The following is a 46,310-nucleotide window of genomic DNA, read 5'->3' as shown; positions in this document are numbered from 1 at the left end:
GTCAAGCTGCAGGTGAGCTATACCGACGGCAATGGCACCAAGGAGACCGTGACCTCTGCGGCGACCTCGGCGGTGACCAACGTGAACGATCCGGTCACCGGCGCCGTCACCATCAGCGGCACCGCCAAGGTGAACGAGACCCTGACCGCCAACACCAGCACCCTCGCGGATGCGGATGGCCTTGGCACCCTGACCTACACCTGGCTGCGGGATAACGCAGTGATCGTGGGGGCGACGGCGGCCAGCTACACCCTTGTGGCGGCAGACGTGGGCGCGACGATCAAGGTGAATGTCAGCTACACCGATGGCAACGGCACCCCCGAGGCGGTGATCAGCGCGGCCACTGCGGCGGTTGCGAATGACGGCACCACCTCGACTGCGGCGAACGACAGCCTGGCGTTCTCGGGCGGTTCGGACGAGGTCGACGCGGGCGCGGGCTCGGACAAGGTGAACGGCGGCGGTGGCAATGACACCATCGACGGCGGTACCGGCGCGGACACCTTGCTTGGCGGCACCGGCAGTGACGAACTGCTGGGGGGCGCGGGCGAGGACACCCTGAAGGGCGGTTCGGGTTCGGACGTTCTGGACGGCGGAACGGGCGATGACAGCCTGAACGGCGGCTCTGGGTCGGATGAGTTGTCGGGCGGCACCGGCGCGGACAAGCTGGTCGGCGGTGGCGGCAACGACACCCTCGACGGTGGCAAGGGCGCGGACAACCTGATCGGTGGCAACGGGGCCGACACGCTCAAGGGCGGCGCGGGCGACGATGCGCTGTCTGGCGGCAAGGGCAACGATCTGCTCAAGGGTGGGTCCGGTGCGGACGAGCTGTCGGGCGGGTCGGGCAACGACAAGCTGATGGGTGAGGGTGGCAATGACGATCTGTCGGGCGACAGCGGCAATGACACCCTGATCGGCGGCGGTGGCAACGACAACTTGTTCGGCGGCACTGGCGATGACAGCCTGTCGGGTGGCAGCGGCCGCGACTATCTGGACGGCGGCAAGGACGACGACATCCTGACCGGCGGCTCGAAGGCAGACACCTTTGCGATGGATATCGCGCGGGGCGGCAACGACACGATCACCGACATGAAGGGCGCGGACACGCTGCTGTTCTACGAAAAAGGCGACGTGCTGGAGACCGGCACCGCCGAAGACTTCGTGACCGAATTCGCGACACTTACCGAGGACGGGGTACTCTTCGACTTCGGAGGCAGCACCCTGCTGCTGGAGGGCGTCGAAACCCTTGAGGAGCTCTACGACAACGTCAGCTTCGACTACGGCCTCTAAGGGGCGCACACGACACCAACCACGAACAGGGCAGGGGAAACCTTGCCCTGTTTCGTTTGGAGCGAATTGCCGGAATGCCGTCCTTGGATGCAGGAGTGCGAGGCGCTAGGTTGGGTCCATTCCTTATTCCGCTGACACGTCCGATTTGATCCAGAGCACCGATTATGACTTTTGAAAACGACCCCCCTTACGCCATCCACAAAAGCCAAGGTTTCGACGAATGGCTGAGTAAAACAAAGGGGTCGGTCCTGTTCAGCACCTATCAGGCGGGCAAGATTTTCTTTGTCGGCGGGGCGGACGGGAATGCAAGTGGCGCGCTAGAGCTGTCCTTTCCCCGTGCCATGGGGATCGGCGTGTCGGCGAACCAGCAGCAGCTTTTTCTGGCGACACAGCACCAGATTTATCGCTTCGACGATTTCCTGCGTGGCGAAGGGCAGGACGAAGACGGGCACGACGCCCTTTATATGCCGCGCCTGTCCTGGGTGACTGGCGATCTGGATGCCCATGACATCGTGGCAACGCGCAGTGGGCGCCCGATCTTTGTGAATACCTTTTTTAACTGTCTGGCCACGGTCAGCGCGGGCTATAGCTTCCGCCCGATCTGGAAGCCCGGTTTTATCACCGGAATGGTGGCCGAGGATCGCTGTCATCTGAACGGTCTGGCCGCGGACAAGGGCAGCCCTGCCTATGTCACCGCGGTGTCGACCACCGATGTCAAAGGCGGCTGGCGCGAGGCCCGAGCGGATGGCGGCGTTGTTATTGATGTCCGCTCAAACGCGATCATCACTCGGGGGCTGAGCATGCCCCATTCGCCGCGTCTGTACCGCGGCAAGCTGTGGCTGCTGAATTCGGGACAAGGGGCGTTTGGTTACGTCGATGTGGACACGGGGGCCTTCCACCAAGTCGCCGTTTGCCCCGGTTACGCGCGGGGGCTGTCCTTTGCGGGGCGCTACGCGATCATCGGCCTGTCCCTGCCACGAGAGGGGGGCGTGTTCACCGGTCTGCCGCTTGATGACGTGCTGGCGCGGCACGGGCTGCAGCCCATGTGCGGGATTATGGTCGTGGATACGGTTAGCGGGAAAACCGTCGCGTCGCTCAAGATCGAAGGCGCGGTGCGAGAGCTGTACGACACCCAGTTCGTGCGCGGCATCCGTAACCCCAAAGCGATCGGCTACCGTACGGACCAATTGCGCAAATCGATCTCGATCGACGACAGACCCGCGACCTGATCAGGCGCTGGTACGGGGCAGGATTGTTCTTGTTCAGCACTTCGGTATTCCTCTCTGGGGGCATCGCAGGGGAACTCAGAGGCTACCGCTTACATAAACTTTAACCATTGTGTTATTTTTGCTTTACGAATTGGGCCATCTTTTATGTACTAAAGGAGAGTTTATTTTAATTCTTCGGTATGATTCATGCACCCATATATTTCCCTTCCCAGAACTGCATTTTGGCGTACGGGGGTTGCTGAGGCGGGCCTCTATGGACTTTCCGGCTTGTGGAAAAGCCCTTGGACCCTCCCCCGAGATGCGCAATTCGCGACCTATGGATCTTGTTTCGCACAGCACATTTCTCGGGCGTTAAAAGAGCGTAATATCGGCTGGGTGAATGGGGAGCCTGCCCCGGGGGACACTCCGAAAGATCTCGCTAAGAGCTTTAATTACGGGGTGTTTTCGGCGCGCACGGCGAATATATATACCGCTGCGCAATTGCGGTTGCTCTTGCAAATGGCCGTCGGGGATGTGCCGGTGCGTGAACCCGAGCTTTGGCAGGATCAGGCTGGCGGGTTCCGCGACAGCCTGCGCCCGATGATCGAGCCAACGCCTTTCAGGACCGAGGAAGCAGCCATCGTCTCTCGTGCCGCAATGGTGCGTGGTCTTCGCAAATCTGTCCAGAATTCTGACGTATTTGTTTTCACACTCGGGCTTACAGAAGGGTGGGAAAATACCAAAGGCCAGCCCTACGCCGCGTGTCCCGGCACAATCGGGGGCACATTTGATCCCGAGCAGCATGTCTTTGTGAATTATCGCGCTGCGGCCATCCGCGAGGCCTTGGATGACGCGCTGGTTTTGCTCAAGCGCCTGAACCCCGACATTCACCTTCTGTTGACGGTGAGCCCTGTGCCTCTGACCGCGACGGCGAGCGGCCAGCACGTTCTGGTCGCGACCACGCGGTCGAAATCGGTTCTGCGCGGGGTTGCCGGCGAAATCGCTGAGGACTTCGCTGAAGTGGATTACTTCCCCTCCTACGAGATCATTGCGGGCGCACCGACGCGATCCAGTTTCTTTGCCCCGAATATGCGCTCCGTCGAGCTTGCCGGTGTCAAACTGGTCATGCGCCATTTCTTCGGGGGCCTGAATTTGACCGGCCCCTCCCGCCACGACACCGAGATCGCCGCAGCCAAGAAAGCAGACGCGGCGCTTGAACAATCGATGGCCGAAGAAACCATTGTTTGTGAAGAAGCCATTTTGGAGAGCTACAATGAAGCCTGATCTGATTATCGTTGGCGATAGCCATTGTGGAGCTTTGCAAAGTGCAGCCTTGGCCGCGGGATTGAAGTCGGAAATGTTCTCTTTGTCCGGCAATCACTGGCACGAAAATCAAATTCGCCCGCATAAACGGTGGGGAATGATGTCCAAAAACCGTAGGCCTGTGAATGTCAGCATCTCGAAATTTAGCGAGACGATTGGCGGGTCCATTTTCTCTGATCAGACGCCTGTTTTGGCCAGCATCGGCTACCATTTGGGGCGCATGGTGCCGCCCTTTTCGCGGGCCGGACATACGAGTTCTATTGAGCAAGCCATTGACTCGGATGAGGCGTTTTATGTGTCGGACGCGTTTGTGGATGCGTTCCTCGAAGCCAAGCGCGGGCAATTGTTTCGGCTTCTGAAATGGGCGCATAAACGCTGCGATCTCACCGTCATTGCGCCGCCTATTGTTAAAGATCACGCCGAGACGATGTTGTTCCGAGATCGGATTACGGCTCTTTTGCGGGACGAAGGGATCAACGTGTTCGACCCCTTCGAAGACGCAGATTTGAGTGGCAGAGAGCTACCCGCGAAACTGCGTGCCGAAGATGGTGTCCATGGCAACGTCGACTACGGTGCGATGGTCCTGCGGCGACTATTTGCGGAAAATGGGTTGAATCTGGCGGCCTGAGGTCGGCCCCTCAGCGCCGAAATCCATTCCAGTTAATTGAAATCTCAAATTAGAAATTATTCGGGAATATTAATGTAAGTTCTCGGGGAAAAGAATTGTTTCCCCATTTATAATTCAAATTCAATCATGGGCTGAATAACTTTCCGATGTTTAATGAGGGAAGTTATTACATGGCAATTGCAGGCACTCTGGTAACGCGTTTCGGGTATGACGGTATTCGCTCTGGGGCGACGATAGACGAAGTGGTTGATATCGCCCGATATGCGGCGACCCACGAAACCCCATGGGAGGATGTGGGCTGCACTGCGCTTGTGTGGGCGATCACGAACCTGGCCGGGGTGCCGATCAATCAGGCCTGGAATGCGGGCCGCGCGGTGAACAACAACCCGACCACGCCCGGAGCCGCCTCGGAGCAGGGGTACGCGGTGACCGCCGACCTCGCGGGCGATGGGTGGGACCGCACGAACCTGATCAACAGGGATAATCCCTATGCCGCGATTGCGGTTGGCGACATTTTGCGGCTCGAGGCGGTTAACACAAGCGGTGCCTATGGCCAGCACTCCATGATCGTGACCCGCTATTACGGCTCTGATCCCACTCAAATCTGGGTGGTGGACAATCAGAACGGCGAAGTGACCGAACACCTGCTGTCGGATGTGGTTGCCGGAATGAACAACAACGGTGGCATCGTGACCTTCCTGCGGCACCGGCTTGATGAAAGCTATGTTGCGGAGAACATCCCTAATGGGACCGAAGGGTGGGCCGAGGGGCGGTTCTATAGCATCGCCGAGGATTTGCCGGGCGATACCTCGGCCACAGCGGTGCTGGAACTCGGGACCTCTTTGGACGGTGCGATCGATTTCTCGGGGGACTCTGACTGGTTCAAGATTTGGCTGGTCGCGGGCAACAGCTACAGCTTTGCGGTGCGCGGAGCGGGCAGCGGTCGCTAGAAGATCCGAAGATCCGCATTCGCACCCCCGATGGCGTTCACCTGTCGGATTGGGACAACGACAACAGCCCCCAAACAGATGACGGGCTCGATGCCCGCATCACGGGTTTCACCGCCAGCACCACCGGATATTATTATGTGACGGCCTATGCCAACGGGTCCGGCGTGGGTACCTACCAGATTTCAGCGGTGGCCTCGACCCCAAGCACGACGGCAAACTCAGGGTCCACGACCACGACCGACATCTCGACTGATTTCGATGATGCTGCCTTGCTGACGGTGAATGGTGGGGCGTTTGCCTCTGCCATTGATGCCCTGTCGGATACAGATTACTTTGCCCTGAACCTTGAGGCCGGGAAAACCTACGAGATTTTGGTGGAGGCCACGGCTCAGGGGAACGTCGATCCGTATATCTACTTCTTTAACCCTGTCCTCGGATTGATCGCGCAGAATGACGACGGAGGAGAGGGACAAGTTCGCTCATCACCTACACTGCGACCGTCACGGGCACCTATTACCTGCGCGTTAATGATTATGCCACAGGGACAGGCGGCTATCAGGTCACCGTTTCGTCCCCAGAGGAGGTCGTTGTCGCCGCACCGTCGAGCGGGGATGACAGCGTTTTCGGCAGCAACGGCGGTGATCTGATCGCGGCGCTCACGGGGAACGATACCGTTCGCGGGCTGGACGGCGACGATACATTGCGCGGCAATGGGGGCAATGACCGCCTGTTCGGGGATGATGGCAGTGACAAGCTGTTCGGGAATGGGGGGAGGGATGTACTGTCCGGTGGCAGCGATGCTGACTTTCTGTCCGGCGGCGGGGCCAGAGACCGCCTTTACGGAAATTCAGAGGATGATCGCCTGTATGGCAACGGCGGCAAGGACCGCCTCTATGGCGGAGAGGGCGATGACAGTCTCTATGGCGGCAAAGGGTCTGACAAACTGAAGGGTGGGGCCGGCGACGACACGTTCATCTTTACCGAGGCTGCCACCCTGCGCAACGCCGACAAGATTTTGGATTTCGACGGGGATTATGATCGCATTGGCCTGTGCCAGAACATCTACGGTGGCCTTCCCGTTGGGGCGCTGGACGTCTCTGCATTCGCCTCGAACACGGACGGGGTGGCGGAAGATGCGGCTGGCCGGATCATCTATGAAAGCGACCTTGGCCGTCTTTACTATGATGCCCATGGGACTGGCAGCCAGACCAGACAGTTGATTGCAATCCTCTCTGGCGCGCCGGAACTGGATGCATCCGACGTCTACATATTCTAAGGGCAATTTGCGATCTGAACCGAGGGGCGAGCCCCTCGGCCCTCTACCTATCGAACTCCACCCAGAAATGGCCGGGAAAGCCCGCAATGCCGGGCTTTATCTGCCCGGCCTCTCCGGCCGCGCGGCGCAAATTCTTTTGTGCCAGCAGGGGCTTGAGGATCGCGGGGATGACGGCCTTGTTAATCATGTCACCGAAACAGGTGTGCATCCCGTAGCCCCAGATGATGTAATCGCTCCACGGTCGATCCGTGCGGAAGCTATTCGGATCGGGAATGTCGAGCCTGTCGAAACAGGCCGAGACATTCGCAGCAAAAACGATCTGGCCTTTGCATATCCGAACCTGCCGCAGAGTCGATCGCGCGACCTCGGTATCATGAAGGGCGCGGCGGTAAATGACGGGGTTAAAGGGGTTAAACCGCAGCGCTTCCCAAATGTGTTGGGCCAGCAGGGCGTCATCATCCGCCAAGGCCGCCGCATGGGCCGAGGCAAGCGCCTCGGGACGGTTCAGCAATTCGTCCAGCGCGAGGCAACTTGCCTTGGAGATCGTCGGGATCGCACCGATCAGCAGACCCAGCAGATTGTTGCGAATGCCCAGATCGCTCATCCCGGGGGTGTTCGCCGATTGAAGCGAAAGACACCGGTTCAGGATATCGACCCCATCGGTGGGATTGGCTTTGCGCTCGGCTATGTGGGCATCGAGATAGGCGCGCAGCTCGGCCGCGTGACCCAGCGCTGTGGCCCCGCCTTGGGCATCGGCGGCCAGATCCTGAAACAGGTACCAGAACAGCGTGCTGGTCCATTCCTGCATCTTTTCGCGTTCTCCGCCGCAGCCGAAATAGGTCGCGGTCATGTCCCACGGCACTTCGAGGGTCAACGACGGGACGATGTCGATCCTGCCATCGCTGTCATTAACGATGCGTGTGGCCAGATCGCGCGCCCTTGGCAAAACGGTCTCTGACACGTCGGTAATGCGGGCGGCGAGGCGCATCGCAGAGGTGTCGCGCGTATAGTCCCACCCGGGCTGCATCCCGAGAAAGAAGTTCTCTCCCTCGGTCAGTTGGCGCATTCGCGAGCCGTAAACCACTTCGAAATCGTCGTTGCGGTTCAGAACGTCCAGCACATCGCTGCGGCGGGTGACAAGGGCGGTGCCTGTGTTGTCGTAACTCTTCATCACCACTCTTTTCAGCGCGATGTTCGGCAAGAATGCCCTCAGAAATGCGAACACGCGGCGCTGCGTGGCAGGCTCCAGCAAGAAGTCCCCGATCCGGCCAGACAGCGCGGCCCCAGCCCCCTTGGCGATCAGAAAGGCCAGCGAAAACAAACCCTCTGCCCACAGCATGAGCCGCTGGAGAACAGTCGTGACGATATTCCTGACAGCGTTGAGCATAGTCACCCCTTTTACTGGTATCGGTCAGGTTGGGTCGAAAACCCCCATCGCCATCATCCGCAGCGCCGTCATCGAAGGCGCAAAGAAGTAATCGCCGCCCCGACATTCAACGAACGTCTTGAGCTTGCTCATGACATAGGGCGGCTTGCCGGATTTGGGGTCGGACGGGATGGTGTGGCGGGTATGGTGAACGTGATTGCCAAGCATCGGGCAGGTGTTGTTGCCCTGATGGAAGTCGAGCCCGTATTGAATCCATTGCTGCTGGATAAACTCGAACTGGCGGAACAGGCTGGCGCCCATGATCAGCATGATGACGCCCTGTTCGGTGTCGTCATCCTTGTGCACATAGTTCGGCGCGCCATAGGGCAGACCCCGGCGCAGAATGCGGCGGCGTTTGTTCAGCGCGCTGGTGGCGCCGATGTTCTTTTCCGGCTCGCCGGTTAGCTGATCCAGCCCGCTCTTGTTCAGGGGATCAAGGTAGTCGCGGGTGTTCATGCGGCGCATATGCGCCCCGCCCGGGCATTTATAGCCAGCCATATCGTCGCCATAGCGGAAATCCCGCGCTTCGGGAGAGCCGATGTAGGCCAGCTGGTTCTTGTACCCGTCGATCGGGGAGACCCCTTCGCCGCGGAAGCCCATCTTTTCTCCGAAGGCAAGCCACGCCTCGTAGGTCGGCACCTTGGACAGGGGCACACCATCGGACCAGCGCCCGCACATTTTGGCGCGAATGGTCTCGACCGCTTCTTCGTGGCTGACATCCATCACTTTGGCAAAGCGCTCTGCCTCTTCGTTCACAACGGCGTCGAAGGTGGCGACGTTTTCGTGCAGCTTGCGAAAGGCAAAGAAGGTGCCGTTGTGCATGAACTGCGAGGGCGGCGATGTGGGGGGCAGCTCCTGACTTTCGTCGGGATGGCCAAGGATGAACTCGCCAGTGGCCAAGGGTTCCCAAATGGGGTTTCCGGCCTTGTCGTACTGCATGATCTTGCCTTGGCCGATCACGGCCTCGCTGACATCTTCCTCGGGCAGTTGGCCTTCGAAAACGGGGTTCCCGATCCCGTCGGTAAATCCAAAGTGCTCTTTCGGTGTGGGCAGATTGAGGCCGCCGATATTGTCGAACACCGCAGAGGCATCCTGAAAATCCTGATCGCCCTTGGCGCCAATCCCCCTGAGGTGTTTGACACCGGTTTCTTCGGCGATCTTCAACAGCTCTTCGGTGCGGTCGGCAAAGGCTTGGTGCGGTTTGTCGGGGGCATGGGCGCTCTGGCACTGCGCGTTCAGGGTGATCAGAACGTGGACATCATCGGTGCCAAAGCCCAGTGTGCCGGGCTCGCGGCTGCGTTGCCAGATCGGGTCCCAATGCCTGTCCCAATCATCCTGCTCGGCCGATTTTTCGGTTTTGCTCTGGTCCCGATCCCCGAGGATGAACGCGCGCTGCTTCATCCCCTCGATAAACTCGTCCGGCATCGCTTGAAGGGTGCGAACCGGCAATTGCAGGGCCAGCAATCCGGGGAAGGTCAGCCCCAAATTGGTCGTGCAAAAGGGCCGCGGATTGTCGTCCCCCCAGCGGGATGCGGTGGTCACCAGCAGGCGCACCCGATCCAGAAAGGCACGGCCCGCAGAGGGGCTTGGGAAGTGGAAGAAAATGTAGCGGGCAAAAGGAAAGGAATAACGGCCATAGGCGCGGGTGACATTCCCCTGAATGTCGTTGAGGTTAAGAATACGTGTCATGATCGGAGCGTCCGGTCCTATTGGGTCACGTTGGAGGGGGAAGCCGAGGAAATCACACCCGGCTTTTGCGTCATAGACGTGCGGTCCTGCGGCTTATGCGCCTGAATGAACTGGCCGAATGCCGCGTAGAGGTCCGTGTCTGAAACGCCTTGGTTCTCGATGAAAAAGTCCGAGAAGTTTTGCTGGATATAGAGCGCCTTGAGCACCGAAGGCAGATCGTCATATTTCGCGGGGGCTAGCGGTTTCTCACCGTTTTTGATGGCGTACCGGATGGCCAGCACGGCCAAAATCACCCCCAGCAAGATCGCCCCTAGCCCCGTCGCAAGCGTCGACCAGCCGATCAAGGGCAGATGCGACAGCCCAAAAAGCCAGAGCACCAGCACTAGCGCACCAAGCCCGAGCGGCGCCAAAACGCCGTAAAGCAGCCCTTTTAGTGGCAGGTGGTGAAAGCCTGCCTGATCCAGACTGAGGTAATAGTCGTGAAACGGCATGGTCGTTTCGACGTGGCAGCGGTCCAGATAATTGGCGAAATCGTCGGCCGTTTGCACCGTCTCGAACCCGTAGCAGTTCGAGTAGATGCAGATCAGTTCCTCTTGCATCGTCTCCCACAGCTTGCGGGCATAGCCGGCCCGCACCTCGCGCTGCTGGGGTTCGGTCAGGGTGGTGGGCAGCGGATCGCCCTCTTGGGTGATCGCGTCCACCTCGGCGCAAAACACCAGGTAGGGGGCATTGAGGCGGTCAACCGGATCCGAAATCATCTGGTTCACCCTGCGAAAGCGGGCAAGCAACGGGTTCATCGTGTTGCGCCCGTTGTAAACGACGTCGTCCAGCACGAACATGCGGGCCAAGTGGTTGCGCGTGTTGCGGGCAAAGGGGCTGTTGTATTCAAAGTTTTCCGTCGCCGGCGATTGATGCGCCGTCGGCAGCTTGGCAAGCGCGATGCGCACCCTCTGTTCGTACGAGTTTTGCGGGCTATCCTTGGGTGCACCGGCCTTGATCGGAGCCAGCGTGGTCAGGAAAATGTGGCCGGTATCGAGATCAGGCATTGGTGGGTTTCCTTCCTGCCGCGGCGCGCTGCGCATCAAAGGTCCGCTCGGCGTCTATGACGTATTTCTCGCGGTTTACGTCCGCGCGTTCGGTATCGAGGCTGGCGACAGGCCCAAACCCGGGATCGCCAAGGCCGATCTGCATGTCCAAAGAGGCTTTGCGGTAGGCTGCGGCGAATTCCTCGGCAGAGGCTTCGCCGTGCAGTCTGGTCAGCTCGAGAATATGGTCATAAATCAGGAGGCTGGTTTTGACGTCCCGTTGGGCTGATCCGGGGGTCGCGTTGTAATAGTAGTCGGTATTGATTTGGTTGAACGTGATATAGTCTTTGAAAGGCGTAATCGGTATTGATTTCGGGTATTTGCGAGATGAGTACCAAAACAAATCAAGGCCACTGGGGATGCCGTCGGAAAAGGCATCGATATACTGGTCCCAAGTCCCGTTAAAGTTCGAGCAGAACAAAATGTAATCGTTCTGCAACTGCTCTTCGCCTTGGCCAAGGTTTGGCCAGTCCTTTGGCTTGATGATCACCCAGCGCGCAAAGTGGATGAGAGAGAGCCCCAGCAACCCAAGCAGGTTCTCCGGCACCCCCCGAGCGGCCATGAAAAGCAGGCGATTGATCCATGTGATCTTGGGATTGCTCGGGGTAACAACGTTCATCGCATAGGCTTTTCCGGCAATATTCGACATAGCGAACCCTTGATTGGAAATAAGTCTGGGAAAAATCTCTGAAAACGATTCTAGTTGCAGCGTAGCACTACTTTGAGAAGATATAAGAGAAAATTCGGTGCGCAGTCGCGCATCCGAGAATTCAGCAGAGTGTAATTGAGGCTGTATTGGGGCTGTCTTTGTCGGGTGCCAAAGGGCACTTGCTGCCGTGAATTCTATAGCAAATGTGGACCATTTCTGGTCTCGGTCAGACGTGTAGGTTTTTGGGCCCAATCTTTAAATGGGCGTCAATTTCCTGAAAGAATACAGTCGGTTTCCAGATCGCCCTTTCGGGAATTTTAGAGTGCTTTGTGTCCACACCTCAATTCACCGACTGATACACCCGCGCGCTATCCTCTTCGAACCTCCGCAATTCGTCCAGCCGCTTCTCCTCGGTCCAGTTCAGGGCGGCGGCGGTGATGCGGGACAGTTCTTCGGCGCGGGCAAGCCCCAAGTCGGGGTTCAGGCCATCGGGCAGGCGGCGGCGGATCAGGTCGGACAGGTGGACGACGTGCTCGGGGGTGATCCTCTGGCCGATGCCGTCATAGGTGGGCGGTTCGATCATCCCTGTGGGCGCGGGGCCGCGGCGGCCAAGGCGCTGCTCGACCGTTTTCGCGGCCAGCCGCCCGGCGTGGCGGTGCAGCATGATGGTCGAGCCGGTCATCGTAACCAATCCGGGGGCATCCTGCGATTGGTGGGCGCGGACCAGATTGCGCGGGCTCTTGCCGTCAGTCGAGGTCACGGGGCGCACGCCGCACCAAGCGTGCAGGACGTGATCGCGGGTCAGGTGCAGGTCGGGGAACAACAGGTTCGCCTCGGACAGGATATAGTCGATCTCTGCGTCAGTGACGCGGATCTCGTCGGGGTTTTCGGTGACGTGGGTCTCGGTCGGGCCGATGAAATGGTGATCGCGCCAAGGGAACACGTAATAGGGCTCGCCCTTGCTCGAGAACGCCTCGAGGCCCTGGCCCCGCCATTCGGGGGGCAGTTGGACCATGACGTTCACGCCTTTGATCCCGACAATGCGGGGTTGGGGGCCTTGGGCGCCGGTCAGGCGATCAACCCACGGACCGGCCGCGTTAATCACCATGTCGCTGATGACTTGGACCGTTTCGCCATCGTCCGCGTCCTCCAGATCGGTGACCCAATGGCCGTTCTGCTGCCGGATGCCAGTCACGCGGGTGTAGGTGCGCAGGGTCGCGCCGCGCGCCTCGGCGTCCAGCGCAGTGTCCACGCAGATACGCTCGGGCCAAGCGTACATATATTCGTCAAACGTCCCGATGCTGAGGGGAGCATCGCCAAGGCCGCCAGCCATCGGCACCTGCCGCGCAGCATCCGCGGGCGACACGCGGCGATAGGCCAAAGGCACCTTCCACGCACCAAGCGCCTCGACCAGACGAAAGCCGATGTCCACCAGCCACGGCGGATACTGATCGCCCTTGCGGAAGGGATAGACAAAGCGGTGGCGGGTCAGGTGCTGGGGCATATCGCGGACCAACTCGGCCCGGCAGAGCATCACATCGCGGGTATAGAGCAGCCGTTGCAGCATATCGATCGGGTGCAGCATCATATGCCAGAGGGGATAGCGCACGGCCAGATATCCCAGCCCCGAATAAAGCATCCGGCTGGACCGCGACGACGTGCCCGCGCCGATATCCCCCCGATCCACCAGCAGGGTTTTGTAGCCCCGACCAGCCAGCTCTCGGGCGGTGGCGCAACCGACGGCACCGGCTCCGACGACGACAACATCGTAATGGGTGTGTCCTAGGGCAGTCAGCGGCGGGCGTGGCATTGGGGTCCCCTGTCGTCAGGCACGGGGACTCAGCGCCCGCAGGTCAAAGCGTAGGGGCGGCTGGCCTGTGCGACAACTGAAATATTCATTCGTGTCTCCAAAATAGACATACATGAACATTATCGAATGAGGGCCCTATTTCCCCTTGGGCCGGTTCTGCAACGCTACGCGGATTTCAGCGGCGGCGTCTGTTAGGTCCGCGCGCAGGGCTCGAACCGCCCCATCGGCATCCCCACGACGCACCGCATCAATGACCGCTTGGTGGTGGTTGGCCCCCGTGCGGGACAGAACGCCACTGCGCACGGTGCTCATCAAGGGGCCGTAGCGCATCCACAGCAGCTCGATCATGTCCAGCAAATCGGCGTTCCCCGCCGCCCCATAGAGCGTGAAGTGGAACCGCTGGTTGGCGTGCAAATAGGCCTTCAGATCCTCGGCGGCGGCATGGCGGGGCATCTCTGCGTTGATCTGGGTTAACGCATTGGCCAGCGCGGCCCCTTGTGCGGCGGCCAGCCGCGTGGCCTCGCCTTCCAGCAGCAAACGCAGGGGCAGCAGTTCGTCCAACCGCGCCAACGTTGCCTCGGGGATGCGCAGGGATCGGCGGGGCGGAGCCTCCATCGCTTTGGCGGCGATCAGGCGGTTCGTGGCCTCTCGGATCGGCATTTGGCTGGTGCCAAAAGCCTCGGCCAGTTGGGGCAGGGTCACCTTCTGACCGGGCGTGAATTCCCCGTTCATGCAGGACTGCTTCAGCGCCCCATAGACGTAATCCAGATCGGACACCGGACGGCGGGCTTCGAAGGCGGGAATGGGCGGAGTGGTCACGGGCGGCCTCTTTGTCTGCTGTCACGGGTTTCGCAAATCTGGCCCGAATTTCAAGCGCGCACCATCGGGGCGGTTCACGGGGGTCAGAAAGATCGTTGACTCATTTATGATATCTGATCAGGTTTTAGAAATCCAGAATCGAAAGGGGCATTTCGTGGACCAGACAAAACAGACAGTAGCCGTGATCGGCGCAGGGCTGATCGGATGCAGTTGGAGCGCGCTTTTTCTGGCATCCGGTCACGAGGTGCGCCTTTTCGACCCGCGAGCGGAGGCTGGGGACATCGCCCGCGCCTTTCTGGCCGAGGTGCGCCCGACCCTGACCGCGCTGGGGTACGACTGCAGCGGTTTCGACGCCCCTGCGTTAACCATCTGCGCCACGACGCAAGAAGCCGTAACGGGCGCCGGAATCATCATGGAATCCATCCCCGAGCGGCTGGACCTGAAGCAGACCCTCTATGCGGAAATCGAGCCCGCCTTGCTGCCGCAGGCCATCGTGGCGACCAGTTCCTCGGGCCTCAAACTGTCCGATCTACAGGCGCTGATGACCGATCCGGCGCGGTTGGTGATCGCGCATCCCTTTAACCCGCCGCACCTGATCCCCTTGGTCGAGCTTTATGGCAATGACCGCACCGCGCCAGATGTGGTGCCCACCGCGCGGGCGTTTTTCGAAGGCTGCGGCAAGGTCTGCATCGAGCTGAAGAAAGAGGTCCCCGCCCATGTCGCCAACCGTCTGCAAGCGGCCCTCTGGCGCGAGGCGATCCACTTGGTCGCCGAAGGTGTCGCCAGTGTCGAGGACGTGGACAAGGCCGTTTGGGCCGGACCCGGCCTGCGGTGGGCGGTGATGGGCCCCCATATGCTGCTGAACCTTGGCGGCGGCGAGGGAGGCCTGCGTGCATATATTAACCAGTTCGCCGACAGCTATGCCGCGTGGTGGGACGATCTGGGCCGCCCCGCGCTGACCCCCGAAACCGTTGCCGCCCTGACCGACGGGCTGACCCAAGAAATCAACGGGTGCGACTATGCCACCCTGCGCGCCACCCGCGACACCCAGCTTTTGTCCGTGCTGACCGCCTTGCGCGCCACCCGCGCTTAACCAACAAGGAATTTTCCTATGAAACGCAAAGTTGTCCTGACTTGCGCCGTGACTGGCGACGGCCCGATACACCCGAACTACCCCGACTATCCCGTGACGCCCCAGCAGATCGCCCGAAATTGTCTGGATGCCGCGGCGGCGGGGGCCTCGGTCGTGCACATCCACGGGCGCAATCCCGAAACCGGCGAAGGGGACCGATCCCCCGCCGTGTTCCGCGAGATTGTCGACCGCATCCGCGCCGAGAACACCGATGTGGTGATCAACCTGACCACCGGCATGGGCGCGACATTCGTGCCCGATCCGCAGGACGAAGGGCGCGCGCACCCATCAACCGATGTGGCCAGCGCCGCCGAACGGGTCCGCCATGTGCAGGACATGCGCCCCGAGATTTGCACGCTGGACACCACCACGATGAACCTCGAAGGCGGGATCGCGGGTGCGCCCGACTGCATCTTTATGAACACCCCCGGCACGCTGGCCAAGATGGCCGACCTGATCCGCGCCGCCGGCACCAAGCCCGAAATCGAAGCCTTTAACCCCGGTGACATCCTCTTGGCCCAGAACCTGATGGAGAAGGGCCATATCGACGCCCCTGCGCTGTTCCAGATTTGCCTCGGGGTGAAATGGTCGGCCCCGGCTGACGCGCAAACGCTGCTTTATATGAAGTCCCTCTTGCCCGAGGGCGCGGTATGGTCGGCCTTTGGCATCTCGCGCCACCAGATGCCGATGGTGGCCCTGTCCACGATTTTGGGCGGTCATTGCCGCGTGGGGCTCGAGGATAACATCTACCTCGAACGAGGGGTTTTCGCGACCAACGTGCAGCTGGTCGAGCGCGCCAGCCGCATCATCCGCGATCTGGGATGCGAGGTCGCCACCCCAGACGAGGCGCGCAACATCCTTCGCCTGAAAGGCGTGGACGCATGAGCGTCCCGGTCCTGACCGCCGTCTTTCACAACTGGCACTGCGACCACTTTGGCCACGTGAATGTGCGCCACTATGCGGGGGTGTTCGACGACGCGATCTTTGCGTTCTGGACGCGGATGGGGGCTGCAAAATCCGGCATCGTGCCGGTGACGGCCACGATCACCACGGCCTTCAAGTCCGAAGTGCAGGCGGGTGACGTCGTTCAGATCATGGCCAGCGTCACGCGGATCGGAGGGAAATCCGCCACCATCACGCTGACCATGCAGGACCCCACCGGCGGCATCCGCGCCACCTGCGAAGTGGTCGAGGTGTTCTTTGACATGGCCACCCGCCACAGCGCCCCCATGCCGGACGCGGTGCGCCAAGCCCTGACCGAAGCGGCGACATAAACAGGGGCGCCGGAAATGGCGCCCCTATCCCATTCAGCACAGTCTGCCGCGGGTCCACGGCTCGGCCCCCTTGGTGTCGACGAACACGCGGTAGACCGAGGTCGTCGCCGTGATGTACATCCGCTGCCCGTCGGGCCCGCCAAAACACAGGTTCGACACCAACTCGGGTACCAGAATTTTGCCCAAGAGCGTCCCGTCGGGCGCAAAGCAATGCACTCCGTCCGCCGCCGAGGACCAGAGGTTCCCCGCCTGATCACAGCGCATCCCGTCGGGCAGGCCGTTGTCGATGGTGGCAAAGACGCCTTGGTCCGTCAGGGTTCCGCCATCCACCCCGAACTGGCGAATGACAGACGGCACGGTGTCATCATGGCTCGACCCGCTTTCGGCGATATAAAGGATGCTCTCGTCGGGCGAAAAGCACAGGCCGTTGGGCTGCTGGAAATCCCCGACCGCCACAGTCATTTCCCCTGATGGCGCAATGCGATAGACGTTTCGGGCGGGCTGTTCGGGCACTGCGCGGTACCCCTCGAAATCCGAGATGATGCCGTAGGTCGGATCGGTGAACCAGACCGCCCCGTCCGAGGACACCACCACATCGTTGGGCGAGTTCAGGCGCTTGCCCTCATGGCTGCCGGCCAGAACGGTCAGGGTGCCGTCATGCTCGGTCCGGACCACGTCGCGGGCGCCGTGGCGGCAACCGATCAGCCGCCCTTGCCGGTCGCGGGTGTTGCCATTGTTAAACCCGGACTCGCCTCGATAGAGGGACACGCCCGTGGTTTCGTTCCACATCATGATCCGGCGCGAGGGGATGTCCGAAAACAGCAAAGCATCGCGGTCGCCGAACCAGACGGGGCCTTCGGTCCAGGTGAACCCTTCGGCGATGCGCTCCAGCTTGGACATGGGATGGGTCAGGGCGCGGAACCGGTCGTCATGGACCTCTATGTGCTGGGGAAGGGTGATCATTGGCGGCTCCTCCGAGTGCTGGCTGCGATGACAATTGCGATGATGATAGTGCCGGTCAGGACGCTCTTGATGCCCGCGCCCGCGCCGTAGCTGTTCAGCATCGACACCACGAGGAACATGAACAGCGCCGCCCCGAGGACACCGGGAACGTTCGAGTTGCCGCCAGCGATGGACGATCCGCCGATGACGACCACGGCAATGGACATCAAGAGGTACTCGGTGCCCATATTCAGCGCCGCCCCGCCGGAAAAGCTGGCCAGCAAGTAGCCCGCCAGCGCGGCAAAGACCGACACCGACAGATAGGTCGCTGCGCGCACCGCCTGCACCGGAATGCCCGCCAACCGCGCCGCGCGGGCGTTCTGCCCCGAGGCCAGCAGCCAACGGCCCCAGACCGAGCGTTCCAGCAGTAGCCAGACCACAACGGCCAGCCCCAATGCGATCCACGCCACGTTCGGCACGCCGATAAACCGTCCGGTCGCGAAATTGGCGAGCCCCTCGGGCGGTTTGATCCGCAGGCCTCGGTTCGACCAGATCGCCACGGATTGATAGACCAGCGACGCTGCAAGCGTCGCGATGATCGGGGGCAGGCGCAGCAGCCAGATCAGGACGAAGTTCGCGCAGCCCACCGCCAGCCCCGTGGCCAACGCCACAGCCACGCCGACAAAGGCGGTGCCGGGCTCGGTCCCCATGGTTTTCAGGGCCAGCGTGCCCGCCAGTGTCATGCAAGCCGGGATCGACAGGTCCACATTGCCAGGCCCCAAGGTGATCACCAACATCTGCCCAAGGCCCACGATGGCCGCAAACGCGCCAAAGGACAGGGCGGCATAGGCCAGCTCTCCGGCGCCGCGCCCCGAAGTCAACAGCAGTGTCGCGCTGAACGCCAGAGCGGCGGCGGCCCACGCCCATACCCAAGGTTTCATGGTCATGTCGCAGCCCCCTTGCGCGAAAACAGCAGCCGCGCGGTCAGAACAAGGATCAGGATCGCCCCCTGCGCGCCGATCTGCCAATCGGGCGAGAGCCGCAGAAAGGACAGGAACGAGGCCGCCAGCGTCAGGGTCAGCGCACCGATCACCGCCCCGACGGGCGAGACTTTACCCCCCGTGAACTCTCCGCCCCCAAGGATCACGCCCGCAATTGACAGCAGCGTATAGCGCAGCGCGATATTGGCATCGGCCGAGGTGGTCAGCCCCACCAGCGCCATTCCCGACAGCACGCCGAACAGGCCGGACAGACCATAGGCGGTTGCCTTGAGCGCAGTGACATTCCAGCCCGCCCGCGCGATGGACCGCGCGTTCCCGCCAAGGCCACGCAGGACGGTGCCGATCTTGGACCGGATCACCAGCATATGGGTCAGGGCGGCCACAATTACGGCGGCCAGCACGGCCAAGGGCACCATGGGGGGCTTCAGCGTCATCAGGCTGCGGATCCACTCGGGCGAGGCCCCGCCGGGGGTCGGCAGCAGAAACAGCGCCAGCCCGCCCCAGACAAAGGACATCCCCAGCGTGACCACAATCGCGGGCAGCTCCAGCATATGGATCACGGCCCCCATCAACGCATAGCTGGCAATCAGTCCCAGCAGGATCAGCGCCCCGAACAGGGGCGTATCGTTCAGCCAAGTGGCGGTCACACAGGCGACCAGACTGACAAAGGCCCCCAGCGACAGGTCAATGTCATTCACCATGATCACCATCATCTGCGCGATGGTGGCCAGCGCGATCGGCACCGCCAGATTGAACAGCAGGTTCAGCCCGAAATAGCTCATGGCGCGGGGCTGCATCCAGAAGGTCATGCCAAGCAGTACCACCAGCGAAATCACGGGCAGCAGAATACGGTAGCGCGCCTGCATTATGAGGCCTCCATCATCTCGAACGAGGCTTCGAGGATCTTTTCTTCGGTGATCTGCGCGCCAGTCAGTTCGGCGCTGATCTCGTTGTTGCGGAACACGAAAACGCGGTCGCACTGGCAGACTTCTTCGGTTTCGGTGGAATACCAGAGGAAGGTCCGCCCCTTGGCGGCTTCGGCGCGGATGATGGCGTAGACGTCCTGTTTGGTGCCCACATCAACCCCGCGCATAGGGTCGTCCATGACGATGATATCCGCGTCCGAGGCCAGCGCGCGGGCGAACAGCACCTTTTGCTGGTTGCCGCCCGACAGGGACAGGATCGGGTTGGTCAGATCATCGGTGCGGATGCCGATGCGTTTGCGCCAATCCTCGGCCAAGCGGCGCTCGGCGTCTTTGTCTACCATGCCGCCATTGGCATCGCGGCCCAGAACGGAAATCGACATGTTGCGCAGGATGGACCACAGGGGCAGCACCCCGTCGCGCGGCCGGTCACCCGCCACGAACACAGCCCGCGCCCCGCGTCCCGCCCGCCAGTCCGAGGTTTGCGACAGGTATAGCCGCGCTAGGGCGGCGGCTTGGCCGTGTCCCGCCAGCCCCGACAGACCGACAACTTCGCCGCGGCGGGCCTCGAGCCCCTCTGCGCGGATGACGACCTCTCCGATCTGGGTTTGGGCGGCGGCGGCCTGCGTCCCTTCGGCGGCGACGTGGCCCATGGCATCCACCAGCCCCTGACGGCTGAACGCAGCGGCGGGACGGTCGGCGACAACCTTGCCGTCCTTTAGCACCACGATCCGCGAGGCAACGGCGAAAATCTCGCCCAACATGTGGGAAATGAAAATGACGGCCCCGCCCGCCGCGCAAAAGGCCCGCACATGGGACAGCAATTGCCGCGCGATCCCTTCGTCGAGGGACGAGGTCGGCTCGTCCAGAATGACCAGACGCGGGGTGCCGCCACGGGGGGCAAAGCCGATGGCGATCTCGACCATCTGGCGCTCGGCGATGGTCAGGCGGTCGACCTCGGCGTCGGTGTCGATGCCATGGTCGGGGAAAACGGTATCAAGGCTGGCCTGAATCTCGGCCCGCGCGGGCCGGCGCCAGCCAAACCCCCTGAGGTCGGGATGCGAAATCGACAGGTTCTCGGCCACGGTCAGGTTCGGACATAGGGACAGTTCCTGAAACACGGACCGGACGCCCTGTTGCCCCAAGGGGAACGCCACCTCGCCCGACGAGGGCGCGAAGGTGCCGTTGATCAGGTTCACCAGCGTCGATTTCCCCGCCCCGTTATGCCCCACAAGGCCAAGGCATTCCCCCGGCGCCACGGACAAAGACACGCCGTTCAGCGCCTTTACGGGGCCGAAATGTTTCGCCGCATCGCGCAGGGCCACGACGGGGTTAGATTCCAGAACTGTCATGAGGTCTCCGATCGGCAGAACCCGCCCCGCAAACCTGCAGGGCGGAGGGCTGTTGCGCGCTTACTTGGCGCCCGCGATAACGGCCTGAGCATCCTCGAGCGTGTAGCTGACGTTCGAGACCGACCCCTCGGGGGTGGTTTTCAGGGCCTCGTCCAGATCGGCCTGCGTGATGGTCAGGAAGGGCACGGTCAGGTCCTTGGGCACGTCCTCGCCTGCCAGAATCTGCTGGCCAACCCAGAAGGCCAGCGAAGCAACACCGGGCGCAATCGACAGGGACATGGTTTCATAACCGTTCGCATCGCGCTGCTCGGCCCACCATTTCAGCTCGTCCTGACGGTTGCCCATAACGATCAGCGGCGTGGGGCGGCCCGCGGCGGCAAACGCCTCGGCCGCGCCATAGCCGTCACCGCCTTGGGTGACCACGCCGACCACATCGGGCAGCGAGGGCAGAATGCCCGCGACGGCCTTTTGGGCCACGTCCTGCGCCCAATCCCCGTGGACCGATCCGACGATCTTGAACTGGGGGTATTTGGTGTCGATCGCCTCGTGGATGCCTTTGCTGATGGCGTCATCGGTGGACACGCCCGCCAGACCGCGGATTTCCAGCAGGTTGCCACCCTCGGGCAGGCGAGAGGCCACATACTCGACCTCCTGACGGCCCATCTCGACGAAATCAACGGCGATCCGCCACGCGCAGGGCTCGGTGACGATGCTGTCAAAGCTGATCACCTTGACGCCCGCGTCACAGGCCTCTTTGACCGCGCCGTTCAGCGCCGTGGGCGAGGCCGCATTCAGCAGGATCGCGTCATAGCCTTGCAGGATCATGTTCTGGATCTGCGCGGCTTGCTCGGTGGTCTGGTTCTCGGACGTGGTAAAGGCATCCGCCGCCGCAACCACCCCGTCGGCCACCGCAGCCTGCGCGGTTTCCTCATAGGTTTTCAGCATGGCCTGACGCCACGAGTTCCCGGCATAGTTGTTGGACAGGGCGATTCGTTTGCTCGCAGTGGGGCTTTCGGCGTGAACAGCACCGGCCATCAGGGCAAGCGCCGCCGCCCCCATAAGAATGGATTTCATGGTAGTCTCCTCCCTTGCGCCATTGGCGCGTTGATGGTCCGGCAGGTGTCTCCCCCACCCGTTGTCCGGAACACGAGGTGGATCGTGAGGCCGCACCCGATGGTTGTAAAGGCTACCGTCCGCAGACCTGATGCGGGAACCCGCAATTGCATTGCGGGTTTGGGTGTTCCCTTTTAACGCGCATCGGCGCACAGTTGCGAAACCGCGCAATGCCAGAGGGAGACTGGCGCGCGTGGGGGGAGACACCATGACCTTGCAACACCCGCAAGAGGGTCAGGCCGACGCGGTTCTGGCCCGTATCGCCGCGCGTTTGGCGGCGCAAACGGACATCCGCAGTGCGCTCGCCACCATTGAGGGCGACATCGCGGCGCTGATCCCGTTTGTGCATTGCGACATCTGCCTGCTGGACCGACCGGGGTGGGTCGTCAGCCACGAGGTCGGCATTCGCACGCGCTGGTCGCGGGCCTCGGGGCGGATCGACCACGCGCCGATCCGCGATCTGCTCTATGGGCAGTGCGCCTATATGCTGACCGATGACGCCACGGTGGACGCACGCTTTACCTATGCGGGGGCCACCTGCGAGCCGATCCTGAACCACAATTTGCGCAGCCGCGTTCACGTGCCCCTGCGTGTCAAAGGGCGACTGATCGGCACGTTAAACCTGTCCGACACCCGCGCGGGGTTTTATGACATGAACTCGGTCAGCCGCGCCCAAGAGATCGCCCATGTGCTGGCCCCGTGGTTCCACATCCTGCACAAGTCCGAGCAGGCGCAGCGCAGCGGGCGGACCTTGGCCTCGGGCAGTGACGAAGGGCTCCGGCGTGGGGCCTTGGAACTGACCCAAGCGATGGAGCACGAACGTCAGCGCATCGGCATGGACCTGCACGACCAGACTTTGGCCGATCTGTCCCGCCTGCTGCGCGAGGTCACCGCCGAAACCCCGCTGCCCCGCGATGCCTTGGCCGACCACTTGCGCGAAACCATCACGGGCCTTCGGCGGATCATCGACATGGCGGTGCCGACGCTCTTGGACCTGTTCGGGTTCACCCACGCCGTGCGCGTCCATCTGGAGCGCGCCTGCCATGACGAAGGCACCACGCTGGAGGTTCATGACCTGACCCAAGGGCTGCCCGACACGCTGGACACCACCGTCCGCAGCGCCCTGTTCCACATCACCCAAGAGGCGATCAACAACGCCACCCGCCATGCCGAGGCCAGCCGGATCAGCGTGACGATCGACCAGCCGAACTCTACCACCCTGACCGTGACGGTGCGCGATGACGGTTGCGGCATCCCCGCCACCCCTGCGCGTCAATCGGGGCTGATGCATATGCGGACCCGTGCGCGGCTGATCTCGGCGCATCTGGATATCCTTCCCGATCACGGCACAACCGTCCGCGTGTCCCTGCGCGTGCCCTCGCGCCAGCCAACGCCAAAGGAGGCCCGATGAAAGTCCTGCTTGTCGAGGATGACCAGTTCCACGCCTCTTACATGGAGGATGTGCTGGTCGAAACGTTGCCCGAGGTCACCCAGATATTCCACGCGGTCAATGGCTTGGAGGCTGAACGAGAGGCCCGCGCCATGTCGATCGACGCGGTGGTGATGGACCTGCGCATGTCCCAGCGCAACGGGATCGAGGCCGCGCAGACCCTGTGGCAAGAGCGGGCCGACACCCGCATCCTGTTCTGGTCGAACTATGCCGACGAGGCCTACTTGCGCGGGATCAGCGCCATCGTCCCCGAGGATAGCGCCTATGGGTATTTGCTGAAAACCGCCCCTCGGGACCGGCTGAAGCTGGCTTTGCGGGCAGTTCTGGTCGAAGGCCAGATCATGGTGGACCGCGAAATCCACAGGCTGCAGCGGCGCACCGCCTCCCCGCGCAACACATTGGATGACAGCGAATTCGCAGTGCTTTTGGACCTGAGCATCGGCCTTCAGGATCGACTGATCGCAGAGCGGCGGGGGATGTCCTTGCGGACGGTGCAGAACCGCCTGCTGTCGCTCTATGAAAAGCTGGGGGTCGAGGATGTGGTGGACGAGGATACGCCCATCAACAAACGGGTCCGCGCGGTGAACCGTGCGCTGGTGACCCGCACCCTGAACATCGAGACGCTGGAAACCGCAGAGCGGGAGTTTGAACGCTGGCAGGCCACGCGCCGGTAACGCAAAACCCCCGCCAGAAGTGATCCGGCGGGGGCTGCGGTATTAACCCTGCTTGCGTTCGCGCGGCAGGATGCGGCGCAGGTAGCGCATGTTAGTGGCCGCCACGCTCAGGCCGTCGCCGCCGTAATGCTCGCACAGGAAGGGGCTGTTGAACCCGTATTCCATCGCTTTGCGGATCGCGGCGCGGTAGTTGATGATCCCGAATTCCAGCGCCGTGGGGGCGGTGACGATGGCGCCAGTCACGGCGTCCTCGGTGCGGGCGTAGTTTTTCACGTGCCAGTATTTGGCATAGGGCGCGATCTTGTCGATCATGGTGGCCCAGTGTTCGACCGGACGGTGCAGGCGCACCAGATTGCCGATATCCGCGCAGATGCCGACGTTGGGGCGGTTAACCTCTTGCACGAATTTCACTGAACTATCAGCGGTGCCAAGGAAGCTATCCTCGTACATCTCCAACGCGACTTCGATCCCCAGTTCGGCGGCGTGGTCCCCCAGTTCCTGCGCGCGGGCGACGGCCAGCGCCCATTCCTCTGGGTCTTCGGAGACGGGCGGGTTGGGCACGGTCCAGAACCACAGGGCCTGTTTCTGCGCGTCCGACAGGGGCCCGAAGAACCCGAAACACACCGAGGTCGCGCCGATCTTGGCGGCGGTGTCAATCACGCGGTGGGCGTAGGCCAGATTGGCCTCGCCGTTTTCGGGGCAGATCAGGTTGTTCCGAGATGTCGAGATCGCGGGGATCGTCAGCCCTTTGGCATGAACCACGTCCATGAATTCCTGCAGGCGCTCTTCGCTCAGGTCGGCAATGCGCAGCCATGAATCCGTGGGGTCGAGTTCCGTGAAACCGGCATCAACCACGTCTTCCAGTGTTTCGGCCCACTGTTCGGCGGTCTGGTCAAAGACACGGGTGCCATCGGGCAGAACGCCGGGATAGTTGATCATCGCCGCCGCAATCGGCCAGTTGTTGCGGGTGAAAAGTGTTTGCTTCATAGGTCAGCCCCCGATTTTGCCGTTCAATTCGTCTTCCACATGAATGCGGATGATATCGGCAAAATTCGTCTCGGCGGTAAAGCCCAGTTCGACGGCGCGCTTGGGGTCAAAGTCGCAGGGCCAACCGGCCACGATGCCTTGGATCACGGGATCGGGCTCGCGGCGGATCAGGGCGACGGCCTCGGGGCCTGCGACCTCTTCTAGGGCCGCGATTTGTTCATCAACGGTGGCCGACAGACCCGGCATCATCAGGCTGCGGCGGGGGCCGACCTGTTCCAGATCCAGCGTAGCCGCGTGGGTGAAAAAGCCAACCGCGGCGCGGGGGCTGGCGAACCAGTGACGCACGCTGTCATCGACGGGCAGCACGGCGGGCAGACCCACCAAAGGCTCGCGGATGATGTTCGAGAAAAAGCCCGACGCTGCCGCGTTCGGCTTGCCGGGGCGCACGCAGATCGTGGGCAGGCGGATGCTGAGGCCATCCAGAATGCCGCGGCGGGAATAGTCTGCGATCAGCAGCTCGATAATGGCCTTTTGCGTGCCATAGCTGGTGAGCGGGGTGGTAAAGAATTCGTCGCCGATTTTCTCGGGGAAGGGCGCGCCGAACACCGCGACCGAGGACGCGAAAATCAGGCGCGGGCGGTAGGGGGCATTCAGACCTTCGGCGCGGATGGCCTCTAGCAGAGCGCGGCCCCCGTCAAGGTTCACGCGGTAGCCTTTGTCGAAATCTGCTTCGGCCTCGCCCGACACGACGGCGGCGAAGTTGAAGATCAGGTCGGGCCGGTCAGCGATCAGCGCCTCGGCCGCGCCAGCGGTGGACAGGTCCACAGCCTGACAGGTTGCGATGCCCGCTAGCGCGGTCGGCGCGGTGGGTTCGATCACATCGACCAAAGTCAGCGCCTGCACAGGGGCGCCAAGGATATCCGGCGACTTAGCGACCTGATCCAGCAGTTTGCGCCCGATCATGCCTGCGGCACCGATTACCAATACTTTCATGAACTTATTCCTTGTTGAATGTCGTCAGGCGCTGGCGCGGGTGGCCCGATGGTTGGCCGCCATCCGCACCAGCAGATGGAACGCCTGAAGGGTCGCGCCCACGTTCGCCACGTTTTGCCCCGCAATGTCGAAGGCCGTGCCGTGCGCAGGGGTCGCCACGGGGATCGGCAGACCCCCCGCCACGGTCACGCCACGCTCGAAACCCATCAGCTTGATCGCGATCTGGCCTTGGTCGTGGTACATAGTCACCACGGCATCAACCTCGCCGCGTTTGGCCTTGAGGAACACCGTGTCAGAGGGCCAAGGCCCCGTCACATGTATCTGCTTTTCCTGCGCGGCTTTGACAACCGGTTCCAGAATGTCGATCTCTTCGCGGCCGAATTTGCCGTTGTCCCCTGCATGGGGGTTCAGGGCGGCGACGGCGATATGGGGACGCTCTTTGCCTGCGCGGTGCAGGGTGGCGGCGGCCAGCTTGATGGCCTTGTTCACGGCGTCGGGGGTGATGCGCTCGGCCACGTCTTTCAGCCCGATATGGCTGGTGACACGGGTGGTCATCAGATCGTCCAGAACGTTGATTTCGCTGTGATATCCGGTGAACCCCAGATAGCGCGCCATATAGCGGTGCTCATCCTCGGCATTCAGGCCGGCGGCGGTCAGGGCGGCCTTGTTAAAGGGGCCAAAGAGCACACCGTCCACCAGTCCAGCACTCGCCAGATCCAAGGCCTTGTCCAGACAGCGCAGGGAACAGGTGCCGCCCGCGACGGTGACTTGGGCGATGCGGACGTCTTCGGCGGGCAGGGTGTCGATGGGCAGCCACGACAGGCCCGATTGGGTGGGCAGGTCGGTTTCCGCGATTTCGTTCAGCGGTACAGGCAGGTCCGCCTGCCGTGCGCCTTGGTTCCAGACGTGCTGGTCCCCGACCAAAACGATGTCGGCAGCCTCGGTTACGCCGGGTTCGTTCAGAAGTTTGGCGATCAGTTCCGGCCCGATCCCCGAAGGGTCCCCGGGGATGATAGCGATACGTGGTTTTTGGTGTGTCATTGAAGATACCCAGTCAAAGCGAGCGACACCTGCGGGACGTAGGTCACCAGAAGCAGGATGAAGGCGAGAACGCCGATGAACGGCAGGTTGGCGCGAGAGGTTTCCCAGATGCCCGACTTGGCGATCGAGCAGGACGTGATCAGGACCGACGCCACGGGCGGCGTCTGCTGACCAATGGCAAGGTTCAGCGTGACCATGATGCCGAAATGGATCGGGTCGATGCCCACAGCGGTGACCAGCGGCATGACCACGGGCACCACCAGAATGATCGCCGCAGCCCCGTGCAGGAACATCCCCAGCACCAAGAGCAGCAGGTTCAAAAGGGCCAGCACGATCAGCGGGTTGGTCGTGACCTCGGTGATCTGTTGGGCCAGCTGTTGGGGCACTTGGGCTTGGGTCAGGAACAGCCCCAGCGCGGCCGAGGTTGCGACCAGCAGCATGACAACGCCGGTCTGGCTGATCCCCTCCAGCATGACTTTGCGCAGGCGGCTGACGTCCAGATCACGGTAGATAAAGATGCCGATCACCAGCGCGGCCAGCACGGCCAGTCCGGCGCCTTCGGTCGCGGTGACGATGCCGGAAAAGATGCCACCAAGGATGATCACAGGCATGGTCAGGGCCCAGAACGCCTCTTTGAAGCTGCGCCAGACATGGCACAGGTCGAACCCTTCGGCGCGGGGCAGGTCATAGCGGATCGCCAGATAATAGGTGACCGCCATCAACAGACCGCCGCCCATGACGCCCGGCACGATGCCCGCGACGAACAGCTTGAGCACAGACACCTCGGCAATCGCGCCATAAAGGATCATGGGGATCGACGGCGGGATGATGATCGCCAAGGACGCCGAGGACGACGTGATCGCCGCCGCCAAAGTGCGGGAATAGCCGCGGCGCTTCATCTCGGGGATCAGGACGGTGCCGGTGGCGGCCACATCGGCCACGGCAGAGCCCGAAATCTCGGCAAAGACCATCGAAACACCGATGTTGACCATTCCCAGACCGCCCCGCACGAACCCGATCAAGGACGACACAAAGTTGATCAGCCGGACCGAAATCCCCGAGGTGTTCATCAGGTTTCCCGCCAGAATGAACAGCGGAATGGCGATCAGCGGGAACGAGGTCGCGCCGGAATACAGCGCAATCGCCATATCATACAGGGTCGCGCCCCCCGGTGTCAGGACCAGCCCCCCAAGGGCCACAATCCCGATCGCCACAGCAATAGGCACGTTGATCAGGATCAGCCCGATCAGCACAACGCTTGTCAGAAGTAGGATCATTTCAGTCCGCCTTTTCGGGCCGCATCCGCGTTCTCACGCTCGGCTTCGGCGATGGCTTGTTCGATTTCGGCGTGGTCGGTGTCGATGCCACTGGCCGCATTGCGCAGGGCGCGGGGCATGGTCAGCAGGGTCCCGATGATCATCAGGACGGCGGTGATCGGAATGACCGATTGCACGATGTCCAGCGTCATCCAGCGGATCGACAGCAGAGAATCCCACTTGGCCACCGCCAGAATGGCGTTCCCGTACCACGCGACCACGGCGAAGAACCCGATCACCAGCACCTCGGACAACAGCGCAAAGCCGATCGCCGCAGGGCGGGGCAGGGCCATCACCAAACCGCCAAAGCTCATGTGGTGACGCATGAACAGCGCATAGGTCGCGCCGAAATAGGTCAGCCACGCCAAGAGCACACTGGCGATTTCATCGTACCAGGACGGCGACGCCCCCAGATACCGCATGGTGGTCGAATAGATCACCGATACGGCCAGTGTGATCAGTAAAATCAGGCAGATCGTCTCGATCAGCCACAACAGCAGTTTTTCAAACCGTGCTACCAAAACCCAGGCCCTCCTTTGCCCGGATCGCACCGGCCGACACGCGCCGGCCGGTCCCATCCGTGGGGGGCTTTACTTGGCCAGCGCCTGAGCGCGCGAGACCAGCGCATCGCCGCCCGGAACCTGCGCGGCAAAGGCGGCATAGATCGGGGCCGAGGCCTCGATAAAGGCGGCCTTGTCGGCGATGTTCACTTCCATACCGGCGGCTTTGACCTTGTCGACCAGCTCGTTATCGGCGGTTTCGCCCTCGGCCAGCGACCAATCCTGAACGGTGGCGGCAACCTTGGTCACGGCGGCCTGCACATCCTCGGGCAGCTTGGACCACGATCCCATTCCCGCGGTCAGATAGGTCGGCGAATAGACGTGGCCGGTCAGGCTGAGGTATTTCTGTACCTCTTGGAAGTTCGCCCCAGTGATGTTGGTCAGCGGGTTTTCCTGTCCGTCCATGGTGCCGGTTTGCAGGGCCACAAAGACCTCGGAGAACGACATCGGGGTCGGGTTCGCGCCCCATTCCTTGAACATCGCAACGCGCCACTCGGACGAGGGGGTGCGGATCTTCAGGCCGCTCAGGTCAGCGGGGACGTTGATGGGGCGTGTGTTGTTGGTGATCTGGCGGAAGCCGTTTTCCCAAGTGGACAGCACCTTCAGACCCGCAGCCTCGGCTTTGGGGGCCAGATCGGGCTGGACGATTTCGGCATCAATCGCCTTCAGGTGCGCGCGGTCCTGCACCAGAAACGGCATATCAAACAGCGCGAATTCGGGGGCCACGTTGGTCATGATCGACGAGATCAGCGAAAACTGGACGGTTCCCAGACGCAGCTTTTGCAGCAGTTCCTTTTCATCGCCAAGCTGACCGTCCGCGTAAAATTCCACGGTATGGGCATCGCCAAGCTCGGCTTGTAGGTCTTCGGCGAATTTGGCGGCGCTGCGCCCTTGCAGGCTGTTCGACGCGGCACCCACGGCCACGACATAGGTTTCGGCCATCGCGGGCACGGCCGCAAACGCCACCGTGCAGGCCAGAAGGCCCACGGTGATCCCGGTACGGGTGTGTTTCATTGTTTTCTCCTCCTGTGACGAGGTCCAGAACTCCCTCCTCGTCATGTATTTTGTATACAAGTATAAGATATCGACGGACAATGAATTTATTGGTAAACTGCTGAAAACCGCGAATTGCGGAATAAAAGCAATAAAAGACAACGGATTAGGCATGGACACGTCACTGGAAATCGAAAACCGCTCGCTTCACGACCAAGTGGTGAGCCGCGTTCGTGACCTGATCATCGAAGGGCTTCTGAAACCGGGATCTCGAATCGACGAGGCTGACCTGATCAAGAAACTCGGCGTCTCGCGCACCCCGTTCCGCGAGGCGCTGCGCACTTTGGCGGCCGAAGGGTTGGTGATCGTGCGCCCCTCGCGCGGGGCGACCGTCCGCAAGCTAACGCCCGAAGATGTATTCTCGATGCTCGAGGTTCTGGGGCATCTGGAGCAGTTGGCGGGCGAATTGGCCTGCGCCCGCGCCAGCGATGAGGAAATCGCCGCGCTGGTCGATCTGCACAACCAGATGATGGAGCGGTACCGCGAACGCGACCGCATGCCCTATTACAAGATGAACCAGGAATTCCACTCGCGCCTGACCGGCCTGTCCAAGAACGAGCCCCTTCAGGACATGCAGGCCAACCTACAGGCGCGCCTGAAGCGCATCCGCTATATCGGGAACGAAAAGCCGGAATATTGGGCCGGCGCCGTGGCCGATCACGAGGCGATGGTCGCCGCGCTCAAGGACCGCGATGGTCCGCGCTTGGGTCAGGCGATGGCCACCCACATCCGCAACACATGGGAGCGGGTGAAGGACAGCCTGTAACCCGAAGAGGGCAGGACCATTGCAGGTCCCGCCCCTTGTGTTCTTAGGCCGTTGCGGCGGCCAAACCCTGATCCAGATCGGCGATGATGTCTTTGACATCCTCGATCCCGATGGAGATGCGCACCACGTTGGGGGCAGCGCCCGCTTTGACCTGTTGGGCTTCTTCCAGCTGGCGGTGGGTGGTCGAGGCCGGATGGATGATCAGGCTGCGCGTATCCCCAAGGTTGGCCACGTGGCTGAACAGCTTCAGGCTATCCACTAGTTTCACGCAGGCATCATAGCCACCCTTCACCGCCACAGTGAACAGCGCGCCCGCGCCATTCGGCACGATCCGCTGCGCGCGCTCATAAGAGGGCGAGCTGGGAAGGCCCGCATAGGTCACGCCTTCGACTCGGGGGTCATTTTCCAGCCACTCGGCCACGGCTTTGGCGTTCTGGACGTGACGCTCCATCCGAAGGCCAAGGGTCTCAATCCCCATGAGGGTATAGTGCGCGCCTTGGGGGTTCATGGTCATCCCCAGATCGCGCAGACCCACAGCAATCGAGTGGAAGGTAAACGCCATCGGCCCCAGCGCCCCGTGGAAGTTCAGCCCGTGATAGGCCGGTTCCGGAGCGGACAGAGAGGGGAATTTGTCCGACGCGGACCAGTCAAACTTGCCCGAGTCCACCACGACGCCGCCGGTCACAGTGCCGTTGCCGGTCATGTATTTGGTCGCCGAATGGACCACCAGCGTCGCGCCGTGCTCGATGGGGCGGCACAGGAAGGGGGTCGCGGTGGTGTTGTCGACGATCAGGGGCAGGCCAGCTTCGTCCGCGATCTTGGCCAGCGCGTCCAGATCGGTGACATAGCCGCCGGGGTTTGCGATGGTTTCGCAAAAGATGGCGCGGGTGTTTTCGTCGATCGCCGCCTTGACCGCGTCCAGATCATCGGTGTCCACGAATTTCGCCGACCAGCCAAAGCGTTTGATGGTCTGGCTGAACTGGGTGATCGTCCCGCCATATAGGCGCGAGGACGACACCACGTTGCACCCCGGCCCCATCAGCGGGAACAGCGCCATGATCTGCGCCGCATGTCCCGAAGAGCAGCACACCGCACCCACGCCACCCTCGAGCGCGGCCACGCGGCCCGCCAGCGCGTTCACCGTGGGGTTGGTCAGGCGCGAGTAGATGTAGCCGACTTCTTCGAGGTTGAACAAACGCGCGGCGTGTTCGGTATCACGGAAGACATAGGAAGTGGTCTGGTAAATCGGCACCTGACGCGCGCCGGTGGCGGGGTCGGGCTCGTATCCGGCGTGGACGGCCAGGGTAAAAAGTCCCTTGGATTCTTCGGTCATTTCAAAAGCTCCTCCTCTTTTCGAGGGGAGCCTAGATCACCCCACCACGATCCCGCAATGGTCCTGCGTGTAACCGGGTCAGATTTCGCGCTGCCGATACGGTCACGGATGCTCAAGGACTTGTGAAGCCCTGCACGCCACTCCTGAGTTTATTACTAGGATTTAATGTGCCATTCGTGGACCCGACAATTCCGAGGGTATTATGAAATCAGTTTTCGTAGCATTTGCATTGGGGTAATCCCCCATTTTTAATAGGGCTCAGCGGTAGAACTGAATAGCGCCAAGTATTGTGGACGCCTTCTTAGCTAACTTTGAGGCAAGGAGGCCATGATGGGCACAGGGAATTTCACAGACGATTTCAAGCGCGATGCGGTCGCGCAAATCACCGAACGGGGCTATCCGGTGAAGGAAGTTTCGGAGCGGTTGGGTGTGAGCGCGCATTCGCTCTATGCGTGGAAGCGCAAGTTTGCGAAATCGGCGTCAGGCGACAGCGACAAGGACGCCGAGATCCGTCGGCTGAAGCGCGAGTTGCTGCGTGTGACGGAGGAGCGGGATATCTTAAAAAAGGTGACCGCGTATTTCGCCAGGGATGCAAAGTGAGATATGCGTTCGTTGCCGAGCATCGCGGACTTTTTTCGGTTCGGGCGATGTACCATTGTCTGAGGATACAGCCGAGCGGCTTCTATGCGTGGCTGAAGGCGCCGCTCAGTCGTCGAGCTATCGAAGACCAACGCCAGACTACGATGCTGCAAGAAGCATGGGTTGAAAGCGGCAAGGTCTACGGTCATCGCAAGCTGCACGATGACCTGCTCAATCAAGGTGAGCGTGTCTGCCTGAACCGTGTGTCCCGTCTGACCCGACTGGCCGGGATCACAGCGCAGATTGGCTACAATCTGCCGCCCCGGCAAGTATGGAGGCAAGCCCTCAATCATCGTGGACAACACACTGGACCGCCAGTTTGACGTTGCCGCGGCGGACAAGGCTTGCCCTTACGGCGATTGCAGGCAATCGCCTACCGGGTAACAGGTCACCGATGTTACCTATGTCCGGACCCAAGAAGGCTTCGCCTATCTGGCTGTCGTCATCGACCTCTATTCTCGGCGGGTCGTCGGATGGTCGATGCAAAGCAGGCAGACGACCGGTGTGGTTCTGCAGGCGCTCCAGATGGCGAACTGGCGCCGGAAACCCTGCGACAAGGTCCTGATTCATTAGGATCAGGGCAGCCAATTCACCAGCATGGATTGGGCTGCGTTCCTACGCGCACACAAACTGGAGCATTCGATGAGCCGAAGAGGCAATTGCCACGATAACGCCGTTGCCAAGAGCTTCTTCAACCTGCTCAAGCGCGAACGGATCAGACGGCAAACATACCGAGCGCGTGTAGAAGCAAGGCAGGACGTGTTCGACTACATCGAAATGTTCTACAACCCGAAACGCAAGCACGCGCATAACGGCATGCTGTCGCCAATCGAGTACGAACGGCAGCAAAAAAATGAACAACAAGGGCGTCCAAAAAACGCGGGGCCATTCAGTCTCCTAGGTCAAAGTGTCGGAAAAATTCTACTTCTGAACACCACTATTTTTCGGGAGGATTACCATCGGTTTTTACAATAACCACCTCCCTCATCAGGCCCTTGCAATGCGCGCGCTAGCCAAGGCTTTCAGATTAGCGGCTTAAATTGAGCAGAATACGCTGGGGCATTACGGCTTTTCTACCGCCGCTCTCAGAAACAAAGGCAAAAAACCACTTTAGAAAATTAAATAGAATACTCCACTTCATTCAACATCCGCTTACAACCGACACGCGGCTTACCTCCGGGAATGATGGAAAATGGCTCCAAACACGTCATCTGCGCACCCGTCAGCCAGAAATGATAAGACATTTTGAACACACAATTTCCAAACCGGGTGGACAATTCTGAATGGAAATCGAAGCTTACTTACAAGAGCACAGTTCACACACCGTAAATGGTGAGAAACGCCCCAATCGCACGCCGCGCCAGCAGGTCGATCTCTTCCGCATCGGGCGCGGTCTGACGCCGCCCGAACAGGCGCTCTCGCCAAGGGGTCGCCATCGACAAGTCGACAAATTGCTGCGCGGCGACTTCGAAATCTTTGATCACCAACGTGCCGGCCTGTGCCTCACGGCGCAGGAATTCGGTGAGCTGGCTCAGGAAATAGGCGGCGCCGACCTTGTAGAAACGATCGCCCATTTCGGGCATGCGCTCGACCATGGCGATGACGATCCGGTGCAGCTGGATCACCTCGGGCGAGACCATCTTCTGGATCAGGTTTCGCGAATAGGTCATCAGACGTCCCGACACCGTCGATTCAGCCGCCAGTTCTGCCATCAGGCCAATGTGGAATTCGGTCAGCCGATCCTCGACCAACCCGACAAACAGGTCTTCTTTGTTCTGGAAATAGACGTAGAGCGTGCCTTTGGACACGCCTGCCGCCTTGCATATGCCGTTCATTGAGGCCGCGTCGAACCCCTTTTCGAAAAAGACCTCATAGGCGCCGTCCAGAATTTGGCGGCGCTTTTCGGGGTTTTCGCCAGCCGCATGACGGCGGGCGGCGGAGGCGGTGCTAAGGGTGTCTTGGTCAATCTCGGTCATGGCTGCACCATAGATCGAACCGACCGGTTCGATAAAGTCTTGATTTACACCCGGCGCTGCTCTATTTGCAATCGAACCACTCGGTTCGATAACTGGAGAGCCCCATGTCCACCGCCACCGCCGATCAATTCCCTGCTGAAACTGCCGCCAAAGGCAGCCGCAAGAAGTTCGTGCTTGGCACCGTTCTTCTGATCGCGATTGCCGCGGGCGCTTGGAAGGGGAACGCTTGGTGGACCGAAGGGCGTTTCCTGATCTCGACCGACGACGCCTATGTCCAAGCGGACCTGTCGATTGTCGCGTCTAAGCTACAGGGTTACGTGTCCGAAGTGCCGGTTGTGGCCAACCAACATGTGTCCAAGGGCGATGTGCTGGTCCGCCTTGATGATGGCGACTACCGGATCGCGCTGGAGCAGGCAGAAACGGCCCTCCCGACGCTGGAACGGACACTGGCCCGCATCGATGCACAGATCGAGGCCGCCCGCGCCACGTTAACCCAGACCGAGGCCGAATTGGCCGCCGCCGATGCCACGGTGAATGCCGCCCGCATCACCCTGAAACGCGTTCAGGCGCTGGTGGATCGCAAGGTGACCAGCCAAGCCGATCTGGATGATGCCGAGGCCACGATGAAAACCGCCGAGGCCAATCGCGCTGCCGTTCTGGCGGAAATCAGCGGTGCGCAGGCCCAGATCGAGGTCCTGAAAGCCCAGCGTTCCGAGAGCGAAGTGACCCGCGCCGGACTGGAACTTGCCGTGCGTCAGGCAAAGCTGAACCTAGACCACACCGTGCTGCGCGCGCCCTTTGACGGGACCGTGGCCAACATCGCGACCGAACTTGGCAACCTTGTCAGCGTTGGTGCACGCCTTGCGGCGGTGATCCCCGATCAGGGGCTCTATGTCGAAGCCAACCTCAAGGAAACGCAGTTGCACGGGGTGACCCCGGGGCAGAGCGTCCGCATTCAGATCGACGCCCTAGAGGACGAAGTCATTGAGGGGCGCGTGACCTCAATCGCACCGGCGACAGGCTCGATCTTCTCGCTGCTGCCGGCGGATAACGCGACCGGCAACTTCACCAAGATTGTGCAGCGCGTGCCCGTGCGCATCTCTCTGCCCGAGCATATCACCGGCCTGCGCGCGGGACTGTCGGCGGTCGTCGATATCGACACCCGCACCGGCGCGGGCGAGAGCGGCAAATGAACCCCGCCGCCGAGCCGGAGCTGACGCCGCGCCGGGTCGCGGCCTTCATCTTTATGGTGTTCGGGATGTTTATGGCGATTCTGGACATCCAGATCGTGTCTGCGTCCTTGGCGGAAATTCAGGCGGGGCTTGGCGCCTCGTCCGACGAGATCAGCTGGGTTCAGACCGCGTACCTTGTGGCCGAAGTCATCATGATCCCGCTGTCCGGCCTTTTGGGGCGGATGATGTCGACCCGCTATCTGTTCGCCATTTCGGCGGCGGGCTTTACGCTGAGCTCGTTTCTCTGCGCGACCTCCTCGACCATCAACGAGATGATCCTGTGGCGCGCGGTTCAGGGCTTTATCGGTGGCGGCATGATCCCGTCGGTCTTTGCCGCAGCCTTCACGATTTTCCCGCCCAACAAGCGCAACATTGTCTCGCCCATTATCGGTCTGGTCGCCACATTGGCGCCGACGGTTGGGCCGACGGTTGGCGGTTACCTGAGCCACGCCCTGAGCTGGCACTGGCTGTTTTTGGTGAACGTCCCCGCGGGCATCGCGGTGACGATCGGCGTCCTGACGCTGGTTGATTTCGACGAGCCGGATTGGAGCCTGTTCAAAACCTTTGACTGGCTGGGGCTTGTGGCGCTTGCGGGTTTCCTTGGCGGGATGGAATTCGTGCTCGAGGAAGGGCCGGGCAACGACTGGTTCCAGGACGAAGCCGTCGCGATCCTGTTCATCGTCATGGTGGTTGGCGGGATCGCCACCTTCTGGCGGTCGTTTACGCGGAAAAATCCGGTGGTGGATTTCTCGGCCTTTGGGGACGTGAACTTTGCCGTTGGCTCGGTCTTCAGCTTTACCATGGGGATCGGGCTCTATGGGATGGTCTACCTCTATCCGGTCTATCTGGGTCAGATCCGAGGCTATGACAGTCTGATGATCGGCGAGACGGTTTTTGTCTCGGGTCTTGCGATGTTCGTGACCGCGCCAATTGCCGGTATCCTGTCGTCAAAGCTGGATTTGCGCCTGATGCTGCTGGCGGGATTTCTGGGTTTTGGCATCTCTTCGTGGATGCTGACGGGCCTGACGGCGGACTGGGATTTTCATGAACTGCTTTGGCCCCAAGTCCTGCGCGGCGTGGCTCTGATGATGTGCATGGTCCCGATCAACAATCTGGCGCTGGGTACGCTGCCTCCGCAGAAGATGAAGAACGCCTCGGGCCTTTATAACCTGACCCGAAATTTGGGGGGCGCGGTCGGGCTGGCGATGATCAACCAGATGCTGACGGACCGACAGGCGCTTCACGCCGCACGGCTGAGCGAGGCCGTGTCGTGGTCGAACCCCGAAGCGTTGAGCCAGCTCGACATGCTGGCCGCCAACATCACCTCGCGCGGGTTCGACGGCCAGACCGGCGCGCTGAAGCAGATGGTGGGCCGCGTCACCCAGCAGGCGGCGGTCATGTCCTTTGTAGATGTGTTCTTGGTGATCGGCGGGCTGTTTGCCGCCTTGGCCTTTTTGGCGCTGACGATGCGCCCACCAAGCAGCCGCGCCGGAGCAGGCGGCGGGCACTAAAGGCCCGCCAATCGCAACCAAAAGGCGAAATTCCGGACTACTCATCCGGTCAATCCAGCCGCAAAATGTCCCGGCCTCTCCCGATCGGTAGGGGCGAAATGCGAGGGTCTCGCGATGACATTTGGGGGGCAGGATGCTCTATTCCGGTCTGGAAATTCTGGCAGGTGATGACGAGGCGACCAAGCGCTGGAAAGCCCGCACCGTCACCGATCTGATCCGCCTTCGGGATGCCTTGCGCCAAGCGAACCAACCGGGATTGCCCTCTCGTGCGCCCGATCCGGACAAACGCCGCCTGCAGATCGCCACTTGGAACCTGCGAGAGTTTGACAGCGGGCGTTATGGTTACCGACTGCCCGAAGCCATTTACTATATCGCCGAGGTCATTTCGGCCTTCGATCTGGTCGCCCTACAGGAAGTGCGCGCTGACCTAGAGGCGTTCAACCGGCTTCTCGGCACCCTTGGCCCTGCTTGGAAAGCGGTCATGACGGACTCGGACACCAGCACCAGCGCCCATGGTGAACGCATGGTGTTTCTGTTCAACTCCACCCGCGTCCAGTTCCAAGGCACTGCGGGCGAGGTGACCCTGTCCGACGGGGACCGCCTGTTCCTGCCCGACAGCGTCGATCTGGCCATTCCGGGCGGGATCGAGATCGAACTTCCCGATGGCACCGATCTGCCTCAGCCCGCAAAAATCCTGTCCGAGAAAAGGGCGGATGGCGGGTACAACATCGACCCTGCGGCCTTGGTCGATCTGCCCGCCGGCACCAAGATTGTCCTGCCCCAAGGGATCCAACTGGCCTTCAAAGGGGCGGCGGACGAGTTCTCCTATGACGTGGTTAACGGCAGGATCGCGAACAAGCGCCTTGATCTGAAGTCCGGTAAGACCCGCAAATTTTCCGAGCCCGTTCGCCTGCGCTGGCCGTCCAACATGCTCGAGCTTGGCTCGCAGCAGTTCGCCCGCACCCCGTTCATCGTGTACTTTCAATCGGACTGGATGAAACTGGCTCTGTGCACGGTACACATCTTCTATGGGTCAAACGCCGAAGGCTCGCCCGAGATGGCGCGGCGCACGGCGGAAATCCGGGCGCTGACCCGATCGCTGGCCAAACGGGCGAGCGCCGAGGGGAACTCGGATTCCGATAGCTATTTCATGGTTTTGGGCGACTTTAACATCAAGTCCCGAGAGCATGGGACGATGGCCGCCTTGGAGGATAACGGCTTTGTCGTGCCGCCTTTGATCCGCGAAATTCCCGCAGGCACGAACGTCAAACGCGACATGTATTACGATCAGATGGCGTTCTGGATGGGGCAGGGGGCCACCAGCCCGCACACGCATCTGTCGGTCTCGGACGCCGGAGTGTTCGACGTGTTCAAGCACGTTTTCCGCGAAGGCGATGATGATCCGGCGGGCGAGGACGAGGCCTACTTCCGCCGCCGGATGAAAGACGTCAAACGCGAGTACGGCGACTATCGCGAATGGCGGACCCATCAGATTTCGGACCACCTGCCCATGTGGGTCGAGATCGAAACAGACTTTGCCGACGCGTACCTAACCGCCTTGAAGGGTGGTTAACGCCGTCTGCGATGCTGGTTCAATGGGCGTGGGCGTTCTGGCCGCGCGCGATCATCAGATGGTGCGCGCGGTGATGGTCCTGACTGGCCATCAGCCCAAAGAACCCCAACCCCTGAATCCGCGCTACTGTGGCGGGATCGGTGCTCGTGACCTCCAGCTCCACGCCATCTTCCCGTTCCGTTGCGCGGACGCTCCAGCGGGGATCTTTGGCCAGTTCGGCGGCATGAGCGGGCACCATCCGAAGAAGCGCCGCGATGGTATCCGCATCCCCCGTCGCAAAAGACCGGATGCCATCGGGCAAAACAGTCTCTTCGACCTGCGTGCCGGTTACCAAGCGATCCATATCGACCAGATGCGCCCTTAGCGCGGCCAAATCCACTTGGGCCCAGTCGGTTTCAGGGTCAGCTTCCAGCACCTTCACGACCTCGGCAATCGCGGCGAACGCGCCCTGACCGGGCTCTGTCAGCGCGGGCTCGGTGGCCGCCATATGTCCAGAGTGCGTGGCGTGATCCATGCCCTCGGTATGCCCGACGTGGCTTGTTTGGGCCATGGCTGTCGCCGCGCCAAACACCATCGCCACAATGAGAAAGCTTCTGATCTGCATGTTTGTCCCCAACCTCTGTCGCCAAGACCCTACCCCAGTTTGCCGAAGCTGCGAGTGATTTCCTTCTACCGGTTCGTCGGCAAGGTGCTGGCGGACCAGAGCCGACCTTTGGCCGCCTATGCCACCCCTTTACCCCCAAAAAATAGGGAAAATGCAAAACGCTTCGCAAAGCAAATGGGCCCGATCAGACAGAACTTCCGGCCCAAGCATCACATTGCCCTCATTTCTACAAAGGAAAGAGCAATGATCTCAGATGCTTCACCCGAAAGATTACAGCAATCGGCTGCAATTGTGTCTTTGTCCCTATGCGAAAGCGCCAAAGCAACCCTGACGTGAAATGCGTAAAAGAAATATACCTAAACGAAAATTGCCCATATGGTGGCTTCAGTAACAAGTTTTCGGGAATACACGTCATGCTCCAGCCTGTGCCATCGCGCCTCTGCCAGAGAAACCGTGCCAGCGAAGCGCAAATGCTTCGGACTCTCAACACGTTCGCGGTCGATCTTATGTCGATCCCCTGTGTCGAGGATCTGTTCTGGTACGTGGCGCAGAACGTGGTGGGTAAGCTGGGTTTCGTGGACTGCGTGATCTATCAGGCCAATGAAGCGCAATCCGAACTGACACAAGTTGCCGCTTGGGGCGAAAAGAACCCCTATGGCCGCAATATCATCAATCCGCTGGTCATCCCCTTTGGCCGCGGCATCACGGGGCAGGTGGCCCAAAGCCGCAAGCCCATCATCGTGGACGATCTGCTGAATGGTGTGGACTATATTGCCGACACCGAACCCGCCCGCTCCGAGATTTGCGTGCCCCTGATTTGCGCGGGCCGGATCGCCGGTGTGATCGACAGCGAGCATCCCGATTTTGCCGCCTTTGGCGAGCCAGAGCTTGAAATCCTGAGCACCGTGGCCGCGATGACCAGCGCCAAGCTGGAACTGCTGGCCGAGACCGAGCGTTCTCAGCGACGGTACGAAGATCTGGTGATCGCGCACACCCAGCTGACCCGCGAAACCAAGAACCGCAAAGCCTTGGAGGCCAAACTGTTCGAGGCTCGCAAGCAGGACGCCATCGGGCGTCTGGCCGGCCGGTTTGCCCATGAGTTCAACAACTTGCTGACCGTTATTGCGGGGAACATCGAACTGCTGGAACTTGATGCGCCCGACGTGGGCGCGCAGGACAGTCTGCAGGATGCCAGATCCGCGTCCGAGCGGGGCGCGCAACTGATCCGTGACATGCTGGCCTTTGCCCAGCGGACGCGGCTCGTGCCGGAAACGCTGGACCTGAACGGGGCGGTCAGCGACTTTTGTCAGGACAGCGAACGCCTGTTGTCGCGGCAGGTTCAACAAAACTTGGCGCGGGACCTTTGGCCCATTTCGGTCGATCCGGCGGCGCTGGAAAACATGCTGCTGGCCCTAACCCTGAACGGGATCGAGGCAATGCCCGAAGATGGCACCCTGACCATCACCACCCAGAACATCTTCCATACCCTTTCCCAAGGGCAACATTTCCCCGCAGAGCTGACGCCGGGCCGCTATGTCAGGCTGAGCGTGACCGACCACGGAAACGGCATCGCGGCCGAGCATCTGACTCAGATTTTCGACCCCTTCTTTACCACCAAAACCGTGGGCGAGGGCACCGGACTGGGCTTGTCGATGGTGATGGGGGTCATGCGCCAATCGGGCGGCACCGTGACCGTCCACAGCGAGGTTTCGCATGGCTCGACCTTTGACCTCTATTTCCCCGCCGTGACCGACACGGCGCAGTGGTGACCCCGGTTTAAAAGAAGAAAAGGGCGGTCACCCGTGGCAACCATGATAGCGAAACAGAACGCGGGCCAGTCAGGCACCGTCGAAGGCCTGCCGCTGATCGATATCAGCGGGATCAGGACGGCGGACCGGCGCAGGCTACAGCAAATCGCCGACGAAATCGGCTTGGCCGCGCGCGAGATCGGGTTCTTTCGGCTTATCGGGCACGGGATCGATCTGGGCCTGGTCGAGCAGGTCTACCAAGAGGCCGAGCGTTTCTTCTCGATGCCGGACGAGTACAAGCGGCGATATTACATCGGCCTTAGTTCGAACCACCGCGGCTATGTCCCCTTTACCGAAAAGGGCGATTACCCCGACGAGGTGAACCGCAGCTACGAGGCCTTTGATATGGGCGTCGATCTGCCACATGACGATCCGGATTACTTGGCGGGAAACCGGCTGTTGGGGCCGAATGTCTGGCCCGATGTGCCCGGCTTCAAAGAGACTGTCGCCAATTATTACGGACAGATTTCCGCTCTGGGGCGCCTGATCAGCTCGGTTCTGGAACTGCACCTAGGGCTGCCGCCGGGATCAATGACCAGCCAGATGACCAAACCGATCTCGCAACTGCGCCTTCTGCACTACGTGCGCCGCAACAATCAGGTGGATACCAAGTCGGTCAACATGGGGGCTCACACCGATTACGAGTGTCTGACCCTTCTGCATACGCGCAACGCCGGCCTTCAGGTCATGACCGCCGAGGACCGCTGGATCGACGTGCCTGTCGATCACCGCGTCTATGTCGTGAACATCGGCGATATGATGGAGGCGTGGACCAACGGGTTGTTCCGCTCGACCCCGCATCGGGTGCTGAACCTGATGCCCGAGCGGTTTTCGATGCCATATTTCGTCGCGGCCAATTATGGCACAGTGATCAGCCCCTTTCCGCAGCTTCTTGGTGCGGACGGACAGTCCCAGTACGAGCCCTTCAGGGCAGGGGACCATCTGGAACGGATGCTGATCCGCGACTTCCCGTATTTAAGAAAGCAAGGTCAGGGGGGCAGCGCCGAGGGCGGCCAAAGCGTTGAAAACCCCTTTGAAAAAAGAATGAATAGGAGCTCAACGTAACCATGCCAAGTTTGGATGCGATGATTGCTGTGGCCCTGGCAGGGCTGGCGCTAAGTGCAACTCCGGGCCCGTCGATGCTGTATGTCCTGTCGCGCACCGTCGGCCAAAGCCGCGCGGCGGGCTTGGCGTCGGCCTTGGGGCTGTGCTTGGGCGGGATCATTCTGGCGGTGGCGTCGGCATTGGGGCTGGCGGCGGTGTTCCAGAATTCCGACTGGATCGTGACGGCTTTGCGCTATGTCGGGTCGGCCTATCTGGTGTGGCTTGGGATCGACATGATCCGCGGTGCCAAGGCCGAGTCCCAAGTCAGGCTGGATGTGGAAAAGGTCGGCCACAAGTCGCTGGCCGCAATCATCTGGCAAGGCGTCATTGTCGAGGTTCTGAACCCCAAAACCATCCTGTTCTTTGCCCTGTTCCTGCCCCCGTTCATTACTGCCGGTGACGCGCAAGCCGCCATGCCTAGCGTGACGACCCAGCTGCTGGTGCTGGGGGCGCTGGTTCCCTTGACGGCGATCCCCTCGGATCTGGTGGTTGCCTATATGGGCGGGACCATGACGCGGGTTCTGAACCGCCAAACCGCGATGAGAGAGCGGATGGCGTGGGCCGGTGGTCTGATCCTGATCGCCATCGCCCTAAACCTGCATTTGCAGTTGCTCTGAGGCGTTTTGCGGCTAGTCGACCCAGCCCGAGGTCAGCCGGGGTTCCCAATGGGGATGATCGGCGGCCTTGGCCATCTCGATCATGCGGCGCGGATCATAGGGCACATGCCGAAAGGCCGTCGCCCAACCGTGCCGTCCCTTCTGGACCACCGCATAGCACGCGGCGCCGGTGCCGGTCTGGACCAGATGATAGACTGGGGTATCGTCGAAATAGGCGGGGCAGCCCACACTGCCCGGGTTCAGAACGACCCGGCCGTCGGGCAAATCCATCCGGCGCGGCAAGTGCGTGTGCCCGCACAGCAAAAGGCTCGCTTTGATCCCCGTGGCCTCTGCCGCGACGTCGGCGCGTGGCTTTGGCAGGACATCGCGCTGAGGGGACACCGCCTCCATCCAATAGGTCGTGTCGCTGGTCGGCGTGCCGTGGCAGGCAAAGATATCGTCCGTCAGCTGCATGGTCGGGGGCAGGCTGCGCAGCCAGTCCAGATGGCGCTGCTCTAGTTGATCAAAGGCGACCCGGTCGATGGAGCCCATGTCTTCGGGCGCTTGCTCCAGCAGCCAGCGGTCGTGATTGCCCCTGATGCAGCGCATGCCAGAGGCCATCAGAACCTCTGCAGTTTCCCGCGCGGCCATAGGTCCACTCAGGTGGTCCCCAAGGTTTACGATGCTGTCGATCCCTTGATCGGCAATATCCCCCAGCACCGCCTCTAGCGCGTCAGAGTTGCTATGGATGTCGGCGATAACGGCGAAACGCTCGGGGTCAAAATCTGTCATGACCTTATGTCAGCTCGGCTCCGGTCGCTGCGCAATCAAAATCCGGCTGCAACTACCCGCATATGGCCTGTTGCCCAACAGACCGGCACCGCAGGGCAGTCCGTCAGCCCCGATGCCGCAGCGCGTTCACCACAATTTCGAACGCCGCCGAGTTCTGCCGCCGGCTGGGGTAGTACAGATGAAAACCGGTAAAGGGTTGGCACCAATCGTCGAGCACCGCGATCAATTCAACGCTCTGCAAGTGCTCCAGCACCTCATGTTCGGGGACAAACGCAATCCCGTAGCCCGCAAGGGCCGCTTGAACAGTCGGCTCTACGCTGTTGAAAATCCAAGGCCCTTCGACGCGGATACGCAAGGGACGACCGTCCTTTTCGAACTCCCACGCGTAAATCTCGCCTCGGGTTTCGAGGCGCAGGTTGATGCAGCGATGGGCAGTCAAATCCTGCGGCACAATCGGCACCGGATACTGCGCGAAATAGGACGGCGCCCCCACGGGGATCAGCCGCTCATCTGGCCCGATCCGCACCGCGATCATATCCTTTTCCAGACTTTCGCCCAAGCGGACGCCCGCATCGAACCGCTCGGCGGCGATGTCGGTAAAGCTGTGGTCGGTAAAAAGTTCGACCGTGATATCGGGGTAATCGTGCATGACCGTGGACAGCTTGCCCCAGATCAGCCGCGCCGCCATCTCCGAGCAGGTGATCCGCACCAGACCCGCTGGTTTGCTTTGCATTTCGGTCAGCGCCGACATCTCTGCGGCGATCTCGGCCAGACGGGGGGCCGCGGTGCGTAGCAGCCGTTCGCCCGCATCTGTCAGGGACACGCTCCGCGTTGTGCGGCTGAACAAACGCACGCCAAGGCTCTCTTCCAGATCGCGGATCGTCCGACTGAGCGAGGATTGCGCGAGCCCCAGTCGCGCCGCCGCCTTGGTAAAGCTGTTGTCCCGCGCCACCTCGATAAACGCCTGCAAGGCCACCAGATCGGATCGCATTTATGCTCCTGACGCAAAAACCTATTCGGATTATGCCGGATTATCGAGGTAGGGGCCATGCCTTACATTCCGCTCATACGAAAGGAATGCACCATGATCCCGCATGTAACTTTGAAAAACGGCGTCTTTATGCCCCAATTCGGCTTGGGCGTTTTTCAGACACCCCCCGCAGAAACCGAAGCCGCCGTGTCCGAGGCCCTGCGCCTTGGGTACCCGCTGATCGACACCGCTGCGGTCTATGGCAACGAGCGAGAGGTCGGTCAGGCGATCAAGGCCGCGGGCCTGCCGCGCGATCAGGTCTTTATCGAAACCAAGATATGGATCAATGACTTCGGCTACGACGAGACCCTGCACAGCTTTGCCAAAAGCGCGGCAAACTGGGGGTGGAGCAGATTGAGGTGCACCCCTATTTCCAGCAGCGCGACGTTCAAGGCATCAACGCCGCCCACGGCATCCTGACCCAAGCGTGGTCGCCCATTGGCGGCATCACCTTCTATCGCGGAACGGGGCGCAGCACGCTGGACGATCCGGTGATCCTGAGCATCGCCAAGGCCCACGGGAAATCCGCCGCGCAAATCATGCTGGGCTGGCACGTCCAAGAGCGGCGTGGGATCATCCCCAAATCCGTGAAACCTGCGCGCATCGCCGAAAACTTGGATATCTTCGACTTTGCCCTGACCGAGGCTGAGATGACCGCGATCAACGGGTTGGAAACCGGCCAGAGCGGCGGCCCCGTGCCCGACGATGTCACACTTGAAACCTTCGGGCGCGATATCCCCGAGGCCTGATTTCCCCCTGTCGGAGCCATGGGTTCCAGCCCCTTCTTTCAGAAAACTGGACAGACCATGACCGATGACACCAAGAACGGCGTCACGCGCCGAAGCCTCTTTGCCGCAGCGACCCTTGCCGGATTAACCATCGCCACAACAAGCAGTGCCCAAACCGCCGCGCCGACCCCGATCCTGACCAGCCGCCGCAAGCTTGGCGGGCTCGAGGTTTCGGCTATTGGCCTTGGCGTGCAGAACATGTCGCGCACCTACCAGACGACCATCCCCACCCGATCCGAGATGCACCGCATCATCCGCACCGCCCACGACCGCGGCGTGACCCTGTTCGACGCCGCCGAAGCCTATGGTCCGCTCGAGGTCGAGCACATTTTGGGCGAGGCGACCCAAGGCATCCGCAACGAGATCGTCATCGCAACCAAGTTCGGCTGGAACATCGACCCCGAAACGGGCGCCTTCCTGCCCGGTCTGAACAGTAAACCCGACCACATCCGCGCCTCGGTCGAGGGGATGCTGCAGCGCCTGCGGACCGACCGGATCGACCTTCTGTACCAGCACCGCGTCGACCCCGAAGTCCCGATTGAAGACGTGGCCGGCGTGATCACCGACCTGATGGCCGAGGGCAAGGTCCTGAACTGG

44 protein-coding genes and 1 pseudogene (1 of these 45 running past the window's edge) are annotated in these 46,310 nt (G+C 61.3%); 23 read left to right on the top strand and 22 right to left on the bottom strand.

Annotation, left to right across the window (positions count from 1 at the left end):
• The 7 genes from HJ536_RS21170 to HJ536_RS15515 all read left to right on the top strand — a co-directional run.
• A partial coding sequence (locus HJ536_RS21170) for a calcium-binding protein (protein ID WP_276529522.1) occupies positions 1 to 1,287 on the top strand: 1,287 nt, incomplete at its 5' end.
• A gap of 164 nt (positions 1,288 to 1,451) precedes the next feature.
• On the top strand, positions 1,452 to 2,516 hold the full coding sequence (locus HJ536_RS15540; protein WP_177158413.1) for a TIGR03032 family protein: 1,065 nt from the start codon (positions 1,452 to 1,454) through the stop codon (positions 2,514 to 2,516).
• Positions 2,517 to 2,702: 186 nt separating this feature from the next.
• Positions 2,703 to 3,779, top strand: a complete 1,077-nt coding sequence (locus HJ536_RS15535) for a GSCFA domain-containing protein (RefSeq protein ID WP_177158412.1) — start codon at positions 2,703 to 2,705, stop codon at positions 3,777 to 3,779.
• Positions 3,769 to 4,446: a hypothetical protein gene (locus tag HJ536_RS15530; protein ID WP_177158411.1), complete on the top strand. Its 678-nt coding sequence runs from the start codon at positions 3,769 to 3,771 to the stop codon at positions 4,444 to 4,446. The genes HJ536_RS15535 and HJ536_RS15530 overlap by 11 nt, the downstream gene beginning before the upstream one ends.
• A 170-nt stretch (positions 4,447 to 4,616) precedes the next feature.
• The gene (locus tag HJ536_RS15525; protein WP_177158410.1) at positions 4,617 to 5,396 is read left to right on the top strand and encodes a hypothetical protein; all 780 of its coding nucleotides are present in this window, start codon (positions 4,617 to 4,619) and stop codon (positions 5,394 to 5,396) included.
• On the top strand, positions 5,336 to 6,043 hold the full coding sequence (locus HJ536_RS15520) for a hypothetical protein (RefSeq protein WP_177158409.1): 708 nt from the start codon (positions 5,336 to 5,338) through the stop codon (positions 6,041 to 6,043). The genes HJ536_RS15525 and HJ536_RS15520 overlap by 61 nt, the downstream gene beginning before the upstream one ends.
• Complete coding sequence (locus HJ536_RS15515; RefSeq protein ID WP_228028749.1) at positions 6,040 to 6,672, top strand: calcium-binding protein; 633 nt, start codon at positions 6,040 to 6,042, stop codon at positions 6,670 to 6,672. The genes HJ536_RS15520 and HJ536_RS15515 overlap by 4 nt, the downstream gene beginning before the upstream one ends.
• Before the next feature lie 43 nt (positions 6,673 to 6,715).
• Here the strand turns inward: HJ536_RS15515 and HJ536_RS15510 are convergent, their stop codons facing one another.
• The 6 genes from HJ536_RS15510 to HJ536_RS15485 all read right to left on the bottom strand — a co-directional run bounded on the left by HJ536_RS15510 (position 6,716) and on the right by HJ536_RS15485 (position 14,150).
• Positions 6,716 to 8,059 (bottom strand): cytochrome P450, encoded by a 1,344-nt coding sequence (locus HJ536_RS15510; protein WP_177158407.1) that lies wholly within the window; start codon positions 8,057 to 8,059, stop codon positions 6,716 to 6,718.
• A 24-nt stretch (positions 8,060 to 8,083) separates the two neighbouring features.
• Complete coding sequence (locus HJ536_RS15505; protein WP_177158406.1) at positions 8,084 to 9,787, bottom strand: Dyp-type peroxidase; 1,704 nt, start codon at positions 9,785 to 9,787, stop codon at positions 8,084 to 8,086.
• 17 nt (positions 9,788 to 9,804) lie between these two features.
• Positions 9,805 to 10,833 carry a hypothetical protein gene (locus tag HJ536_RS15500; protein ID WP_177158405.1) on the bottom strand — a complete coding sequence of 343 codons (1,029 nt, stop codon included), beginning with the start codon at positions 10,831 to 10,833 and terminating at the stop codon, positions 9,805 to 9,807.
• Positions 10,826 to 11,521 (bottom strand): hypothetical protein, encoded by a 696-nt coding sequence (locus tag HJ536_RS15495; RefSeq protein ID WP_177158404.1) that lies wholly within the window; start codon positions 11,519 to 11,521, stop codon positions 10,826 to 10,828. The genes HJ536_RS15500 and HJ536_RS15495 overlap by 8 nt, the downstream gene beginning before the upstream one ends.
• A 340-nt stretch (positions 11,522 to 11,861) precedes the next feature.
• Positions 11,862 to 13,331 (bottom strand): FAD-dependent oxidoreductase, encoded by a 1,470-nt coding sequence (locus HJ536_RS15490; RefSeq protein ID WP_177158403.1) that lies wholly within the window; start codon positions 13,329 to 13,331, stop codon positions 11,862 to 11,864.
• 135 nt (positions 13,332 to 13,466) lie between these two features.
• A complete protein-coding gene (locus tag HJ536_RS15485; RefSeq protein ID WP_338082445.1) occupies positions 13,467 to 14,150 on the bottom strand; it encodes a GntR family transcriptional regulator in 684 nt (227 codons plus the stop codon).
• 154 nt (positions 14,151 to 14,304) lie between these two features.
• Between HJ536_RS15485 and HJ536_RS15480 the strand changes: the two genes are divergently transcribed.
• The 3 genes from HJ536_RS15480 to HJ536_RS15470 are packed head-to-tail and all read left to right on the top strand — an operon-like array spanning position 14,305 to position 16,556.
• Positions 14,305 to 15,243, top strand: coding sequence for a 3-hydroxyacyl-CoA dehydrogenase NAD-binding domain-containing protein (locus HJ536_RS15480; RefSeq protein WP_338082444.1), 939 nt, complete (start codon positions 14,305 to 14,307; stop codon positions 15,241 to 15,243).
• Positions 15,244 to 15,261: 18 nt separating this feature from the next.
• Positions 15,262 to 16,167, top strand: a complete 906-nt coding sequence (locus tag HJ536_RS15475; RefSeq protein ID WP_177158401.1) for a beta-keto acid cleavage family enzyme — start codon at positions 15,262 to 15,264, stop codon at positions 16,165 to 16,167.
• A complete protein-coding gene (locus HJ536_RS15470) occupies positions 16,164 to 16,556 on the top strand; it encodes an acyl-CoA thioesterase (protein ID WP_177158400.1) in 393 nt (130 codons plus the stop codon). Before HJ536_RS15475 ends, HJ536_RS15470 begins: the two co-directional genes overlap by 4 nt.
• Positions 16,557 to 16,589: 33 nt before the next feature.
• Here HJ536_RS15470 and HJ536_RS15465 read toward each other — a convergent pair whose 3' ends face one another.
• From HJ536_RS15465 to HJ536_RS15445, 5 genes are read right to left on the bottom strand one after another with little or no spacing between them, the layout of a single operon-like run.
• On the bottom strand, positions 16,590 to 17,519 hold the full coding sequence (locus HJ536_RS15465) for an SMP-30/gluconolactonase/LRE family protein (RefSeq protein ID WP_177158399.1): 930 nt from the start codon (positions 17,517 to 17,519) through the stop codon (positions 16,590 to 16,592).
• Positions 17,516 to 18,445, bottom strand: a complete 930-nt coding sequence (locus HJ536_RS15460; protein WP_177158398.1) for an ABC transporter permease — start codon at positions 18,443 to 18,445, stop codon at positions 17,516 to 17,518. Before HJ536_RS15460 ends, HJ536_RS15465 begins: the two co-directional genes overlap by 4 nt.
• Positions 18,442 to 19,365 carry an ABC transporter permease gene (locus HJ536_RS15455; protein WP_177158397.1) on the bottom strand — a complete coding sequence of 308 codons (924 nt, stop codon included), beginning with the start codon at positions 19,363 to 19,365 and terminating at the stop codon, positions 18,442 to 18,444. The genes HJ536_RS15460 and HJ536_RS15455 overlap by 4 nt, the downstream gene beginning before the upstream one ends.
• Positions 19,365 to 20,774 (bottom strand): sugar ABC transporter ATP-binding protein, encoded by a 1,410-nt coding sequence (locus HJ536_RS15450; RefSeq protein WP_177158396.1) that lies wholly within the window; start codon positions 20,772 to 20,774, stop codon positions 19,365 to 19,367. Before HJ536_RS15450 ends, HJ536_RS15455 begins: the two co-directional genes overlap by 1 nt.
• Positions 20,775 to 20,834: 60 nt before the next feature.
• Positions 20,835 to 21,848, bottom strand: coding sequence for an ABC transporter substrate-binding protein (locus tag HJ536_RS15445; protein WP_177158395.1), 1,014 nt, complete (start codon positions 21,846 to 21,848; stop codon positions 20,835 to 20,837).
• 247 nt (positions 21,849 to 22,095) lie between these two features.
• Here HJ536_RS15445 and HJ536_RS15440 point away from each other — a divergent pair, with 247 nt between their 5' ends.
• Positions 22,096 to 23,298: a GAF domain-containing sensor histidine kinase gene (locus HJ536_RS15440; protein WP_177158394.1), complete on the top strand. Its 1,203-nt coding sequence runs from the start codon at positions 22,096 to 22,098 to the stop codon at positions 23,296 to 23,298.
• Positions 23,295 to 24,011: a response regulator transcription factor gene (locus tag HJ536_RS15435; protein ID WP_177158393.1), complete on the top strand. Its 717-nt coding sequence runs from the start codon at positions 23,295 to 23,297 to the stop codon at positions 24,009 to 24,011. The genes HJ536_RS15440 and HJ536_RS15435 overlap by 4 nt, the downstream gene beginning before the upstream one ends.
• A gap of 42 nt (positions 24,012 to 24,053) precedes the next feature.
• Here HJ536_RS15435 and HJ536_RS15430 read toward each other — a convergent pair whose 3' ends face one another.
• From HJ536_RS15430 to HJ536_RS15405, 6 genes are all read right to left on the bottom strand, one after another.
• Complete coding sequence (locus tag HJ536_RS15430; protein WP_177158392.1) at positions 24,054 to 24,998, bottom strand: sugar phosphate isomerase/epimerase family protein; 945 nt, start codon at positions 24,996 to 24,998, stop codon at positions 24,054 to 24,056.
• Between the two features lie 3 nt (positions 24,999 to 25,001).
• A complete protein-coding gene (gene denD, locus HJ536_RS15425) occupies positions 25,002 to 25,991 on the bottom strand; it encodes a D-erythronate dehydrogenase (RefSeq protein ID WP_177158391.1) in 990 nt (329 codons plus the stop codon).
• Positions 25,992 to 26,015: 24 nt separating this feature from the next.
• Complete coding sequence (locus tag HJ536_RS15420) at positions 26,016 to 27,032, bottom strand: 4-hydroxythreonine-4-phosphate dehydrogenase PdxA (RefSeq protein ID WP_177158390.1); 1,017 nt, start codon at positions 27,030 to 27,032, stop codon at positions 26,016 to 26,018.
• On the bottom strand, positions 27,029 to 28,309 hold the full coding sequence (locus HJ536_RS15415) for a TRAP transporter large permease (protein ID WP_177158389.1): 1,281 nt from the start codon (positions 28,307 to 28,309) through the stop codon (positions 27,029 to 27,031). The genes HJ536_RS15420 and HJ536_RS15415 overlap by 4 nt, the downstream gene beginning before the upstream one ends.
• Positions 28,306 to 28,869, bottom strand: coding sequence for a TRAP transporter small permease (locus HJ536_RS15410; RefSeq protein WP_177158388.1), 564 nt, complete (start codon positions 28,867 to 28,869; stop codon positions 28,306 to 28,308). Before HJ536_RS15410 ends, HJ536_RS15415 begins: the two co-directional genes overlap by 4 nt.
• A 69-nt stretch (positions 28,870 to 28,938) precedes the next feature.
• A complete protein-coding gene (locus HJ536_RS15405; protein ID WP_176855596.1) occupies positions 28,939 to 29,922 on the bottom strand; it encodes a TRAP transporter substrate-binding protein in 984 nt (327 codons plus the stop codon).
• Positions 29,923 to 30,073: 151 nt separating this feature from the next.
• On the opposite strand from HJ536_RS15405, the gene HJ536_RS15400 reads away from it, so the two are divergent.
• Positions 30,074 to 30,727 (top strand): GntR family transcriptional regulator, encoded by a 654-nt coding sequence (locus tag HJ536_RS15400; RefSeq protein ID WP_177158387.1) that lies wholly within the window; start codon positions 30,074 to 30,076, stop codon positions 30,725 to 30,727.
• 43 nt (positions 30,728 to 30,770) lie between these two features.
• Here HJ536_RS15400 and HJ536_RS15395 read toward each other — a convergent pair whose 3' ends face one another.
• Entirely contained in the window at positions 30,771 to 32,060 is a 1,290-nt protein-coding gene (locus tag HJ536_RS15395) for an O-acetylhomoserine aminocarboxypropyltransferase/cysteine synthase family protein (protein WP_177158386.1), read from the bottom strand.
• A gap of 330 nt (positions 32,061 to 32,390) precedes the next feature.
• Here HJ536_RS15395 and HJ536_RS15390 point away from each other — a divergent pair.
• Positions 32,391 to 33,566: pseudogene (locus HJ536_RS15390) on the top strand (IS3 family transposase); the annotation flags it as partial.
• 449 nt (positions 33,567 to 34,015) lie between these two features.
• Here the strand turns inward: HJ536_RS15390 and HJ536_RS15385 are convergent.
• A complete protein-coding gene (locus tag HJ536_RS15385) occupies positions 34,016 to 34,675 on the bottom strand; it encodes a TetR/AcrR family transcriptional regulator (RefSeq protein WP_177158385.1) in 660 nt (219 codons plus the stop codon).
• A gap of 104 nt (positions 34,676 to 34,779) precedes the next feature.
• On the opposite strand from HJ536_RS15385, the gene HJ536_RS15380 reads away from it, so the two are divergent.
• From HJ536_RS15380 to HJ536_RS15370, 3 genes are all read left to right on the top strand, one after another.
• The gene (locus HJ536_RS15380; RefSeq protein ID WP_177158384.1) at positions 34,780 to 35,868 is read left to right on the top strand and encodes an HlyD family secretion protein; all 1,089 of its coding nucleotides are present in this window, start codon (positions 34,780 to 34,782) and stop codon (positions 35,866 to 35,868) included.
• The gene (locus tag HJ536_RS15375; protein ID WP_177158383.1) at positions 35,865 to 37,418 is read left to right on the top strand and encodes a DHA2 family efflux MFS transporter permease subunit; all 1,554 of its coding nucleotides are present in this window, start codon (positions 35,865 to 35,867) and stop codon (positions 37,416 to 37,418) included. The genes HJ536_RS15380 and HJ536_RS15375 overlap by 4 nt, the downstream gene beginning before the upstream one ends.
• Before the next feature lie 133 nt (positions 37,419 to 37,551).
• Entirely contained in the window at positions 37,552 to 38,991 is a 1,440-nt protein-coding gene (locus HJ536_RS15370; protein WP_177158382.1) for an endonuclease/exonuclease/phosphatase family protein, read from the top strand.
• 19 nt (positions 38,992 to 39,010) lie between these two features.
• Here HJ536_RS15370 and HJ536_RS15365 read toward each other — a convergent pair whose 3' ends face one another.
• The gene (locus HJ536_RS15365) at positions 39,011 to 39,595 is read right to left on the bottom strand and encodes a hypothetical protein (protein ID WP_228028743.1); all 585 of its coding nucleotides are present in this window, start codon (positions 39,593 to 39,595) and stop codon (positions 39,011 to 39,013) included.
• A gap of 470 nt (positions 39,596 to 40,065) precedes the next feature.
• Between HJ536_RS15365 and HJ536_RS15360 the strand changes: the two genes are divergently transcribed.
• The 3 genes from HJ536_RS15360 to HJ536_RS15350 are packed head-to-tail and all read left to right on the top strand — an operon-like array spanning position 40,066 to position 43,124.
• Positions 40,066 to 41,364 (top strand): sensor histidine kinase, encoded by a 1,299-nt coding sequence (locus tag HJ536_RS15360; protein ID WP_177158381.1) that lies wholly within the window; start codon positions 40,066 to 40,068, stop codon positions 41,362 to 41,364.
• Positions 41,365 to 41,406: 42 nt separating this feature from the next.
• Complete coding sequence (locus tag HJ536_RS15355) at positions 41,407 to 42,468, top strand: isopenicillin N synthase family dioxygenase (RefSeq protein ID WP_176855703.1); 1,062 nt, start codon at positions 41,407 to 41,409, stop codon at positions 42,466 to 42,468.
• A 2-nt stretch (positions 42,469 to 42,470) separates the two neighbouring features.
• Entirely contained in the window at positions 42,471 to 43,124 is a 654-nt protein-coding gene (locus tag HJ536_RS15350) for a LysE family translocator (RefSeq protein ID WP_177158380.1), read from the top strand.
• A gap of 12 nt (positions 43,125 to 43,136) precedes the next feature.
• Here the strand turns inward: HJ536_RS15350 and HJ536_RS15345 are convergent, their stop codons facing one another.
• Positions 43,137 to 43,895: a metallophosphoesterase family protein gene (locus HJ536_RS15345; RefSeq protein ID WP_177158379.1), complete on the bottom strand. Its 759-nt coding sequence runs from the start codon at positions 43,893 to 43,895 to the stop codon at positions 43,137 to 43,139.
• A gap of 103 nt (positions 43,896 to 43,998) precedes the next feature.
• Entirely contained in the window at positions 43,999 to 44,886 is an 888-nt protein-coding gene (locus HJ536_RS15340; RefSeq protein ID WP_177158378.1) for a LysR family transcriptional regulator, read from the bottom strand.
• Between the two features lie 93 nt (positions 44,887 to 44,979).
• Between HJ536_RS15340 and HJ536_RS20930 the strand changes: the two genes are divergently transcribed.
• The 3 genes in view from HJ536_RS20930 to HJ536_RS15330 are tightly spaced (at most 57 nt apart) and all read left to right on the top strand, a layout consistent with a single transcriptional unit that may run on beyond the window.
• Positions 44,980 to 45,345: an aldo/keto reductase gene (locus HJ536_RS20930; protein WP_228028742.1), complete on the top strand. Its 366-nt coding sequence runs from the start codon at positions 44,980 to 44,982 to the stop codon at positions 45,343 to 45,345.
• A complete protein-coding gene (locus tag HJ536_RS20925; RefSeq protein ID WP_338082443.1) occupies positions 45,270 to 45,674 on the top strand; it encodes an aldo/keto reductase in 405 nt (134 codons plus the stop codon). Before HJ536_RS20930 ends, HJ536_RS20925 begins: the two co-directional genes overlap by 76 nt.
• Before the next feature lie 57 nt (positions 45,675 to 45,731).
• On the top strand, positions 45,732 to 46,310 hold the 5' portion of the coding sequence (locus HJ536_RS15330) for an aldo/keto reductase (protein ID WP_177158377.1). 543 nt of this gene lie beyond the right edge of the window; the window shows 579 of its 1,122 coding nt (coding positions 1–579); the start codon lies at positions 45,732 to 45,734; its stop codon lies off the right edge, out of view.

This window comes from Donghicola mangrovi, from assembly GCF_013377535.1.
Taxonomy (GTDB): Bacteria; Pseudomonadota; Alphaproteobacteria; order Rhodobacterales; family Rhodobacteraceae; genus Donghicola; species Donghicola mangrovi.
The sequence above is the reverse complement of the archived record's forward strand: the minus strand, read 5'-3'. Positions and strand labels throughout refer to the sequence as shown.

Bases quoted from the DNA above. Each gene is read 5' to 3' on its own strand.
- HJ536_RS15440 (WP_177158394.1), top strand. From the start codon at position 22,096: ATGACCTTGCAACACCCGCAAGAGGGTCAGGCCGACGCGGTTCTGGCC.
- HJ536_RS15500 (WP_177158405.1), bottom strand. From the start codon at position 10,833: ATGCCTGATCTCGATACCGGCCACATTTTCCTGACCACGCTGGCTCCG.
- HJ536_RS15525 (WP_177158410.1), top strand. From the start codon at position 4,617: ATGGCAATTGCAGGCACTCTGGTAACGCGTTTCGGGTATGACGGTATT.
- HJ536_RS15535 (WP_177158412.1), top strand. From the start codon at position 2,703: ATGCACCCATATATTTCCCTTCCCAGAACTGCATTTTGGCGTACGGGG.
- HJ536_RS15350 (WP_177158380.1), top strand. From the start codon at position 42,471: ATGCCAAGTTTGGATGCGATGATTGCTGTGGCCCTGGCAGGGCTGGCG.
- HJ536_RS15400 (WP_177158387.1), top strand. From the start codon at position 30,074: ATGGACACGTCACTGGAAATCGAAAACCGCTCGCTTCACGACCAAGTG.
- HJ536_RS15360 (WP_177158381.1), top strand. From the start codon at position 40,066: ATGCTTCGGACTCTCAACACGTTCGCGGTCGATCTTATGTCGATCCCC.
- HJ536_RS15470 (WP_177158400.1), top strand. From the start codon at position 16,164: ATGAGCGTCCCGGTCCTGACCGCCGTCTTTCACAACTGGCACTGCGAC.
- HJ536_RS15435 (WP_177158393.1), top strand. From the start codon at position 23,295: ATGAAAGTCCTGCTTGTCGAGGATGACCAGTTCCACGCCTCTTACATG.
- HJ536_RS15340 (WP_177158378.1), bottom strand. From the start codon at position 44,886: ATGCGATCCGATCTGGTGGCCTTGCAGGCGTTTATCGAGGTGGCGCGG.
- HJ536_RS20930 (WP_228028742.1), top strand. From the start codon at position 44,980: ATGATCCCGCATGTAACTTTGAAAAACGGCGTCTTTATGCCCCAATTC.
- HJ536_RS15355 (WP_176855703.1), top strand. From the start codon at position 41,407: ATGATAGCGAAACAGAACGCGGGCCAGTCAGGCACCGTCGAAGGCCTG.
- denD (WP_177158391.1), bottom strand. From the start codon at position 25,991: ATGAAAGTATTGGTAATCGGTGCCGCAGGCATGATCGGGCGCAAACTG.
- HJ536_RS15540 (WP_177158413.1), top strand. From the start codon at position 1,452: ATGACTTTTGAAAACGACCCCCCTTACGCCATCCACAAAAGCCAAGGT.
- HJ536_RS15490 (WP_177158403.1), bottom strand. From the start codon at position 13,331: ATGCCACGCCCGCCGCTGACTGCCCTAGGACACACCCATTACGATGTT.
- HJ536_RS15380 (WP_177158384.1), top strand. From the start codon at position 34,780: ATGTCCACCGCCACCGCCGATCAATTCCCTGCTGAAACTGCCGCCAAA.
- HJ536_RS15445 (WP_177158395.1), bottom strand. From the start codon at position 21,848: ATGAAATCCATTCTTATGGGGGCGGCGGCGCTTGCCCTGATGGCCGGT.
- HJ536_RS15455 (WP_177158397.1), bottom strand. From the start codon at position 19,365: ATGCAGGCGCGCTACCGTATTCTGCTGCCCGTGATTTCGCTGGTGGTA.
- HJ536_RS15375 (WP_177158383.1), top strand. From the start codon at position 35,865: ATGAACCCCGCCGCCGAGCCGGAGCTGACGCCGCGCCGGGTCGCGGCC.
- HJ536_RS15395 (WP_177158386.1), bottom strand. From the start codon at position 32,060: ATGACCGAAGAATCCAAGGGACTTTTTACCCTGGCCGTCCACGCCGGA.
- HJ536_RS15465 (WP_177158399.1), bottom strand. From the start codon at position 17,519: ATGATCACCCTTCCCCAGCACATAGAGGTCCATGACGACCGGTTCCGC.
- HJ536_RS15365 (WP_228028743.1), bottom strand. From the start codon at position 39,595: ATGCAGATCAGAAGCTTTCTCATTGTGGCGATGGTGTTTGGCGCGGCG.
- HJ536_RS15460 (WP_177158398.1), bottom strand. From the start codon at position 18,445: ATGACCATGAAACCTTGGGTATGGGCGTGGGCCGCCGCCGCTCTGGCG.
- HJ536_RS15385 (WP_177158385.1), bottom strand. From the start codon at position 34,675: ATGACCGAGATTGACCAAGACACCCTTAGCACCGCCTCCGCCGCCCGC.
- HJ536_RS15475 (WP_177158401.1), top strand. From the start codon at position 15,262: ATGAAACGCAAAGTTGTCCTGACTTGCGCCGTGACTGGCGACGGCCCG.
- HJ536_RS15530 (WP_177158411.1), top strand. From the start codon at position 3,769: ATGAAGCCTGATCTGATTATCGTTGGCGATAGCCATTGTGGAGCTTTG.
- HJ536_RS15430 (WP_177158392.1), bottom strand. From the start codon at position 24,998: ATGAAGCAAACACTTTTCACCCGCAACAACTGGCCGATTGCGGCGGCG.
- HJ536_RS15495 (WP_177158404.1), bottom strand. From the start codon at position 11,521: ATGTCGAATATTGCCGGAAAAGCCTATGCGATGAACGTTGTTACCCCG.
- HJ536_RS15415 (WP_177158389.1), bottom strand. From the start codon at position 28,309: ATGATCCTACTTCTGACAAGCGTTGTGCTGATCGGGCTGATCCTGATC.
- HJ536_RS15420 (WP_177158390.1), bottom strand. From the start codon at position 27,032: ATGACACACCAAAAACCACGTATCGCTATCATCCCCGGGGACCCTTCG.
- HJ536_RS15450 (WP_177158396.1), bottom strand. From the start codon at position 20,774: ATGACAGTTCTGGAATCTAACCCCGTCGTGGCCCTGCGCGATGCGGCG.
- HJ536_RS15345 (WP_177158379.1), bottom strand. From the start codon at position 43,895: ATGACAGATTTTGACCCCGAGCGTTTCGCCGTTATCGCCGACATCCAT.
- HJ536_RS15505 (WP_177158406.1), bottom strand. From the start codon at position 9,787: ATGACACGTATTCTTAACCTCAACGACATTCAGGGGAATGTCACCCGC.
- HJ536_RS15370 (WP_177158382.1), top strand. From the start codon at position 37,552: ATGCTCTATTCCGGTCTGGAAATTCTGGCAGGTGATGACGAGGCGACC.
- HJ536_RS15405 (WP_176855596.1), bottom strand. From the start codon at position 29,922: ATGAAACACACCCGTACCGGGATCACCGTGGGCCTTCTGGCCTGCACG.
- HJ536_RS15510 (WP_177158407.1), bottom strand. From the start codon at position 8,059: ATGCTCAACGCTGTCAGGAATATCGTCACGACTGTTCTCCAGCGGCTC.